The 57,671-nt window shown below is 38.1% G+C and carries 44 protein-coding genes, 2 tRNA genes and 2 rRNA genes (1 of these 48 running past the window's edge); 28 read left to right on the plus strand and 20 right to left on the minus strand.

All coding sequences use genetic code 11. The features are described from left to right. The 6 genes from FE813_RS07205 to FE813_RS07230 form a co-directional block, all read left to right on the plus strand. Positions 1–768, plus strand: a 23S ribosomal RNA gene (locus FE813_RS07205); the annotation flags it as partial. A 151-nt stretch (positions 769–919) separates the two neighbouring features. Then, positions 920–1,035, plus strand: a 5S ribosomal RNA gene (gene rrf / locus FE813_RS07210). 154 nt (positions 1,036–1,189) lie between these two features. Continuing rightward, positions 1,190–2,119, plus strand: coding sequence for a LysR family transcriptional regulator (locus tag FE813_RS07215; protein ID WP_139990039.1), 930 nt, complete (start codon positions 1,190–1,192; stop codon positions 2,117–2,119). Between the two features lie 9 nt (positions 2,120–2,128). After that, on the plus strand, positions 2,129–2,863 hold the full coding sequence (gene azlC / locus FE813_RS07220; protein WP_139990040.1) for an azaleucine resistance protein AzlC: 735 nt from the start codon (positions 2,129–2,131) through the stop codon (positions 2,861–2,863). After that, complete coding sequence (locus tag FE813_RS07225; protein WP_139990041.1) at positions 2,860–3,189, plus strand: branched-chain amino acid transporter permease; 330 nt, start codon at positions 2,860–2,862, stop codon at positions 3,187–3,189. Before azlC ends, FE813_RS07225 begins: the two co-directional genes overlap by 4 nt. 437 nt (positions 3,190–3,626) lie before the next feature. Beyond that, the gene (locus FE813_RS07230; protein WP_118808948.1) at positions 3,627–3,860 is read left to right on the plus strand and encodes a YgjV family protein; all 234 of its coding nucleotides are present in this window, start codon (positions 3,627–3,629) and stop codon (positions 3,858–3,860) included. Positions 3,861–3,935: 75 nt separating this feature from the next. On the opposite strand, the gene prfC is transcribed toward FE813_RS07230, so the two are convergent. After that, positions 3,936–5,519: a peptide chain release factor 3 gene (gene prfC / locus FE813_RS07235; RefSeq protein ID WP_139990042.1), complete on the minus strand. Its 1,584-nt coding sequence runs from the start codon at positions 5,517–5,519 to the stop codon at positions 3,936–3,938. A 178-nt stretch (positions 5,520–5,697) separates the two neighbouring features. On the opposite strand from prfC, the gene FE813_RS07240 reads away from it, so the two are divergent. From FE813_RS07240 to FE813_RS07255, 4 genes are all read left to right on the plus strand, one after another. Then, the gene (locus tag FE813_RS07240) at positions 5,698–6,486 is read left to right on the plus strand and encodes an enoyl-ACP reductase FabI (RefSeq protein WP_005644958.1); all 789 of its coding nucleotides are present in this window, start codon (positions 5,698–5,700) and stop codon (positions 6,484–6,486) included. A gap of 65 nt (positions 6,487–6,551) precedes the next feature. Beyond that, entirely contained in the window at positions 6,552–8,531 is a 1,980-nt protein-coding gene (gene rnb, locus FE813_RS07245; protein ID WP_139990043.1) for an exoribonuclease II, read from the plus strand. A 347-nt stretch (positions 8,532–8,878) separates the two neighbouring features. After that, positions 8,879–10,105: a cytosine permease gene (gene codB, locus FE813_RS07250; RefSeq protein ID WP_139990044.1), complete on the plus strand. Its 1,227-nt coding sequence runs from the start codon at positions 8,879–8,881 to the stop codon at positions 10,103–10,105. Between the two features lie 9 nt (positions 10,106–10,114). Beyond that, positions 10,115–11,377, plus strand: coding sequence for a cytosine deaminase (locus FE813_RS07255; RefSeq protein WP_139990045.1), 1,263 nt, complete (start codon positions 10,115–10,117; stop codon positions 11,375–11,377). A 51-nt stretch (positions 11,378–11,428) separates the two neighbouring features. Here FE813_RS07255 and argG read toward each other — a convergent pair whose 3' ends face one another. The 5 genes from argG to erpA form a co-directional block, all read right to left on the minus strand. Further along, the gene (argG, locus tag FE813_RS07260; protein ID WP_139990046.1) at positions 11,429–12,763 is read right to left on the minus strand and encodes an argininosuccinate synthase; all 1,335 of its coding nucleotides are present in this window, start codon (positions 12,761–12,763) and stop codon (positions 11,429–11,431) included. Positions 12,764–12,939: 176 nt separating this feature from the next. After that, positions 12,940–13,812: a phosphoribosylaminoimidazolesuccinocarboxamide synthase gene (locus FE813_RS07265; protein ID WP_111696622.1), complete on the minus strand. Its 873-nt coding sequence runs from the start codon at positions 13,810–13,812 to the stop codon at positions 12,940–12,942. Positions 13,813–13,981: 169 nt separating this feature from the next. Beyond that, positions 13,982–16,339: a penicillin-binding protein 1B gene (gene mrcB / locus FE813_RS07270; RefSeq protein WP_139990047.1), complete on the minus strand. Its 2,358-nt coding sequence runs from the start codon at positions 16,337–16,339 to the stop codon at positions 13,982–13,984. A gap of 6 nt (positions 16,340–16,345) precedes the next feature. Next, complete coding sequence (locus FE813_RS07275; protein WP_114891772.1) at positions 16,346–16,699, minus strand: YacL family protein; 354 nt, start codon at positions 16,697–16,699, stop codon at positions 16,346–16,348. Between the two features lies 1 nt (position 16,700). After that, positions 16,701–17,045 carry an iron-sulfur cluster insertion protein ErpA gene (gene erpA, locus FE813_RS07280; protein ID WP_118800289.1) on the minus strand — a complete coding sequence of 115 codons (345 nt, stop codon included), beginning with the start codon at positions 17,043–17,045 and terminating at the stop codon, positions 16,701–16,703. 136 nt (positions 17,046–17,181) lie between these two features. On the opposite strand from erpA, the gene map reads away from it, so the two are divergent. From map to FE813_RS07300, 4 genes are all read left to right on the plus strand, one after another. Next, entirely contained in the window at positions 17,182–17,988 is an 807-nt protein-coding gene (gene map, locus FE813_RS07285; RefSeq protein ID WP_139990048.1) for a type I methionyl aminopeptidase, read from the plus strand. A gap of 93 nt (positions 17,989–18,081) precedes the next feature. After that, positions 18,082–20,673: a bifunctional uridylyltransferase/uridylyl-removing protein GlnD gene (glnD, locus tag FE813_RS07290; RefSeq protein WP_139990049.1), complete on the plus strand. Its 2,592-nt coding sequence runs from the start codon at positions 18,082–18,084 to the stop codon at positions 20,671–20,673. Between the two features lie 194 nt (positions 20,674–20,867). Beyond that, positions 20,868–21,059 (plus strand): ESPR domain-containing protein, encoded by a 192-nt coding sequence (locus tag FE813_RS07295; RefSeq protein ID WP_180978710.1) that lies wholly within the window; start codon positions 20,868–20,870, stop codon positions 21,057–21,059. Then, a complete protein-coding gene (locus FE813_RS07300) occupies positions 20,977–23,505 on the plus strand; it encodes a YadA-like family protein (RefSeq protein WP_308457363.1) in 2,529 nt (842 codons plus the stop codon). Before FE813_RS07295 ends, FE813_RS07300 begins: the two co-directional genes overlap by 83 nt. Positions 23,506–23,561: 56 nt before the next feature. Here the strand turns inward: FE813_RS07300 and hemL are convergent, their stop codons facing one another. After that, positions 23,562–24,845: a glutamate-1-semialdehyde 2,1-aminomutase gene (gene hemL, locus FE813_RS07305; RefSeq protein WP_139990051.1), complete on the minus strand. Its 1,284-nt coding sequence runs from the start codon at positions 24,843–24,845 to the stop codon at positions 23,562–23,564. A 123-nt stretch (positions 24,846–24,968) separates the two neighbouring features. Here hemL and wecA point away from each other — a divergent pair, with 123 nt between their 5' ends. Beyond that, entirely contained in the window at positions 24,969–26,036 is a 1,068-nt protein-coding gene (gene wecA, locus FE813_RS07310) for a UDP-N-acetylglucosamine--undecaprenyl-phosphate N-acetylglucosaminephosphotransferase (protein WP_139990052.1), read from the plus strand. 131 nt (positions 26,037–26,167) lie between these two features. On the opposite strand, the gene FE813_RS07315 is transcribed toward wecA, so the two are convergent. The 3 genes from FE813_RS07315 to orn form a co-directional block, all read right to left on the minus strand. Continuing rightward, positions 26,168–26,243 (minus strand) — tRNA-Gly (locus FE813_RS07315). Positions 26,244–26,267: 24 nt separating this feature from the next. Then, positions 26,268–26,343: transfer RNA gene (locus tag FE813_RS07320), tRNA-Gly, on the minus strand. A 93-nt stretch (positions 26,344–26,436) separates the two neighbouring features. Next, the gene (gene orn / locus FE813_RS07325) at positions 26,437–26,985 is read right to left on the minus strand and encodes an oligoribonuclease (RefSeq protein ID WP_005635892.1); all 549 of its coding nucleotides are present in this window, start codon (positions 26,983–26,985) and stop codon (positions 26,437–26,439) included. 70 nt (positions 26,986–27,055) lie between these two features. Between orn and rsgA the strand changes: the two genes are divergently transcribed. The 5 genes from rsgA to manA all read left to right on the plus strand — a co-directional run bounded on the left by rsgA (position 27,056) and on the right by manA (position 32,176). Then, the gene (gene rsgA / locus FE813_RS07330; protein WP_139990053.1) at positions 27,056–28,096 is read left to right on the plus strand and encodes a small ribosomal subunit biogenesis GTPase RsgA; all 1,041 of its coding nucleotides are present in this window, start codon (positions 27,056–27,058) and stop codon (positions 28,094–28,096) included. A gap of 160 nt (positions 28,097–28,256) precedes the next feature. Next, positions 28,257–28,514: a phosphocarrier protein Hpr gene (gene ptsH / locus FE813_RS07335; protein ID WP_009500977.1), complete on the plus strand. Its 258-nt coding sequence runs from the start codon at positions 28,257–28,259 to the stop codon at positions 28,512–28,514. A 79-nt stretch (positions 28,515–28,593) separates the two neighbouring features. Next, entirely contained in the window at positions 28,594–30,321 is a 1,728-nt protein-coding gene (ptsI, locus tag FE813_RS07340; RefSeq protein WP_139990054.1) for a phosphoenolpyruvate-protein phosphotransferase PtsI, read from the plus strand. Positions 30,322–30,381: 60 nt separating this feature from the next. After that, positions 30,382–30,882: a PTS glucose transporter subunit IIA gene (crr, locus tag FE813_RS07345; RefSeq protein ID WP_005635907.1), complete on the plus strand. Its 501-nt coding sequence runs from the start codon at positions 30,382–30,384 to the stop codon at positions 30,880–30,882. 94 nt (positions 30,883–30,976) lie between these two features. Beyond that, positions 30,977–32,176 (plus strand): mannose-6-phosphate isomerase, class I, encoded by a 1,200-nt coding sequence (gene manA / locus FE813_RS07350; protein WP_139990055.1) that lies wholly within the window; start codon positions 30,977–30,979, stop codon positions 32,174–32,176. Positions 32,177–32,233: 57 nt separating this feature from the next. Here the strand turns inward: manA and FE813_RS07355 are convergent, their stop codons facing one another. Both FE813_RS07355 and FE813_RS07360 read right to left on the minus strand, forming a co-directional pair. Next, a complete protein-coding gene (locus FE813_RS07355) occupies positions 32,234–33,667 on the minus strand; it encodes a surface lipoprotein assembly modifier (RefSeq protein ID WP_139990056.1) in 1,434 nt (477 codons plus the stop codon). Positions 33,668–33,726: 59 nt separating this feature from the next. Next, positions 33,727–35,967 (minus strand): coiled-coil domain-containing protein, encoded by a 2,241-nt coding sequence (locus FE813_RS07360; protein ID WP_139990057.1) that lies wholly within the window; start codon positions 35,965–35,967, stop codon positions 33,727–33,729. A gap of 152 nt (positions 35,968–36,119) precedes the next feature. On the opposite strand from FE813_RS07360, the gene FE813_RS07365 reads away from it, so the two are divergent. Further along, positions 36,120–36,506: a helix-turn-helix domain-containing protein gene (locus FE813_RS07365; protein ID WP_139990058.1), complete on the plus strand. Its 387-nt coding sequence runs from the start codon at positions 36,120–36,122 to the stop codon at positions 36,504–36,506. 89 nt (positions 36,507–36,595) lie between these two features. Here the strand turns inward: FE813_RS07365 and FE813_RS07370 are convergent, their stop codons facing one another. Then, positions 36,596–37,363 carry a TOBE domain-containing protein gene (locus FE813_RS07370; protein ID WP_139990059.1) on the minus strand — a complete coding sequence of 256 codons (768 nt, stop codon included), beginning with the start codon at positions 37,361–37,363 and terminating at the stop codon, positions 36,596–36,598. 191 nt (positions 37,364–37,554) lie between these two features. On the opposite strand from FE813_RS07370, the gene mfd reads away from it, so the two are divergent. Then, complete coding sequence (mfd, locus tag FE813_RS07375; protein ID WP_139990060.1) at positions 37,555–40,995, plus strand: transcription-repair coupling factor; 3,441 nt, start codon at positions 37,555–37,557, stop codon at positions 40,993–40,995. Between the two features lie 55 nt (positions 40,996–41,050). Here the strand turns inward: mfd and FE813_RS07380 are convergent, their stop codons facing one another. Further along, positions 41,051–42,442 carry a DegQ family serine endoprotease gene (locus FE813_RS07380; RefSeq protein WP_139990061.1) on the minus strand — a complete coding sequence of 464 codons (1,392 nt, stop codon included), beginning with the start codon at positions 42,440–42,442 and terminating at the stop codon, positions 41,051–41,053. A gap of 202 nt (positions 42,443–42,644) precedes the next feature. Between FE813_RS07380 and accD the strand changes: the two genes are divergently transcribed. Together accD and folC are read left to right on the plus strand one after the other, a co-directional pair. Continuing rightward, the gene (gene accD, locus FE813_RS07385) at positions 42,645–43,535 is read left to right on the plus strand and encodes an acetyl-CoA carboxylase, carboxyltransferase subunit beta (RefSeq protein ID WP_065265139.1); all 891 of its coding nucleotides are present in this window, start codon (positions 42,645–42,647) and stop codon (positions 43,533–43,535) included. Position 43,536: 1 nt separating this feature from the next. Further along, positions 43,537–44,841, plus strand: coding sequence for a bifunctional tetrahydrofolate synthase/dihydrofolate synthase (gene folC / locus FE813_RS07390; protein WP_180978711.1), 1,305 nt, complete (start codon positions 43,537–43,539; stop codon positions 44,839–44,841). Positions 44,842–44,858: 17 nt separating this feature from the next. Here the strand turns inward: folC and FE813_RS07395 are convergent, their stop codons facing one another. Further along, positions 44,859–45,530: a SanA/YdcF family protein gene (locus FE813_RS07395; RefSeq protein WP_139990063.1), complete on the minus strand. Its 672-nt coding sequence runs from the start codon at positions 45,528–45,530 to the stop codon at positions 44,859–44,861. A 157-nt stretch (positions 45,531–45,687) separates the two neighbouring features. Here FE813_RS07395 and metX point away from each other — a divergent pair, with 157 nt between their 5' ends. After that, on the plus strand, positions 45,688–46,764 hold the full coding sequence (metX, locus tag FE813_RS07400) for a homoserine O-acetyltransferase MetX (protein WP_139990064.1): 1,077 nt from the start codon (positions 45,688–45,690) through the stop codon (positions 46,762–46,764). A 54-nt stretch (positions 46,765–46,818) separates the two neighbouring features. Here metX and gyrA read toward each other — a convergent pair whose 3' ends face one another. The 3 genes from gyrA to FE813_RS07415 form a co-directional block, all read right to left on the minus strand. Further along, positions 46,819–49,461 carry a DNA topoisomerase (ATP-hydrolyzing) subunit A gene (gene gyrA / locus FE813_RS07405; protein ID WP_139990065.1) on the minus strand — a complete coding sequence of 881 codons (2,643 nt, stop codon included), beginning with the start codon at positions 49,459–49,461 and terminating at the stop codon, positions 46,819–46,821. 569 nt (positions 49,462–50,030) lie between these two features. After that, complete coding sequence (gene ycaO, locus FE813_RS07410) at positions 50,031–51,794, minus strand: 30S ribosomal protein S12 methylthiotransferase accessory factor YcaO (protein WP_139990066.1); 1,764 nt, start codon at positions 51,792–51,794, stop codon at positions 50,031–50,033. Positions 51,795–51,929: 135 nt separating this feature from the next. Further along, positions 51,930–52,406, minus strand: a complete 477-nt coding sequence (locus FE813_RS07415) for a hypothetical protein (RefSeq protein ID WP_180978712.1) — start codon at positions 52,404–52,406, stop codon at positions 51,930–51,932. A gap of 230 nt (positions 52,407–52,636) precedes the next feature. On the opposite strand from FE813_RS07415, the gene FE813_RS07420 reads away from it, so the two are divergent. Next, positions 52,637–53,443 (plus strand): methyltransferase domain-containing protein, encoded by an 807-nt coding sequence (locus tag FE813_RS07420; protein WP_139990067.1) that lies wholly within the window; start codon positions 52,637–52,639, stop codon positions 53,441–53,443. Here the strand turns inward: FE813_RS07420 and FE813_RS07425 are convergent. After that, positions 53,440–54,138 (minus strand): class I SAM-dependent methyltransferase, encoded by a 699-nt coding sequence (locus FE813_RS07425; protein WP_139990068.1) that lies wholly within the window; start codon positions 54,136–54,138, stop codon positions 53,440–53,442. The genes FE813_RS07420 and FE813_RS07425 overlap by 4 nt on opposite strands. A gap of 33 nt (positions 54,139–54,171) precedes the next feature. Here FE813_RS07425 and gloB point away from each other — a divergent pair, with 33 nt between their 5' ends. Then, positions 54,172–54,888 (plus strand): hydroxyacylglutathione hydrolase, encoded by a 717-nt coding sequence (gloB, locus tag FE813_RS07430; RefSeq protein WP_139990069.1) that lies wholly within the window; start codon positions 54,172–54,174, stop codon positions 54,886–54,888. A 186-nt stretch (positions 54,889–55,074) separates the two neighbouring features. Continuing rightward, on the plus strand, positions 55,075–56,391 hold the full coding sequence (gene hemA, locus FE813_RS07435; protein ID WP_139990070.1) for a glutamyl-tRNA reductase: 1,317 nt from the start codon (positions 55,075–55,077) through the stop codon (positions 56,389–56,391). Between the two features lie 107 nt (positions 56,392–56,498). Here hemA and FE813_RS07440 read toward each other — a convergent pair whose 3' ends face one another. Beyond that, positions 56,499–57,671, minus strand: the 3' portion of a protein-coding gene (locus FE813_RS07440) for a glycoside hydrolase family 32 protein (protein ID WP_139990071.1). The gene runs 282 nt beyond the window's last position; the window shows 1,173 of its 1,455 coding nt (coding positions 283–1,455); the start codon falls outside the window, past its right edge — the gene reads right to left on this strand; its stop codon occupies positions 56,499–56,501.

Consider the following 57,671-nt stretch of genomic DNA (forward strand, 5'->3'; position numbering starts at 1 on the left):
GAAGTAGTCACGCCAGTGATTATGGAGTCGTCCTTGAAATACCACCCTTTAACGTTTGATGTTCTAACGAAGATTGCGGAACGCGGTCTCGGACAGTGTCTGGTGGGTAGTTTGACTGGGGCGGTCTCCTCCCAAAGAGTAACGGAGGAGCACGAAGGTTTGCTAATCACGGTCGGACATCGTGAGGTTAGTGCAATGGTATAAGCAAGCTTAACTGCGAGACAGACAAGTCGAGCAGGTACGAAAGTAGGTCATAGTGATCCGGTGGTTCTGAATGGAAGGGCCATCGCTCAACGGATAAAAGGTACTCCGGGGATAACAGGCTGATACCGCCCAAGAGTTCATATCGACGGCGGTGTTTGGCACCTCGATGTCGGCTCATCACATCCTGGGGCTGAAGTAGGTCCCAAGGGTATGGCTGTTCGCCATTTAAAGTGGTACGCGAGCTGGGTTTAGAACGTCGTGAGACAGTTCGGTCCCTATCTGCCGTGGGCGTTGGAGAATTGGTTGGGGCTGCTCCTAGTACGAGAGGACCGGAGTGGACGCACCACTGGTGTTCCGGTTGTGTCGCCAGACGCATTGCCGGGTAGCTAAGTGCGGAAGAGATAAGTGCTGAAAGCATCTAAGCACGAAACTTGCCAAGAGATGAGTTCTCCCAGGTTATAAACCTGTAAGGGTTGTTTAAGACTAAGACGTAGATAGGCAGGGTGTGTAAGTGATGTGAGTCATTGAGCTAACCTGTACTAATTGCCCGAGAGGCTTAACTATACAACGCTCAAGTGTTTTTGGAAAAGAGCGAAAGAGAAGACTAAACAAAGAAAAGTAGATATAGAAGACTCAATAAAAAGAAAATCAGATTCAGCTTGTGGCCAATGAAGAACATAGATAGAAGTAAGAATACAAGTTATCAAAGAATTATCCTGGCGGCGATAGTGCGGTGGAACCACCTGACACCATACCGAACTCAGAAGTGAAACGCTGTAATGCCGATGGTAGTGTGGGGCTTCCCCATGTGAGAGTAGGGCACCGCCAGGTTACCAAATACATATCTAAATTAAGTAAAAACAGAAGAACCCCGTGTCGAAAGATATGGGTTTTTTGTTTTTTCTATAGAATATTAATTCGAATATTTCGTATTTTAAGGTATTATATCTATCATCTAATTTTCTATTTTGTATGAATATTTTTAATGAAACCAACCTTTCTAGAATTTAGACATCTTAAAACTTTATTGGCCTTAAAAGAGACAGGGAGCGTTTCTTTGGCAGCAAAGCGAGTATATTTAACCCAATCAGCCCTTTCTCACCAAATTAAATTAATAGAAGAACAGTTTGGTTTACCTTTGTTTGAGCGTAAAAGTAATCCACTTCGTTTTACTTCTGCGGGAGAACGTTTAATTCGTCTTGCTAATGAAGTGATGCCAAAAGTCGTAGATGCTGAACGTGATCTTGCTAGGGTTAAAGACGGAGATGCGGGTCAGCTTCGCATAGCTGTGGAATGTCATACTTGTTTTGATTGGTTAATGCCTGCTATGGACGAATTTCGTCGGCATTGGGGGCTAGTTGAGTTGGATATTGTATCTGGTTTTCATACGGATCCTGTTGGTTTATTGCTTTCTCACCGAGCAGATTGGGCGATAGTATCAGAAGTAGAGTATAATGATGATGTAATTTTTAAACCGCTCTTTTCTTATGAGATGGTTGGAATTTGCTCAAAAGATCATCCTTTGGCAGAAAAAGAAATTTGGGATGCGGAAGATTTTGCAGATGAAACCTGGGTAACTTATCCAGTTCCTGATGATATGTTAGATCTATTGCGGAAAGTGCTTAAACCAAAAGGCATTAATCCTACTCGCCGCACAACTGAATTGACTATTGCTATGATTCAATTAGTAGCGAGTCGTCGTGGCATTGCGACTATCCCTTATTGGGCTGCGTTGCCTTATTTGGAAAAGGGCTATGTCGTGGCAAGAAAAGTCACAAAAGAAGGTTTATATAGCAATCTATATGCGGCTATTCGCAAAGAAGATGAATCCCTTTCTTATTTAGAAGATTTTTATCAAACCGTAAAAGCTCAAAGTTTTTCAACTTTACCAGGGCTATCTGTTTTAGATTTATAGAAGTAATAAATGAATTTTTTTCAACAAAATCAGCAGCCTCACCCGATTAGTGCAGCGGCTAAAGCTGCTTTTCCTTATAGTGCACCGATGATTGCAGGATTTCTATTTCTTGGTGTGGCATACGGTATTTATATGAAGGCACTAGGTTTCGGATTTTTATATCCTACTTTGATGGCTTTACTTATTTATGCCGGTTCTGTTGAGTTTATTGCTGCTGGAGCACTTATCGCACCTTTTTCTCCAATCAGTGTGTTATTAATTACCTTAATGATCAGTACTCGCCAGATTTTCTATGGCATATCAATGTTAGAAAAATATGGGGTACATATCGGTCATAAACGTTGGTATTTAATTACTACCCTTGTAGATGAATCTTTTTCTTTAAATTATATGGCCAAAATTCCACCGTACTTAGATAAAGGTTGGTATATGTTTTTTGTAAGCTTATATTTGCATATTTATTGGGTGATTGGCGCAGCAATGGGTAACTTATTTGGCTCTGTTTTACCTTTTGATTTAAAAGGTGTGGAATTCTCGATGACCGCTCTTTTCTTAGTCATTTTTGCAGAAAATTGGATAAAGGAAAAATCCCATGAAAGCTCTCTATTGGGTTTAGTGATTGCATTGGCTTTTTTACTGATTGTAGGCAAAGAATATTTCTTAATTCCAACATTAATTGGTATCTGGTTAATTCTAACTATGCGTGGGCTTAAATTAGACACAAAATTGGAGTTGCTAAAATGACACTCACAGAACAGATTATGACGATTGGAATTTGTGTGCTTACTGTGCAATTTACGCGCTTATTGCCATTTTTTGTGTTCCCAGCTAATCGTCCTATTCCACAATATATTCGCTATCTTGGGAAAGTTTTACCTCCAGCTATGTTTGGTATGCTTGTAGTTTATTGCTATAAGAATATTGATGTTTTAACTGGTTATCATGGTATCCCTGATTTTCTTGCAGGCATACTGGTGCTAGGGCTGCATTTTTGGAAGAAAAATATGTTTCTATCTATTGCCGTTGGTACGCTTTTCTATATGTTTTTAGTACAACTTGTCTTCATTTAGAATAAAATCATAACTTTCATTTCTCTAGAATTCTCTTGAATCTAAAGTTACTTCATGGTTTATAATTAGTCCAATTTCTAGAATGGTAGAAATTGGAATTCTAGTTATTACAAAAGATAGAACCTCGTTTTATTAAATTCTTTTATTGTTCATAGTAAGATCATCTAGATTGCTAAAAGAATTTAGCCGGTGACAAAGTGCGGGTTGAGCGAGTTTATGTTATCTAATCCCCCCAAATTGGATATGCTCCCAAGATTTTAGATGTGCGCACTCGTCCCGGCTTTTTATGCACTAATGATGATGAAAATACCTTTATTTTTCATAAGAAAAAATAATTTCATCTTGCAATCGGTTGCTTTTTTTTCTGATCTTTTCCTTGTTTTAAAAATCTTTTATCATGGCGCCCGTTTTTATTTTTAATCGAAGAGAACAGAACTATGGAATTGAATTTAGTTGAATTATTGGGTTATATCGCAACCTTTTTTGTTGCAGTATCGTTTTTGTTTAAATCTATCGTACATTTACGCATAGTGAACAGCATTGGCGCAATTTTATTTGTGATCTATAGCGTAATTATCGCCGCTTATCCTGTAGCATTATTAAATGCATTTTTAACCGTTGTGAATGTTTATCAACTTTGGCGATTAAGACAAGAAAAAGTCTCTAAATAAAAGAAAAGCGTTGAATTAAATTTCAACGCTTTTTTTCTGGAAAAGTGCGGTGAAATTTCACCGCACTTTGTCGTTTTAATGTTCACGAGTTTTGTAAAAAACGACATCAGGATAACGTTCTTGAGCTAAATTCAGATTTACCATTGTTGGCGCAATATAGGTTAAGTTATCTCCACCATCTAAAGCTAAATTTTGCTCATTTTTGCGTTTAAATTCTTCGAATTTTTTCGCATCGGCACATTCCACCCAGCGTGCGGTTGCAACGTTCACATTTTCATAAATCGCTTCTACGTTATATTCAGTTTTTAGACGAGAAACCACCACATCAAACTGCAAGACACCCACAGCACCTACAATTAAATCGTTGTTCATTAATGGGCGGAATACCTGCACTGCACCTTCTTCTGAAAGTTGTACTAAGCCTTTAAGTAATTGCTTTTGTTTGAGTGGATCTCTCAAGCGAATACGGCGGAATAGTTCTGGAGCAAAGTTTGGAATACCGGTAAATTTTAAAGTTTCACCTTGCGTAAAGGTATCGCCAATTTGGATCGTACCGTGGTTATGCAAGCCGATAATATCGCCCGCATACGCTTCCTCTGCGTGAGAGCGGTCGCCCGCCATAAAGGTTAAGGCATCAGAAATCACCACATCTTTGCCGATACGAACGTGTTTGAGCTTCATGCCTTTTTCATATTTGCCTGAAACAACACGCATAAAGGCAACTCGGTCACGGTGTTTTGGATCCATGTTAGCTTGAATTTTAAATACGAAACCACTGAATTTTTCTTCTGAACTTTCAACGGTTCTTGTATCTGCTTGACGAGATTGTGGTTTTGGCGCCCATTGTGTTAAACCATCAAGGAAATGATCCACACCAAAGTTACCTAATGCTGTCCCGAAAAATACTGGTGTAAGTTCACCTTTAATAAAGGCATCATGTTCAAATTCGTTACTTGCGCCTTGCACTAATTCCAATTCATCGCGAAGTTGTCGCGCTAAATCGTCGCCAACAGCAGCATCTAATTCTGGGCTATTTAAACCTTTCACAATGCGAACTTCTTGAATAGTTGAGCCTTGACCGGATTGATAAAGATAGGTTTCATCTTTAGCGATATGATAAACGCCTTTAAATAATTTTCCGCAACCAATCGGCCATGTAATTGGTGCACAACGAATTTTCAGAATATTTTCCACTTCATCTAATAATTCCATTGGATCGCGAATATCGCGGTCGAGTTTGTTCATGAAGGTGATGATTGGCGTATCACGTAAGCGAGTTACTTCCATTAGTTTAATTGTACGTTCCTCAACCCCTTTTGCGGAGTCGATAACCATTAAACAGCTGTCCACAGCAGTTAAAGTGCGGTAAGTATCTTCAGAGAAATCTTCGTGCCCCGGGGTATCAAGTAAGTTCACCAAGCAATCGTTATAAGGAAATTGCATTACGGAAGTGGTAATCGAAATTCCACGTTGTTTTTCCATTTCCATCCAGTCGGATTTGGCATGCGCAGTCGAGCCTTTGCCTTTTACAGAACCTGCTGTTTGAATTGCATTTCCGTATAAAAGTACTTTTTCGGTGATGGTTGTTTTACCTGCATCGGGGTGGGAAATAATCGCAAAAGTGCGACGTTTATTAACTTCTTCTAATGGATAACTCATTGTTTCTTCTTCATTCAATTAAAAATGTGGGCTATTTTCGCTGATTTTAGGTTTTTGCTCAAACGAATTTGTAAATAAAGTGCGGTTGGTTTTCTTAGAAAAATTGGTCTGCTTTGTACAAAGACAAATTTTCGCTTATACTACGCAAGTTTTTTACGCTAACAATATAGGAAAAATTATGGGTTTCTTAACAGGTAAACGCATTTTAGTCACCGGTCTTGCAAGCAATCGTTCTATCGCTTACGGGATCGCAAAATCAATGAAAGAACAAGGTGCAGAACTGGCTTTCACTTATTTAAACGATAAATTACAGCCGCGCGTAGAAGAATTTGCTAAAGAATTTGGTTCTGATATCGTGCTTCCTTTAGATGTTGCAACTGATGAAAGCATTCAAAATTGCTTTGCAGAATTAAGTAAGCGTTGGGATAAATTTGATGGTTTTGTTCACGCAATCGCATTTGCGCCAGGTGACCAATTAGATGGTGATTACGTAAACGCAGCGACACGTGAAGGTTACCGTATTGCTCACGATATTAGCGCATACAGCTTCGTTGCAATGGCTCAAGCAGCACGTCCTTACTTAAATCCAAATGCTGCATTATTAACGCTTTCTTATTTAGGTGCAGAACGCGCAATTCCTAACTACAACGTTATGTGCTTAGCGAAAGCATCTCTTGAAGCGGCAACTCGCGTGATGGCTGCGGATTTAGGTAAAGAAGGTATTCGTGTGAATGCAATCTCTGCTGGTCCAATCCGTACTTTAGCGGCATCAGGCATTAAAAACTTCAAAAAAATGCTTTCTACCTTTGAGAAAACCGCTGCATTACGCCGCACTGTCACTATCGAAGATGTGGGTAACTCAGCGGCATTCTTATGCTCTGATTTAGCATCAGGTATTACCGGTGAAATTGTTCATGTAGATGCAGGTTTCAGCATTACCGCAATGGGCGAATTAGGCGAAGAATAATTTTTCTTATATTATTTTTTAGGCAGGCTTTTCAGTCTGCCTTTTCTCTTTTTTAAAATATAACTATGTTTCAAGATAATCCTTTACTCGCACAACTTAAACAACAAATCCACGACAGCAAAGAGCATGTAGAAGGCGTGGTAAAAAGCACAGATAAAGCCTATGGTTTTTTAGAGTGCGATAAGAAAACTTATTTCATCGCACCGCCTTCAATGAAAAAGGTTATGCACGGCGACAAAATCAAAGCTACTATTGAAAAGCAAGGCGACAAAGAACAAGCCGAGCCGGAATCCTTAATTGAGCCAATGTTGACACGTTTCATTGCAAAAGTGCGGTTCAATAAAGACAAGAAATTGCAAGTTTTGGTGGATCATCCAAGTATTAACCAACCCATTGGCGCACAACAAGCCAAATCTGTAAAAGAAGAATTACAAGAAGGCGATTGGGTGGTTGCTAATTTAAAAACGCACCCATTACGTGATGATCGCTTTTTCTATGCCACTATTAATCAGTTTATTTGCCGAGCTGATGATGAATTTGCCCCTTGGTGGGTAACATTGGCACGTCATGAGCAATCTCGTTATCCTGTGCAAGGCGCTGAAAGTTATGAAATGTTAGATCAACAAACCCGTGAAGATCTGACTGCACTTCATTTTGTGACGATTGACTCAGAAAGCACAATGGATATGGACGATGCCTTATATATCGAGCCTATCGAACAAAATGGCGTACAAACAGCTTGGAAATTAGTTGTCGCGATTGCGGATCCAACTGCTTATATCGCGTTAGATTCTCAAATTGAAAAAGATGCGAGACAGCGTTGTTTCACCAATTATTTGCCAGGTTTTAACATCCCAATGTTGCCACGTGAATTATCTGATGAATTATGTTCGTTAATTGCAAATGAAACGCGTCCAGCGCTTGTTTGTTATATCGAAACGGATCTTGAAGGCAATATCACGGCCAAACCGCATTTTGTTTCGGCTTATGTTCAATCTAAAGCGAAATTGGCTTATAACAAAGTGTCGGATTATTTAGAACAGGCAGATAACGCATGGCAACCCGAAACTTCAGAAATTGCACAGCAAATTGATTGGTTACATCAATTTACCAAAGCTCGTATTCAATGGCGTAAGACGCATTCTTTGTTATTTAAAGAAAAACCGGATTATTCTTTTGTGCTCGCTGAAAATGGCAAAGTGGCAGAAATCAAAGCAGAATATCGTCGTATAGCCAATCAAATTGTCGAAGAATCGATGATTATTGCTAACATTTGTGCCGCACAATTTTTAGCAGAGCAGGCACAAACTGGTATTTTCAATACGCATAGCGGTTTTGATAAGAAATTCTTAGAGAATGCGCTCAATTTCTTAATGGCAAATTTAGCCAATGAACAAAATCAAGCTGAACTTGCTGAGCGTTATTCGGTAGAAAATTTGGCGACATTAAACGGTTATTGCCAAATGCGCCATGATATTGAACCGATTGAAGGCGACTACTTAGAATTCCGTTTACGTCGTTATTTAACTTTCGCCGAATTTAAATCAGAATTAGCACCGCACTTTGGTCTTGGTTTAGAAGGGTACGCGACATGGACATCACCAATTCGTAAATATTCTGATATGGTGAACCATCGTTTAATTAAAGCCGTACTGACACAACAAGCTTGTAATAAGCCACAAGATGAAGTACTGGCACGTTTACAAGAGGCTCGTCGCCAAAATCGCCTAGTAGAACGTGATATCGCAGACTGGTTATATTGTCGCTATCTTGCTAATAAAGTCTCAGAAAATGCTGAATTTGATGCGGAGGTGCAAGATGTGATGCGTGGTGGATTACGTGTGCAATTATTAGAAAATGGCGCCTCAATGTTTATACCTGCTTCAACTTTACATAGTAATAAAGAAGAAATGCAGGTGAATTCTGATGAGATTGCCCTTTATATTAAAGGTCAGCGCATTTACAAAATAGGTGATATTGTGAAAGTGAAACTTACGGAAGTGAAAGAGGTAACTCGCAGTATTGTCGGCGAAATCGTTCAATAAAATTGTTCTTCTTTAAACCGATTTTCAGTGATTGAAAATCGGTTTTTTCTTTTTAAAAACTTTCTTAGTTTAATACCGCACTTTTTATCCAAAAGTTCTGAAGTGTAATTAAGCATAATGCACGCCAAATTATTCCGTTTACAATACCTTTTTGTGTCCTAAAAAATTGATGTATGTCAATTTTAATAGTAAAAGCACTAATTAATCTATCTGCTTATCAAAGTGATATTGTTAAAAACTATAAGTATTCAAATTTATCTGTTTTATAGTTAGTTGCGCAAACGTTTGCTTTTGCATTTTTATCGTATTAGAATGCCTAGATCTTTTATTTGGGAGGAGATTATTTCATGAGTTCGGAAAATTTTAGTTTAAAACCCGTTCCTTTCAATGAACGAAAGGGTATGATTGCTTTAACATTTGTGATGTTAGGTTTAACATTCTTTTCAGCAAGTATGTGGACGGGGGGAACATTAGGTACGTCGTTAACTTATAATGATTTCTGGCTTGCTGTTATTTTAGGTAACCTAATGTTAGGTCTTTATACATCTTTTCTTGGGTATATAGGGGCTAAAACTGGATTAACCACGCATATTTTAGCGCGTTATTCTTTTGGTATTCGAGGATCTTGGTTACCCTCCTTATTGCTTGGCGGCACTCAAGTTGGTTGGTTTGGTGTCGGCGTGGCGATGTTTGCAATCCCTGTTAATAAAGTAACTGGTATTGATGTGAATTATTTAATTCTTGGCTCAGGTTTATTGATGACGATTACGGTCTTCTTTGGTATTTCAGCGCTGACGATTCTTTCCACTATTGCGGTACCTGCTATTGCCATATTAGGTTCTTACTCAGTTTATCTTGCCGTTACTAATGGCGGTGGTTTAGAAGTATTACAACATATTGTGCCAAAAGAAAGCATTTCACTCTCAATGGCGATCACCTTAGTTGTGGGCTCCTTTATTAGTGCAGGCTCATTAACTGCCGATTTTGTTCGATTTGGTCGAAAAGCAAAGCAAGCAATCATTATTAGTATGATTGCTTTCTTTTTAGGTAATTCATTAATGTTTATTTTTGGCGCTGCAGGCGCGGCTGTGACTGGAATGTCAGATATTTCTGATGTGATGGTTGCTCAAGGCCTTATTATTCCAGCCATTATTGTGCTCGGTTTAAATATTTGGACAACAAATGATAACGCGCTTTATGCTTCGGGTTTAGGTTTTGCGAATATTACAGGATTAAGTAGCCGAACTTTATCCGTCGTCAATGGTATTATCGGAACCTTATGTGCCTTGTGGTTATATAATAATTTCGTCGGTTGGCTTACTTTCTTATCTTCAGCAATTCCTCCCGTTGGTGGTGTCATTATTGCTGATTATATTTTACGTCGTAAAGCTTATGAAAATTTTGAACAAGCTAGATTCTTAAATATAAATTGGACTGCTATTGTTTCAGTTATTGTTGGTGTGGTTTGCGGTAAATTATTACCAGGCATTATCCCTGTAAATGCGGTAATTGGTGGAGCAGTTACCTATTTGGTTTTAACACCATTACTCGGTAAAAAATTAGCGATGAAATAAGGAAAAAGAATGTTAGTTAAAAATGTACATATTCATAATCGCGAAGGGTTATGGCAGATTTTAATTGAAGAAGGAAAAATTAGTCGAATTTTTTCTCAAGATGAGGTTTTTAATTATTTAGGTGAGATACTCGATGGTGAAGAAGGTATTGTTTATCCTCCATTCGTAGAGCCTCATATTCATTTAGATGCGACACAAACCGCAGGACAGCCAAATTGGAATCAATCTGGTACCTTATTTGAAGGGATTGAACGTTGGGCTGAGCGTAAATCATTGTTAAGCCATGAAGATGTAAAATCTCGCGCATGGAAGACATTAAAATGGCAGATTGCAAGTGGGGTTCAGTATGTCCGTACTCATGTTGATGTCTCTGATCCAACATTAACTGCGCTAAAAGCTATGCTTGAAGTCAAAAAAGAAATCGCTCCTTGGGTGGATTTACAGATTGTAGCATTTCCACAAGAAGGTATTTTGTCTTATCCAAATGGCGAGAAATTATTAGATCAGGCTATGGAGATGGGCGCAGATGTTGTTGGCGGCATACCTCATTTTGAATTTACCCGTGAATATGGTGTAGAGTCGATGCATATCGCTTTTGATATTGCTCGCAAGTACAACAAACAGATTGATATTCATTGTGATGAAATTGATGATGAACAATCTCGTTTTGTTGAAACGGTCGCGGCATTAGCCTTGAAATATGACATAGGAGAAAAAGTGACGGCAAGCCATACAACGGCCATGCATTCATATAATAATGCTTATGCATCTCGTCTTTTCCGACTATTAAAGATGTCAAAAATTCATTTTGTGGCAAACCCATTAGTGAATATTCATCTTCAAGGACGCTTTGATACCTATCCAAAACGTCGCGGTGTAACGCGAGTAAAAGAGATGCTCAAAAATAATATCAATGTTTGTTTTGGGCATGATGATGTGTTTGATCCTTGGTATCCGCTTGGTACAGCGAATATGCTACAGGTATTACACATGGGATTACATGTTTGCCAGTTAATGGGATATGGTCAAATTAATGATGGTCTGAAATTAGTCACTGAAAATAGTGCGAAAGCATTAGGTTTAACGGATTATGGAATCAAAGAAGGTAACAGTGCAAACTTTATTGTACTGCCTGCAGAAAATGGCTTTGATGCCGTACGCCGTCAAGTTCCTGCACGTTATTCTATTCGTCATGGTAAGGTGATTTCTGAAACGCAGCTGGCGAAGACCACCATTCATTTATCCGATAGTGAGCAAGTGAACTATCGTTAATCACTGAAAGTGCGGTCAACATTTAAGAGAAATTTGAACCGCACTTTTATCTTATTTCTTGCCTAATTGTGGCAATACTGAATCTTTAATTGCGCTTAATAAACCTGTTTGTGCATAGATACCAAGTTTACCTCGGGTGTCAGATACATCTAAATTACGCATAGTTAATTGACCGATACGATCAATTGGATCAAATGGCGCATCTTCCACTTTTTCCATACTTAAACGCTCTGCTTCGTAGGTTAAGTTCGGTGATTCGGTATTTAAGATAGTGAAGTCGTTACCACGACGAAGTTCAAGTGTTACTGTACCCGTAATTGCTTTTGCCACCCAACGTTGTGCTGTTTCACGCAGCATTAATGCTTGCGGATCAAACCAACGACCTTGATATAACAAACGGCCTAAACGGATGCCATTAATACGATATTGTTCGATGGTATCTTCATTGTGAATACCAGTTACCAAACGTTCGTAAGCGATATGCAATAATGCCATCCCTGGTGCTTCATAAATACCACGAGATTTGGCTTCAATAATACGATTTTCGATTTGGTCAGACATCCCTAAACCATGACGGCCACCGATACGATTGGCTTCTAGAATAATATCAACTGCATTATCAAAATGTTTACCATTTAATGCAACTGGGACGCCTTCTTCAAAAGTGACGGTTACTGTTTCTGGTTTAATTTCTACATTGTCATCCCAAAATGCGACACCCATAATTGGTTTAACAATTTTCATGCCTGTGCTTAATTGCTCTAAGTCTTTTGCTTCATGGGTTGCACCCAACATATTGGAATCGGTCGAGTAGGCTTTTTCAACGGACATTTTGTAGTCAAAACCATTTTCGATAAGAAATTGAGACATTTCAAAGCGGCCACCAAGTTCTTCAATAAATTGCGCATCTAACCAAGGTTTATAGATTTTTAAATTCGGGTTTGTTAATAAACCATAACGATAGAAACGTTCGATGTCATTCCCTTTGAATGTAGAGCCATCCCCCCAAATATTCACATCGTCTTCTTTCATTGCTGCAACAAGCATTGTGCCAGTTACTGCGCGACCTAGTGGAGTCGTATTGAAGTAAGGAATTCCGCCTGTAGAAATATGGAATGCACCGCATTGAATTGCCACAATGCCCTCATGAGCAAGCTGAGCACGACAATCAATTAAGCGAGCATTTTCTGCACCATACGCCATCGCTTTTTTAGGGATTGCGCTGTAATCATCTTCGTCAGGTTGGCCTAAATTGGCGGTGTATGCATAAGGCACGGCACCTTTTTGACGCATCCAAAGTAATGCCGCGCTGGTATCTAAGCCACCAGAGAAAGCGATACCGACTTTTTGCCCTTTAGGTAAATGTTGTAGAATTGTATTTGACATATCTTTTCCTTGTTTATAATTTAGATTGAATAATTAATCATTTTATTTGAATAAAAAGTCACTTAAATATAACCGCACTTTTTATGTTTGTCTAGCCTTTTATGTATTAAGGCTGAAAATCTTTAGTTGTTATCATGCATAAAAATCCCCGCTGTAAATAGCAGGGATTTTGATCTCTATTTTGTTAATAAATCCAGTGCTTCCTGATATTTATCAACCGTTTTCTGAATAATATTTTCTGGCACTTTCGGGGCGGGCGCTTGTTTATTCCAGCCGCTATTTTCTAACCAATCGCGTACAAATTGTTTATCGAATGATGGAGGATTAATCCCTTCTTGGTAAGTATCGATAGACCAAAAACGACTAGAGTCTGGTGTTAATACTTCATCCATTAATGTGAGCGTGCCATTTTCATCTAAACCGAATTCAAATTTTGTGTCGCAAATAATAATGCCTTTAGTCAGTGCATATTCTGCAGCAGCAGTATAAAGTGCGATAGCTTTTTCTTTTACTTGTGCGGCTAAATCAGCCCCGATGAGTTTTTCACATTCTGCATAGCTGATATTTATATCATGACTGCCAACGGCTTCTTTACTTGACGGAGTGAAAATAGGTTCTGGTAATTTACTGGCTTCAACTAAGCCTTCGGGTAGTTTTAATCCGCAGATGGTACCAGTTTGTTTATAATCTTTTAAACCACTGCCAGTTAGATAGCCACGTACGATAGATTCAATTTTAATGGGATTCAAACGTTTACACACTACAGCTCGATCTTTGATTAAATCAGCTTCTTCTTTTGGTAACACATCATAAACACTCTCACCAGTGAAATGATTCGGCATAATGTGAGCAAGTTTGTTAAACCAAAAATTGGAAATTTGAGTCAGAATTTCGCCTTTTCGTGGAATAGGATCATCTAAAATAACATCAAATGCAGATAAGCGGTCAGAAGCAACCATTAGCATGCGTTTATCATCGATTTCATAGAGATCACGTACTTTACCTGAATAGATTTTTTTTAGACTTAGAGTGGGGAGTTGTTGTGTCATCGTTTTGCACCTGTATGAAAGTAAAAACTGGTGCGTATTGTACCGCACTTTTAAAGCAAACGTTTGCTATTTTTTTTTAAGAAATAAAAAAATCCCCTGAAATTTCAGGGGAAGTGTAGTTTTTTCGCTTCAAAAAATTTGCTTATTATTAGAAATATACCGCGATTAATTATTGTGCGGGTGGATTTGGGTTATCCAATACATCCCAGACGCTTTCTTGTCGAGGAGGAATTTCTGTTTCAGCTGGTGGAGTAGCTGGCGATGGAGAAGCATTTGATGTGCCTCCGCAGAAATTCTGCCCATTATTGACCCAAACTGGGATCACTCGATTGCTGTCACAATCCCAGCTGCCATGTTGGGTAATACCAACCCATTTCATATTCTCAGGTTTATTTAGCTTCAATTTCTCAATATAAGTATGGCTTAAATAATCTTTATAAATCTGTAATGCGCCTGATGCACCAGTAAGTTTTGTTTCACCATTATCATCGCGACCAAGCCAAACCGTGCTGATATTTTTTCCATCGATCCCCACAAACCAAGTATCACGCGCATCATTTGTTGTCCCTGTTTTACCGGCTAAACGTAAATCCGCATAATCATTTTGCAAGCTACGAGCTGTACCACGTTCAACAGTTTGTTGCATCGCAAATAACGTTTGGAATGCGGCTTCTTGTGGTACCACTTGTTTTGCGGTTTTATCATGTTGATAAATGATATTTCCTTGACGATCCGCAATGGTATCGACAGTTGTGAGTTCAATCCGTCCACCTTGATTCGCAATAGTTTGATAAAGTTTAGTTACATCATAAGGTGAGATGGTATAAGCCCCGAGCAACATAGCCGGCACTTTTGGAATTTCCACATTATCCCATCCCATCGCTTTTTGTGTATCAATGACTTTGCTCAAGCCGACTTTCATCCCAATATTTACAGTTGGAATATTTAAAGAACGTGCTAAGGCATCCATTAACATCACTGAACCACTATATTTTTTGTCATAGTTGCGCGGTTGCCACGGCGGGCTGCCTTTGATATTAATCGTAATTGGTTGGTTGTTAATTGGGGTATTCAAGCGGAACTGTTCTGGATTTGAAAGTGCGGTTAAATAAATAGAAGGTTTTACTAAAGAACCAATCTGACGTTTTGCCATTAATGCACGATTAAACCCCGCATATTGCGTTTGTAAACCACCCACTACCGCACGAATTTCACCCACTCGGTAATCCGCAACAATCATGGCTCCTTCTAAATATGGATTTTTCGTTTTCAGTTGTAGTTGTGAAACTGTATTCACCACTGCATTTTCTGCTTGAGCTTGTTGTTTTAAATCCATTGTGGTGAAAATCCGTGCACCAAGTAAACTGGATATTTTATGTTCGCCTAGTTCACGACGTAAATCCGCCTGTAAAGTTTGAATAAATGACGGATATTTACGGGAGACTTGTCCTTTTTGTTGAACACCTAAAGGTCGTTGGCTTAATAATTGGTAAAGTTCATCACCGATCATTTTATGTTCAAGCATGAGCTTTAAAACAACATTACGACGTTCTAAGGCATTTTGAGGATTACGCCAAGGATTATAAAGTGAAGGACCTTTGACCATCCCGACTAAAAGTGCAATTTGATCTAAGCTAATTTCACGAATTGAACGACCAAAATAGAATTGGCTGGCTAATTCAAAACCGTGAATTTGCGTATCACCATTTTGTCCGAGATAAATTTCATTGAGATAGGTTTCGAGAATACGATTTTTATCATAACGCCAATCTAACACTAATGATATCAAGGCTTCGTTCGCTTTACGGGTAATTGTACGTTCGCTTGATAAAAATAAATTTTTTACGAGTTGTTGAGTGAGTGTACTACCACCTTGTACCGTTTGTCCTGCACGAATATTGGTAATTAATGCTCGTATAATCCCTACTGGGTTTATACCATGATGATCATAAAAACGGCGATCTTCCGTTAAAATTAGGGCGTCAATCAATAAGCGCGGGTAATTTTGTAAAGGAATTGCAAGGCGATCTTCATTGTCAGATTCCAACATTGCAATCAATTTTGGCGCAAGGCGAAACTCATCGATTGCTTTTACGGCAACGAGATCTTCAATTCGATTAAGTTTGTTATCGACAAAACGTAAACGTAAAACTCGTTGTGGTTCTGGTTTATCAGGGAAAGGGAAAGCTCGACGAAGAACAACAATTGTATCATCTTCTAATTTGAAATCGCCTGGTGCGGCTACCATGGTCGTTTGGCGATATTCGTTATCTAATAAAATTTGAATCACTTCATCAAAAGCGAGATTATCTGAAATTTTCACACTTTCAATACGGCTATATACTTCAGCGGGCAAACGCCAAATTTGCCCATCCATTTTTGAACGGATTTGCCAATCTAAATATCCGCCATAAAATACGGTTAATACCGCACCACTAAACGCTACTTTTAATAGAAAGCTTTTGAAAGAACGGCGTTTTTTAGGTGTTTTTTCTTCGGGATTTTTTTGAACGTTTTCGATGGTCATAGTCGGTTAAGAGATAAAATCAACATAAGCTTCGAGGAAATGGATAAAATCTTGCGTGCCACAAAAAGCAATGCTTTCTTCATCATAATAATGAAAATCGTCTTCCAGAATTTCATCGGTTTCAATGGCGAGATTATTCGCTCGTACCATTACTTCATCAGCATCTAAAAACAATGTATATTCTGCGCCAATTAAGATATTTTCTTGATTTTCAGAGAGTGATTGCGCAGTAGAAAGTGCGGTCAAAATCGCCTTTGGATTTGACCGCACTTCAGTATTGAACCAGTTAGCAAGAGCAATGTGTTCCATCGAACATTTTACGGATACATTGCCTTGATAATGTGTAAATTGAAAATCCATCTTAGATACTAAAGGATGAACCACAGCCACAAGTGCTGGTAGCATTTGGATTATTTACAGTAAAGCGTGAACCTTCTAAACCTTCTGTGTAATCGACGGTACCACCGATTAAATACTGTAAACTCATTGGGTCAATCACAAGTTGAACCCCTGATTTTTCAATCGTTAAATCGCCTTCATTCACTTTTTCATCAAAAGTAAAACCATATTGGAAACCGCTACAGCCACCACCCGTGATATACACGCGTAATTTCAAATTAGTATTTTCTTCTTCGCTGATTAAATTTTTTACTTTATTCGCTGCTGCATCAGTAAATGTCAATGGTACTGTAATGTTATCTGTCATAATTATTTCCCGCTTCCCGAAAATTTGAATTCCGTTATTATCTAATAACCATTTACTCCATTCAAGTGTAATCCAGTTTTTTCCTAGAAATCGTGCTATAATCTGGCAAAATTTTTTTCAAAAAAGGTGAAATAAAATGGCTATTCCAATTAGAACAGAAAAAGAAATTGTAAAACTACGTGAGGCCTGCAAATTGGCTTCGGATGTGCTGGTGATGATTGAACCTTACGTAAAAGCAGGAGTAACCACAGGCGAGCTTGATCGCATTTGCCATGAATATATGGTAAATGAACAAAAGGTTATTCCCGCTTGTTTGAATTATCACGGTTTCCCAAAATCTACTTGTATTTCCATTAACGAAGTTGTCTGTCACGGTATTCCAAGTGACGATAAAGTGCTTAAAAATGGCGATATTGTGAATATTGATGTCACGGTGATTAAAGACGGTTATTTTGGCGATAACTCAAAAATGTATATCGTGGGTGGTGCAACGAATATTCGTAGTAAAAAGTTAGTGGAAGCGGCACAGGAAGCCTTATACGTGGGATTGCGCACAGTAAAACCAGGTATTCGTTTAAATGAAGTAGGTAAAGCTGTGCAAAAATATACTGAAAGTCAAACTTTCAGTGTTGTGCGTGAATATTGTGGACATGGTGTTGGTACAGAATTTCACTGCGAACCTCAAGTGTTGCATTATTACGCAGATGATGGTGGCGTGATTTTAAAACCCGGAATGGTGTTTACCATTGAGCCAATGATTAATGCAGGAAAAAAAGAAGTGCGCGTGATGGGAGATGGTTGGACAGTAAAAACCAAAGATCGCAGCCATTCAGCACAATATGAACATCAACTTGTTGTCACGGAAACTGGTTGTGAAGTGATGACTATCCGCGATGAAGAAATTGCGGAAGGTCGAATTTCGCGGATTATGGTGAATGTGTAATTGACATTAAATTATAAGATAAGGGCGTAGATATACGCCCTTTTTGTTTTTCTTTATAATAAAGCAACTTTGATTTAACAAAAGGCAATTCATATGCTGTTTTCTCCGACACTCTCTTCTCCTTTAACACCAAGTGCGGTCAAAATTGAGCGAGAAAATCTTAAGCAATTTGAGCTTGAGAATTTTTCTCGTTATTCCATTTTTGAGCTTATTGAAAATCGCAGTGATTTTTATGATGCCTTATTGATTCAACTTTGGCATGAAATGGGATTAAGTGAACAACAGGGGATTACTTTAATTGCAGTTGGCGGTTATGGACGGCGTGAGATGTTTCCTTTGTCGGATCTAGATTTTTTAATTTTGGTCGAGCAAATACCTAGCCCAGAAATTGAAGAAAAAATTACTCAATTTATCCAATTTTTATGGGATTGTGGCTTTGAGGTGGGAAATAGTGTTCGAACCTTAGAACAATGTGAATCGGAAGGAAAACAAGATATTACGATTGCCACCAATTTATTAGAAGCCAGATTTCTTGCTGGAAATCGACCGCACTTTGATGTGCTAAACGAATTGGTAAAAAATACTGATTTTTGGTCGAAAGAAGATTTTTTTAATGCCAAAGTGCAAGAGCAAATAGAACGTTATCAGCGTTATCACAATACGGCTTATAACCTTGAGCCAGATATTAAGTACAGCCCGGGTGGCTTGAGAGATTTGCATTTGTTGTATTGGGTTGCGTTGCGCCATTCGGGGGCGCTGACTCTTGAGGCCATTTTACAAAGTGGTTTTATTTATCCTCAAGAATATCAGCAACTACAAGAAAGTCGTGCATTTTTATTTAAAGTGCGGTTCGCTTTGCATTTAATTTTGAAACGTTACGATAATCGTCTGTTGTTTGACCGTCAAATTAAAGTCAGCGAATTGTTGGGTTTCCGAGGGGAAGACAATCAAGCTGTGGAAAAAATGATGAAATGTTTTTTCCAAGCATTGCACCGAATTTCGCTTATCAGTAATTTGTTGATTCAGCATTATCGAGAAAATGTGCTTTCATCAAATCAGGACAGTGTGATTCATCAGTTAGACGATGATTTTCAACTGATTAACCAATGCTTATGTTTGCGTAATAGCCGTGCTTTTCAAGAAAAACCAGAGCGAATTTTAGATCTATTCTTTTATTTAACGCAGTACGAACAGGCTAATATTCATTCTGATACTTTGCGTCAATTACAAATTACCTTAGATCAACTACCACAGAAATTATGCGAGATTCCTGCTGCTCGAGAAAAATTTCTACGTTTGTTTAATCAACCTAATACGATTAAGCGTGCATTTATACCAATGCACCAATATGGCGTATTAACAGCGTATCTTCCCCAATGGCAAGCCATTGAGGGATTAATGCAATTTGATTTATTCCATATTTATACGGTGGATGAGCATACATTGCGCGTGATGTTGAAATTGGAAAGTTTTCTGTCACAGGAAAGTGCGCAAGAACATCCGATTGCCCATCGAATTTTTAGCCAACTTTCTGACCGCACTTTGCTTTATATTGCGGCGTTGTTCCACGATATTGCAAAAGGGCGGGGCGGTGATCACGCAGAACTTGGCGCAGAAGATGTGGCAGACTTTGCGCAATTACATGGTTTAGATCGCCGAGAAATTGATACCCTTGCTTGGCTCGTAAAATCTCATTTGCTGATGTCAATTACGGCGCAACGCCGTGATATTCATGATCCTGAAGTGGTTATGAATTTTGCGGAAGCCGTGCAAAATCAAGTTCGATTAGATTATCTCACTTGTTTAACGGTGGCGGATATTTGTGCAACCAATGGTAATTTATGGAATAGCTGGAAACGTTCGCTTTTTGCCTCTTTATATGAATTTACTGAACAGCAATTTGTACAAGGCATGAAAGAATTGCTTGATTACTCAGAAAAATCGGAAGAAAACCGAAAACTTGCACAACAAATTTTAACGCAGGATTATTCCGATATTGCACCAATCTTGATTGAGCAATTATGGGCTCATTGTCCTGAAGATTATTTTGTGCGTAATACGCCAAAACAAATCGCGTGGCATACAAGTTTACTGGTGGATTTCGATGAGGCATTATTAGTGAAAATTAGTAATCGCTTTTCACTTGGCGGCACGGAAGTGTTTATTTATTGCCAAGATCAACCGCACTTATTTAATAAAGTGGTGAGTACCATAGGCGCAAAAAAATTCAGTATCCATGATGCGCAGATTATTACGACACAAGATGGTTATGTTTTTGATAGCTTTATCATCACGGAACTTAACGGTGAATTAGTGGAATTTGATCGCCGCCGAGAACTAGAGCAAGCCCTAACAGTAGCGCTTCAAAGTGAAAAATTACCCGAACTTTCTATTACGCCTAATCGCCAGCTTCAACACTTCACTGTACAAACCGACGTACGTTTTTTACATGAAAACAAAAAAGAGCATACTGAAATGGAGCTGGTTGCGTTGGATAAACCTGGGTTATTAGCGCAAGTGAGCCAAATCTTCAGTGAGCTAAATCTCAATTTATTGAATGCGAAAATTACCACCGTGGGCGAGAAAGCCGAGGACTTTTTTATTTTGACGAACCAATTTGGGCAAGCTCTTGCAAGAGAGGAGCGAGAAATATTAAAACAAGTTCTTGTGAAAGAAATTCACTAACTAATAATGTAGATATATGAATGAATTAACTCTTATAGCCTTACATTAAAACTATTAAGAATAATTATATATTCTACTATGGTTATTTTTAGATTTGTGACGAACTTCACATTTTTTTGAATTAGTTAGAGTATAATTCACGAACCAATTTTATTCTATTTTTATACTGCATTGATTTAGTAATGGAGGATTGTATGAATACTATTTATAAAGTATTGTGGAACGCTGGTTTGCAAATGTTCCAAGTCGTATCTGAATTAGCGAAGGGAAAATCAAAATCAAAACGTTGTAGCTTACAAGTTTTTGACACATTATCTGCCTGCCTGCCTGCCTGCCTGCCTGCCTGCCTTAACATTTTCTTCTCTTCTATTATTTTCAACAAATAGTTTTGCGGCTGATTCTGAAATTGAGCAGTTAAAACAAGATATTGATACTTTAAAACAAGAAATTATTGCACTCAAAACACAGAAAATTAAATATGTTAGTGTGGAATCAGATAATACATCGGAAGGAAGTAATGTTAATAATGATGGTGCGAAAAAATCTGGTTCAATTGCTATTGGCGATGGCGCATTAGCAAATATAGATAATAGTATTTCAATCGGTAAAAATGCTGGAAAAGGTTCATCCTCATCAGAAAATGGACAAATTGGAAACATTTTTTTAGGTTATGGTGCTGGTGAGAATAGTAAGGACTCTATCAATGTTTATATAGGTTATTCTGCTGGCTCTAATGCTTCAGGACATAATAATTTAGCTTATGGTAATACTGCGGGAAAAGGCATAAAAGGAGATCATAATATCGGAATTGGTTTTAATTCTAGTCTTTTGGTAAGTGGTAATAATAATGTCGCCTTGGGGCAAAATTCAGGTACAAATATTAAGGGAATTAATAATACTTCTATTGGCTCAATGGCTAATAATTTTAATAAAACTACTGAATTTAATTATTCAGTTGCTTTGGGTTTTCAAAGCGAAACTACAGCTTCAAAGGCTACAGCATTAGGACCTGCGGCGAAAGCTAAACAAGAGGGAGCATTAGCCATCGGTTTTGCAGCTAAAGCAAATGCCGTAAACAGTGTGTCAATCGGTACAGGAGCCTCTTCTAAAGAAAATGCAGTAAACAGTGTGTCAATAGGGACAAGCTCCTCTTCTAACATTGAAACCTCAGTTGCTTTAGGTTTCGATTCCGTAAGTAATCGTCTTATAGATACGATTGGTTATGATTTTTCAGAAATAAATACTAAAAATGGGAGTTTCGTTGGAGATATAAACACTAAAATAGATGGAGTTAATGGAGAAATTTCTTCTTTGAAAGATAAAATTAATGAACTTCAAGCTGAACTTTCACAATTAGAAGATAAAAAGAAACAACTAAAAAATGAGAATAATACAACTGAGTTAGGCGTTGTTGAAAATAAAATTACACAGAATAAAAGAGAAATAGAGGAAAAAAAGAAAGAAATAAATAAGAAACAGGTGGAAAAAAATAAAATTCGCTCTACTTGGAAAGGTACATTAGGTGCGGTTTCTATTGGCGATACACAATATGGTGAAACACGTCAGATTATTAGCGTTGCCGCAGGTACGGAAGACACCGATGCAGTAAACGTAGCTCAATTGAAATCATTAAAAAACGCAGGTTTACAATTTGCAGGGAATGATTACTTTAAAGATAAAGCAGATAGCACCCAAGATAAACTAATTAAAACAGAAATTGGTAATATTTTGCAGATTCAGGGCAAAAGTGGTTTGGTTTATAACGATGATAATAAAGCTAAGTACGCTTCTGATAATTTAGTGACATTTAACGATAGCGGCGTATTGCGTATTGGAATGTTGAAATCTCCAAGTTTTACTGGTGTTACATTGGGAGAGGGCGATAATACCGTTTCACTTACCGTTGATGATGGTGCTTTAAAAGCTGGCGGTAAAACAATTTTCACAGAAGATAACTTTAAAACGTTTTTTACAAAACTTTATACTTTTGAAGGTGGCTTGAAAACAGAAGATAAAGACGGAAAAACCGTTGTTTCATTGAATAAAGAAACCATTAAGCAAATGCCTGAATTAAAAGGTGAAAAAGGTGATAAAGGTGACACTGGTGCCGCGGGTGCGAAAGGTGACACTGGCTTATCTGCTAAAGACCAATGGTTAGCGGACAACCCGAATAAAACTGAAGCCGACTATACTAAAGCAATTAAAGGTGATAAAGGTGACACTGGTGCCGCGGGTGCGAAAGGTGACACTGGCTTATCTGCTAAAGACCAATGGTTAGCGGACAACCCGAATAAAACTGAAGCCGACTATGCTAAAGCAATGAAAGGCGAAAAAGGCGAACAAGGTCCTAAAGGAGAACAAGGTCCTAAAGGAGAACAAGGTCCTAAAGGCGAGAAAGGAAAATCTGCTTATGAAAGTTGGAAAGAATTGCCAGCTAATCAAGGTAAATCAGAAACTGAATTTGCTGAGATATTAGGTGGCGGAGCGAGTAAAGTAGAGTTACAACAGCTTCGTACTGAACATGATAGCTTGAAAGCGCAAATCCGCAAAGATCAGCAATCTATTCAACAACTCGATCGCAATATGCAAAAAATGAACAAAGATTTGCGGGCAGGGATTGCGGGGGCAACAGCGATTGCTTTCTTGCAAGGGGGAAATTTTGCTGGAGAGTCTGCGGTTTCTGTGGCAGTAGGCACTTATAAAGGAGAACACGCGTTAGCGGTCGGTTATGGCAGACGTTTAACCAATAACAAAATTGAGATTAAATTGGGTGCGAGTGTCAATAGCCAAAGCGATGTTAATGCGGGCGGTAGTGTAGGATACCACTGGTAAAATAAAGGATAAGAGTAAAAGTGCGGTCAATTTTGAGCTGACCGCATTTTTTAACACTAAGCAATCGCTGAAAAAGCAATATCTGCAGCCGAAAGTGTTCTCTCTATATCTTCATCGGTGTGTGCGAGAGACATAAATCCTGCTTCAAAAGCAGATGGCGCAAGGTATACCCCCTGTTCTAACATTTTATGGAAGAAAATTTTAAATTTCTCGATGTCGCATTTCATGACTTCAGCATAGGATGTTATTTCTTGTTGTTCAGTGAAGAAAATACCAAACATACCGCCTACATAGTTTACGACAAAAGGTACATGATGTTTTTCGGCAAGGGATTTTAATCCTAGACAAAGTTTCTCTGTTTTTATTGCAAGTTGTTGTTCATTGCCTGGTTTTTTCAATTCGTTTAAGCAAGCTAAACCCGCCGTCATTGCAATAGGATTACCAGAAAGTGTACCCGCTTGATATACCGGACCAGTTGGAGCAAGATATTCCATGATAGCTTTTTTACCCCCTACCGCACCGACGGGCATTCCACCACCGATAACTTTACCTAGAGTTGTAAGATCAGGTGTTACACCATAATAAGATTGTGCTCCAGCAAGTGACACACGAAAACCTGTCATAACTTCATCAATGATGAAAAGTGCGCCATATTTGTCGCAAAGTTCTCGTATTCCTTGTAAAAATCCCGATTTCGGTGGAACACAATTCATATTGCCAGCTACAGGCTCGATGATGACACAAGAAATACTATCAGGATATTGTTCAAATAGCGCTTTTACTGAGTCAAGATTATTGTATTCTGCCGTTAATGTATATTTCGCAAAATCTTCAGGTACGCCTGGAGAGCTTGGTTGACCAAGTGTTAATGCGCCCGAGCCTGCTTTTACAAGCAATGAGTCTGAATGACCATGGTAACAACCTTCAAATTTTAAGATTTTATCACGACCAGTATAACCACGAGCAAGGCGAATTGCCGTCATCGTTGCTTCGGTGCCTGAACTTACCATACGCACCATTTCAATAGAAGGGACAATATTACAGACCAGTTCTGCTAAATCAATTTCAGAAGGGGTGGGAGCACCAAAACTTAAACCATTTTCAGCCGCTTTAAGTACAGCCTTTAAGATCGATGGATGATTATGGCCTAAAATCATTGGCCCCCAAGAACCAACATAGTCAACATATTGTTTTCCATCAGTGTCATAAATATAGGCACCTTGCGCTTTTTGAATGAATACGGGGGTACCACCAACGCCTTTAAAGGCGCGTACAGGGGAATTTACTCCACCTGGAATAAAGGACTGTGCACGAGAAAAAAGTGCGGTTGAATCTGTCATTGTTTTTTTCCTTTCTTATAAAAATAACGGTATTGTACTGAAAAATAGACTCTTTGTTAAAAATATCTTTATTGGTAAATTTCCCTTATGTTATCCTTTACAAAAAAATTTTAGGGTCAAATTATGTTGAGTCTTTTAGTTGCGTTTTTAGGCGCATTTATTACGCTTATCGTAATGCGTCCAATTGCAAATAAAATTGGATTAGTTGATAAACCAAATTATCGCAAACGCCACCAGGGTGCAATTCCGCTAATTGGTGGCGTATCGCTTTTTGTCGGTAATCTTTGCTATTACTTGATGGAATGGGATCAGCTTCGACTACCGTATCTCTATTTGTTCAGTATTTTTGTTTTATTGGCGATTGGGATTTTAGATGATCGCTTTGATATCAGTCCTTTCTTAAGAGCGGGGATTCAAGCAATTCTGGCGATTTTAATGATCGATCTTGGGAATGTTTATTTGGATCATCTAGGTCAGATTTTAGGGCCTTTCCAGTTAACGCTTGGTTCAATTGGTTTGATTATTACCGTCTTTGCCACTATCGCGATTATTAATGCCTTTAATATGATTGATGGTATTGATGGATTGCTCGGTGGGCTTTCTTGCGTTTCTTTTGCTGCGATTGGTTTCTTGATGTATCGAGATGGGCAAATGGATATGGCGCATTGGAGTTTTGCTTTAATTGCATCGATTTTACCTTATTTGATGCTAAATCTAGGGATTCCATTTGGCCCGAAATATAAGGTGTTTATGGGGGATGCGGGGAGTACATTAATTGGTTTTACCATTATTTGGATTTTGTTATTGAGTACGCAAGGAAAAGGGCATCCGATGAACCCGGTAACCGCACTTTGGATTATTGCGATTCCTTTGATTGATATGGTTGCGATTATTTATCGCCGTGTACGTAAAGGTAAAAGCCCATTCCGCCCAGATCGTTTACACGTTCATCATTTAATGGTGAGAGCGGGTTTAACATCAAGACAAGCCTTTTTATTGATTACTTTTGTTTCTGCAGTTTGTGCAACTATCGGTATTTTAGGGGAAGTTTATTATGTGAATGAGTGGGCGATGTTTGTCGGCTTTTTCATTTTATTTTTCCTTTATGTCTATTCAATTACGCGTGCATGGCGAATTACCCGTTGGGTCAGAAGAATGAAACGTCGCGCAAAACGGTTGAAGAAAGCATAAAAAAATAAAGGCTTGTGTTATTAAATCACAAGCCTTTATTTTTGAGAAAATTCACCGCACTTTTTAACATTTTGGTGATCTATTTTTATAGATAGAAAAAATCCCCAGCCTTTTGGCTAGGGATTGAAATTTGGAGCGGGAAACGAGGCTCGAACTCGCGACCCCGACCTTGGCAAGGTCGTGCTCTACCAACTGAGCTATTCCCGCAATAATACTTTTATAATGTGAAATTGGAGCGGGAAACGAGGCTCGAACTCGCGACCCCAACCTTGGCAAGGTTGTGCTCTACCAACTGAGCTATTCCCGCAGTTCACATCAGTGAATGAGGTCGCATTATACAAATATTTTTAGGGCTTGCAAGGGCAATTTCATAAAAAGAAATTTTTTGTTGAAGTTTTCGTCAATCTAATTTCATGAAATGTTCGCGATAATAAGCCAGCTCTTTAATCGACTCTCGAATGTCATCTAGCGCCAAATGCGTATTCTCTTTTTTGAAGCCGTCTAAAATTTCAGGTTTCCAACGCGCTGCAAGTTCTTTTAATGTACTCACGTCTAAATGGCGATAATGAAAATAATCAGCTAAATCAGGCATATATTTCACTAAGAAGCGTTTATCTTGGGCAATGCTATTACCGCAAATTGGCGATGAACCTTTTGGAACCCATTTTTTTAAAAAGTCTAAGGTTTGTAATTCTGCTGCACGTTCGGTAAGTTTGCTAGCTTTTACGCGTTCAATTAAGCCGTTTTCACTATGTGTTTTTTGGCACCAATCATTCATTTTATTGAGTAATTCATCAGACTGATGAACAGCCAACACAGGGCCTTCTGCCAAAATATTTAAATTTTTATCTGTTACGATAGTGGCAATTTCAATAATACGTTCTTTTTCCGGATCTAAACCGGTCATTTCTAAATCAATCCAAATAAGATTTTGTTTATCGAATGGCATAATATCAGGTATCCTATGCAAAAATTTTTTTCATTTTACCAAAAACAAGGGAAAAAACGACCGCACTTTTATGGCTAAACGTAAATTAACTCAGAACCAAACCAGAAGAATTCAATCGAATAATGTGAAAACATTACATCGCCATAAGAAAAAAGAGATTGAATGGTCAGATGAAATGCTTGGCAAATCACAAGAAGGTGTTGTGGTCACGCGTTATTCGATTCATGCTGATGTCGAAAATGAACAAGGCGAAATTTATCGTTGTAATTTGCGTCGTACTTTGTCGAGTTTGGTGGTGGGAGATAAAGTCGTTTGGCGTAAAGGCAATGAACAATTACAAGGTGTGAGTGGCGTGATTGAGGCGATTCACCCTCGAGAAAATGAAATTTCCCGCCCTGACTATTATGATGGTTTGAAACCCATTGCGGCGAATATTGATCGTATTATTATTGTATCAGCGGTGTTGCCAACGCTTTCCTTAAATATTATCGATCGTTATCTTGTTGTGTGTGAAATCGCGGGAATTACGCCTCTCATTGTTTTGAATAAAGTGGATTTATTGGCGCAAGAACAGCGTCAAGAAATTGAAGACCAACTTAAGATTTACCAAGATATTGGCTATGAAATTTTAATGATTTCAGCAAAGAGCGGTGAAAATATGGAAAGATTAACCGCACTTTTGGCACAAGGCACGGCGATTTTTGTTGGGCAATCTGGTGTCGGTAAATCGAGTTTAATTAATCATATTTTGCCTAGCGTAAACGCTCGAGTAGGTGATGTGAGTGAAACATCAGGCTTAGGGCAGCATACGACGACATCATCGCGTCTTTATCATTTGCCACAAGGCGGTAATTTAATTGATTCGCCAGGAATTAGAGAATTTGGGCTTTGGCATTTAGATGCGGAGCAAATTACAAAAGGGTATCGAGAATTTCAATATGTTTTGGGAACCTGTAAATTCCGTGATTGTAAACATTTGAGCGATCCAGGGTGTGCGTTGCGTGAAGCCGTTGAGCAAGGGAAAATTTCGCCTGTTCGTTATGATAATTATCATCGATTAATTGAAAGTTTAAGTGAAACAAAATCACAACGTCATTTTTCAGCAGTTTAACGATTGCGTAGTGTGGCTAAAAAATAGGCATATTTGTTGCTTTTTTACGATTTAGTTTAAGTTTTTTGTGTTTATTGTTGATTATTTTGCTTTGAACAAGGATACTAAGGCGATTTCTTAGTTTTTATTTTTTTAACTATTATTTAGTAGGGGTAGCATTATGTACTCAAAAGATGTCGAAATCACTGCGCCAAATGGCTTACATACTCGCCCAGCTGCTCAATTTGTGAAAGAAGCAAAGGCATTTTTATCTGATATTACTGTGACTTCAGCAGGAAAAAGCGCAAGTGCAAAAAGTTTGTTTAAGCTACAAACATTAGGGTTAACACAGGGAACAGTGATTACCATTTCTGCAGAAGGTGAAGATGAGCAACAGGCTGTAGACCATTTAGTTGCTTTAATTCCAACCTTAGAATAATACTGACTTAGCCATAAAATTGAGAAATTTTATGGCTATTGTTTATCTATCTCTTTTTTAATTATTTCGGAAGGTATCTATGATTTCTGGCATTCTCGCATCCCCAGGTATTGCCTTTGGTAAGGCACTTGTTCTTAAAGAAGAAAAGATTGTTCTTGATACGCAAAAAATTACTGATGATCAACTTGACGCAGAAGTCGCTCGATTTTATGAAGGCCGTGCATTGGCGGTGGAACAACTTAATTCAATCAGAGAGCGCGCATTAATTTCTTTAGGTGAAGAAAAAGCTGCAATCTTTGAAGGTCACTTGATGATCCTTGAGGATGAAGAATTAGAAGAAGAAATTCTTGATTATCTTCGTTCAAATAAGGTCAATGCCGCAGTTGCAGCGAGCAAAATTATTGATCAACAAGTCACAATGTTGTCGGAGATAGATGATGAATATTTGAAAGAGCGTGCTGGTGATATTCGTGATATTGGTAACCGTTTAATTAAAAATATTTTGGGCATGTACATAGTAGATCTTGGCGATATTCAAGAAGAATCAATTCTTGTTGCTTATGATTTGACTCCATCAGAAACGGCTCAACTTAATCTTGAAAAAGTATTAGGGGTTGTCACTGATATTGGTGGTAGAACCTCTCATACTTCTATTATGGCGCGTTCTTTAGAATTACCGGCGATTGTAGGCACAAATAATGTGACCGAATTAGTCAATACAGGTGATTACTTAATTTTAGATGCCATAAATAATCAAGTTTATATTAATCCAGCACAATCTCAGATTGATGAATTAAAAACACTTGAAGCTAAAATTTCTCAGGAAAAAGCAGAGTTAGCTAAATTAAAAGATCTTCCCGCAATCACATTGGATGGACACAAGGTTGATGTGGTCGCGAATATCGGGACAATCCGTGATTGTGAAGGGGCAGATCGCAATGGTGCGGAAGGTATTGGTTTATACCGAACTGAATTCTTATTTATGGATCGTGAACAACTTCCGACAGAAGAAGAACAATTCATCGCCTACAAAGAAGTCGTAGAAGCAATGAACGGGCGTTTAACCGTGCTTCGTACTATGGATATTGGTGGCGATAAAGAGCTTCCATATTTAGATTTACCAAAAGAAATGAATCCATTCTTGGGATGGCGTGCAATTCGCATTGCGTTAGATCGCCGTGAAATTTTAAATGCACAATTACGCGCGGTGTTGCGTGCTTCAGCATTTGGTAAATTGGCTGTGATGTTCCCGATGATTATTTCCGTAGAAGAAGTTCGAGAATTAAAAACGGTTATTGAAACATTAAAAGCGGAATTACGTGCAGAAGGCAAAGCTTTTGATGAGAATATCCAAGTGGGGGTAATGGTTGAAACGCCATCCGCTGCTGTAAATGCAAGATTCTTAGCAAAAGAAGTAGATTTCTTCAGTATCGGTACTAACGATTTAACCCAATATACTTTGGCGGTGGACCGAGGCAATGAGTTAATTTCTCATCTTTACAATCCGATGCAGCCATCTGTGCTTGGTTTAATTAAACAAGTGATTGATGCTTCTCATGCAGAGGGCAAATGGACGGGAATGTGCGGTGAATTAGCCGGTGATGAACGCGCAACCTTATTGTTACTTGGTATGGGATTAGATGAATTTAGTATGAGTGCTATTTCTGTACCTCGAATTAAAAAATTAATCCGTAATGTGAATTTCCAAGATGCAAAAGCGCTTGCTAATGCCGCATTACAAAAACCGACCGCTTCGGAAATTGAGCAGTTAATCGAAGAATTTTTGGCGGAAAATGCATTAAATTAAACAAAATTGTTTGATTTTACGTTAAAATAACGGCCATCTATGAGTTGATAGGAGATTAAAATGGGCTTATTTGACAAGTTATTCGGTTCAAAAGAAAACAAATCTGTGGAAGTTGAAATTTATGCACCTATCTCTGGTGAGATTGTAAATATTGAAGATGTTCCCGATGTAGTTTTCTCTGAAAAAATCGTGGGTGATGGTGTTGCTATTCGTCCTACCGGTAACAAAATCGTCGCGCCAGTGGATGGTGTGATTGGTAAAATTTTTGAAACCAACCATGCTTTCTCAATGGAATCAAAAGAAGGTGTGGAATTATTTGTACACTTTGGTATTGATACCGTTGAGTTGAAAGGTGAAGGCTTTACTCGTATTGCACAAGAAGGTCAATCTGTTAAGCGTGGTGACACCGTGATTGAATTTGATCTTCCTTTATTAGAATCAAAAGCAAAATCTGTATTAACACCCGTTGTTATTTCAAATATGGATGAAATTTCTTGCATCGTGAAAAAATCAGGTGAAGTGGTTGCTGGAGAGTCAGTGGTATTAAGCTTAACTAAATAATTTCTTTACGATAAAAAAGTCCGCCTTTGTGCGGATTTTTTATTTATGCAAATAAAACTGTGGTGTAGATAGGATTCAACCGGAAAAATTAAAAATGATCTATAAACTTACTGGCTCACTCCAACACTACGTATGGGGAGGGCATCAATATATTCCTCAATTACTAAATATTCCTGCGGAAGAAAATCAATATTATGCTGAATGGTGGTTAGGCGCTCATCATTCTGCGCTTTCAACCATTGAAGTTGATGGTAAAAATTTGTCACTTACTGAATTTTTACAAAAAAATCCTACCGCACTTGGTGCACAAAGCCGAGCAAGTTTTGGTGATGAATTACCCTATTTATTAAAAATTCTTGATGTCGCCCAACCTCTTTCCATTCAACTTCATCCAACAAAAACACAAGCTGAAATAGGCTTTGCGGAAGAAAATGCGAAAGGTATTGATTTAAAAGCATCAACACGAACTTATAAAGATAACAATCATAAACCTGAAATGATGATTGCTTTATCTGATTTCTGGTTGTTGCATGGTTTTAAAAATAAATCGGATATTATCAAAACTTTAGAGGCACGATCATCTTTAATCCCGCTTGCAAAAAAATTGCATGAACAAGATTTACATGCTTTCTATGCCGATATTATGCAGGCAGATCAAACGCTACTGCATCAATGGCTTTCCCCAATTCTATTGGAGAATCAAGTTGCTTATGAGGCTAATAATCTGGATTTAACTAATCCAGATTATTGGGTGCTTTACACCATTGATGCAATGAATATTTCTTTAGATAAATTAGATGCCGGTTTAATTTGCTTCTATTTGTTTAATATTGTTCATCTCAAAAAAGGTGAGGGAATTTACCAAGATGCAGGCATTCCGCACGCTTATTTACGTGGGCAAAATATTGAATTGATGGCTTGTTCGGATAATGTGATTCGAGGTGGTTTAACGCCTAAATATGTGGATATTCCAGAATTGCTTAAAATTGTCGATTGTCGTGAAGTGGAGCCTAAAATTATCCCGTCAGCACCTCAAGACGCGCGTATATTTACTTATGCTACGCCGGCACAAGATTTCGCTTTGCAAAATATTCAATATGAATGTGGTGAAACTCATCATTTAAAAGCACAAAGTGCGAGTATTTTATTGGTGATGAATGGCCAGTTAAATTTACGCTCAGAAACGACCGCACTTTCTTTGAAACAAGGTGAGGCAGCTTTCATTACCGCGAATGCTTCTTATGAGGTGGAAGGTTTAATTGAAGGCTATGCAGTGGTGGCAAAATTGCCTTGATCGTGAATTTAGGAAGGATAGGTAAATACCTATCCTTTTCTGCATTTAGTGGAGTAATTAGAAATTCTTTTCTAAAATCAATCGTACTTCTTTTTCTGAGTAAGAATATAATGTATCTAAATTACTATCTTGTTTCTTCCAAGATAGATTGATTTTAGGCGTGATACCGAAAAGATGCCAATTACGTTTCCATAAATTAAGTGATGTATTATAAATTATATCTTTACGAATTTTACCCAATGGAAGAATGTCACCTAAAATTGCTTTATCTTTAAAATGTCGCTGTGAAATTCCCATATTTAAACGAGTAGAGATTCCGTATTCCCATTCTTGCCCCCAACCAAAACGTAAACCCTTTAAGGTTGAGCTATACCGTTTTACTTGTGTTCGCTCATCATTTACATCAGCACCGATATAAAAGTATTGTCTAGGATTTCTAAGCCACAGCAAGGTTGTTGAGGCTAATTTATTAGAGCCATTTTGGTATCTATTTTCAAAATAATATTGCTTCCCCCATTCTAGCGCAGTAGTAATCTGCCAATTAGGAGACAACCAACGTTGATATTCTGTACGAACCCCATTACCCCAATGATAACGATGATTACCATACCAGCGGCGCTCATAAAACGGTAAAACTGACAAAGTTTGCTTCGCTCCCTTATGTCTGTATCCTAAATAAGTTCGATTATAAAGATCGTCATAATCATGATGATTCCAATATGTTTTTCCGTTTAATTCGGTTTCCGCATGTAAATAATGCGCATTAAAAAGATTAAAATCGCGTTCAATACCAATGCTATAAGCAAAGCCACGGGCTTTTTGTGGCAGCATTTCTTCACCCTTTGTAAAACCCGTATTTTCGATATTTCGAGCCGAGGATGTATTGTTCACATTATGCTCATTTAAGTAATAGACAGAAAGAGAACTTTGCCAACTATCTCGTTTGTCTAATTCCTCTAAATAAGCATCAATCAATTGATTGATTGGCTGGGGAATATCTCTTACTGCTTGCGCTTTTTGGAATTGCTCTCGAGCATTGTTATCTTGTTTATCGAAAAATAAGGCTTTAGCTAATTCAATACGTACAGGATTTAAATTAGGCTGGTTTGCTAGCAACTGACGATAATTTAGGATGGCAGATGGATAATCATGCTCGGCTTGTGCTACAGCGCCTTTTGCAAAGAGATAAAGTGCGGTGTCCTTTTCAGGAAAACGCTGATAAATCGTCAACAATTTTTTTACGACATCGAATTGCTGTGTTTGTAATGCTTGATTGATTAGGCGTTCTGTTGTATCTAAGTTATTAGTAGATAAAATTGAAATCGGGATTGCTGTGTTATAAGTGTGGTTTATTTCAATTTCATTTTTCTCTGGTAGCTTTATTTCTGCCATATTTTGTATCTTTTCGATATGATCCATTGGTTGTGGATTTGCGATAGAATTTAAAGACAAAAATGATGCAGATAATAGAAAAAATTTTTGTGTTTTCATAATCTTTATTTTAGAAATAAAAAGCTACCTATCTACTCTGGGTAGCTTTATATACATCATTATTTTTGTTGTTCCGCAACAAAAGCACCTTCAATTTGAATAAATTCGTTTGGCTTGTCTGGATTATCTCTATGCAAGCGAAAATTTCCTGATATTTGGCTCCCATTTTCTCCCATAAACATACCTTCATAGCCCCCTTTATATTTTTCACTATGAGCTAAACCAAAAAAGCTGGTTGTATCATTATCACTAATAGAGTAACTTCTGATTTCAGTTTGTGATAAATAAACAGTTTCAGGTATATTGGGATGCTTGGTAAAATCTGAAATATTGTTATCTTCAGTATAGTTAATAACCCCATTAATTTGATGTTTTGTGAAATTTGCAGATAATGTAATGGTGTTTAGGGTCTTGACAGGGCCAAGTAATGGATCATTTCTATTTGTATCATCAAGATAAATGGCTCTGGCTCTTCCTTTATAAGTAGCCTCTCCTGTTAATTTATTTAGTTGTTTTGCCAAGGTTGGATACCCGCCATACTCAGCTTTTAATACTCCTATATTTTTCCCAGCATATGGATGAATTCTTCCTACAACTTGGTAACCAGCATTTTCCAATTGGTATCTTGAGCTTAATAGAGTATAGTTATTTTTGTTCTTGTCGCCAACACTAGTATAGGGTTCTCTTGAGAAACGACCAACGTTTGGCTCAAAGCTAACTCCATCTGAACTAACTGCTTTGTTGAAATTAGCATTTTCTTTTTGGATTTTAGCTAAAGTGCTCGCTATTTTTTGAGCATTTTTTTCTGCTGTTATTTTTTCAAACAAAATTTTTTCTTTTGAAGCCTCTATTTGCTTAATTTTTTCCTTTGTATTTGATAACTCTTGTTCTAGATTAGTTTTTTCTAATTGATGATTTTGTGTAGCCTGAGCAAGCTGCCCAGATAAATCATTTTTTTGTTGAGTGAGGGTATCAATTTCTGATTTTTTACGGTTTAACTCATTTTGAAGATTTCTTGCATTTTCTTCAGCTGTTGTCGCTCGTGCTTTTGTTGTTGTTACTTCTCTTTCTTTTTCAGAAAGATTGTTTGTTAATGTATTTACTTGATTTTGTAAATGTTGCTCACGAGTATTGGCTTCTGAAAGTGCGGTTGTTTTTTCTGCTAAATTTCGGTTAGACGTATTTAATTGTGTTTCTAACGATTGAATTCTTGCACTTGATTGAGCGACTAAATCTTCTTGTGTTTTTAAATGTTCTTTTGTGTTTTTTAATTCTTCTTGAAGTTGAGTTAGTTTTTTATTTAATTTTTGTGTTTGAGCGCTTGAAGATGACGTGAGATTATTAATTTCTTGCTGTAATTGAGTGGCTTCTTCTGTTTTTTCGTTTAAAGTATGTTGAGTTGCTGCTAAATTTTGGTTTGCCTTAGCAAGTTCTGTTTCTGCAGATTTTTTCTCAGCTTGTAATCTTTGAAACTCGGCTTGTGCAGCCGCTAGCTCTTGTTTTGCTTGAGAGCGTTCAGTTGTCATTGTGGCAAGATTTTGTTCCGCTTGTTTTAATTGTTTCAATTGTTCTGCAAGATGCGCTCTTGCTGTTGTTAAATCATTTTCTGCCTGTGTAGATTTAGCTTGAGCAGTGGCGAGTGCTTGCTGAGTTTGTTGCAATTGTGCTTTCAACTCATTTGTTTTTTGTTGTACTGTATTGATTTCTTGTTGTTTTTCTTTTGCTTCATTTTCGTGATTTTTCTTTGCGTTGGCTAATTCGGCTTGTAAAGCGACGCTTTTTTGTTGCAAAGTGACAAGTTGTTGATTCGCTGATTCTGCTTGTTGTTCAGCTTGTGTAAGTTTTGCTTGAGCATTTTGAGCTGCTTCAGTTTGTTTAGCGAGTTCTTGTTGATAACGGGCTGTAGCCTGTTGGATTTCAGATTCTAATTGCGTGACTTTATTATTTGCAGCATTTGTCGCTTCCATTTGTTTCGCTAATTCAGCTAAATATTGTTTTTCAGCTTGTTCAAGTTGTTGGTTTAATTTTTCTGCATTTGCTTTAGCTTGTTCCGCTTCATTTTGCGCTTGGTTTAATGCAGTTTCATTTTGTTTTTGTGCCGCTTCGTGAGCTTTTTGTTTTGCTTCGTTTAATTTATTTTCTGCGCTTTGAGCTTGTTGTTGAGCAAGAGAAAGCTTTTGTTCTAAATCTTTTAATTGTGCGTTATTGTTATTTCCACTGGATCCACCACCAGAGCTGCAAGCAGTAATACCTAATGAAATAAGAATAGCGACAGCAGTATTTTTAACTGAAAAATGCATAATGATTTCCTCTGATTTAACTGTGAAATTTTTATAAAAAGTGTGTAAAATGCGACCCATTATAAAAATTATCTACAATTCTCTCTAACAACAAACTGTGTAGAATATGCACTCAATTTGTTGGTGGACTAATCAAATAAAAAGGAATCATTGTGAGTGTAAATGAAAAAATAAGAGCTATTCGTGAAGTGAATCAATGGTCGCAAGAAGAAATGGCAAACAAAATGAATATGTCCACCAATGGTTATGCAAAAATTGAACGTGGGGAAACTAAATTAAGCCTCCATAAATTGGAGCAAATTGCGAATATTTTTAATATTGATGTATTAGAATTGATGAATACGGGTGGAAAAGGCATTGTATTCTTGATGAATGAAAATGGAGATCATTCTGCAAACTATTATAGTGATAGTGATAATTTAGCTTCAGAAATTGAGAAATTTAAAATGATCGTTTCTCATAAAGATGAGATTATTCAGCAGAAAAACGATGAAATTTGTGCATTGAAAGAGATTATTGCATTATTAAAATCAAAATAATAATTTGGGTTATAGTGAATAAATAAAGGCTAGTTTCAAAAGAAATTAGCCTTATTAAATTCTTTTATCAAATTTACCGCACTTTGAGATTAACCTAGCGTCGCTAAAATAATTTGCTCTTGATCAATATGAATCCAAACTTGTTGTCCGATTTGCCATTGATTCGGCTGGTGGACTGTGGCACAAAATTCAATGTCGCTGTTAGTAAATTGAAGGATGGCTTCCTCTTCATTTAGTGATTTGATATTTACAGGGAACTGATTAGATTGATTATCCAGTGGTTTTTCACTAATTTTCACCCAAGGTGCTTTGAACATCAACATCACTTCTTTTTCCGTAATGAGTTTCAAACGAGCCGAGCTTTTTGTGGTAATAGAAACTTGCAACGATGTTGGTAATCCTTGTACATTCACATCCACAATACAACGAGAGTCAATGATTCGTTGTTGTGCTACTCGTCCAAAAAATTGATTGCGTGCGCTACTTTGTAAAGAAAAACGTGCAGTTGCCGTGAGTAAACTATCTAACGGAACGGATTCATCTTGTAGAATATGAAAAGCGTGTTCTTGCGTACGTTCTAATAAATCATAAAGCTGTAACAAGCGCTCGGCATAAGTAGTAAGTGCCGTGCCTCCGCCATTTTTTCCACCTGTATTTCGTTCAAGCAATGGGCGAGGGCTGATTTTATTCATCGCTTCTAAATGATCCCACGCACTTTTATAGCTCACTTTTGCATTTTTCGCAGCTTGATTAATTGAACCGCATTGTTGAATTTCTTTGAGTAAACGCACTCGTTTTGGATCGATAAAAAGTGCTTGTTGAAGTTTAATGGTGAGTAAGATCTCGGTATTTTTCATTTTTCTGTTCCTTATCACAATACGGACATTTTACTATGAAAATAGATGAGATAAAACGTTCTGGCGGATAAACTATCTTTGCATAATATTAACCAACTGTTTTTTTAAACAGTTGATTGTTGAAATATATTATGAACTTCAGTAAACTGTTCGTCAGTTTTTAAACAAGCATTAATGCGTTATTGATATTTATGAAAACGGCTTTTTTCCAACCTGATATTCCTACTCAACCCAATGATCACAAAATTTTAGGCAATGTATTACCCGGCGCTGATGCATTGGCGATTAGTGAAATTGCAGAGCAAAATCAAAATTTAACTGTAGTGGTGACACCAGATACGCGAAGTGCGGTGCGTTTATCACGTATTTTATCGGAATTAAGTAACCAAAATGTATGCCTTTTTCCTGATTGGGAAACGTTGCCTTATGATACCTTTTCCCCTCATCAAGAAATTATTTCCTCTCGTTTAAGTGCGCTTTTCCATTTACAAAATGCGAAAAAAGGCATTTTCTTATTGCCGATTTCGACATTAATGCAACGCCTTTGCCCGCCACAATATTTACAACACAATGTGCTTCTGATTAAAAAAGGTGATCGTTTGGTCATCGATAAAATGCGCTTACAATTAGAAGCCGCGGGCTATCATGCTGTGGAGCAAGTATTAGAACACGGTGAATACGCTGTTCGAGGAGCCTTGTTGGATCTTTTCCCTATGGGAAGTGCGGTGCCTTTTCGCCTCGATTTTTTTGATGATGAAATTGATTCCATTCGTACTTTTGATGTGGATACGCAACGTACTCTTGATGAAATTAACTCAATTAATCTTTTGCCGGCGCACGAATTTCCAACGGATGACAAAGGGATTGAATTTTTCCGTGCGCAATTTCGTGAAACTTTTGGTGAAATTCGCCGAGATCCCGAACATATTTATCAGCAAATCAGTAAAGGTACATTGATTTCTGGCATTGAATATTGGCAGCCACTTTTCTTTTCTGAAATGGCAACGTTGTTTGATTATTTGCCAGAACAAACGCTGTTTGTGGATATGGAAAATAACCAAATGAAAGGTGAACGTTTTTATCAAGATGCAAAACAGCGTTATGAACAACGTAAAGTGGATCCGATGCGTCCGCTTTTACCGCCTGAAAAATTATGGCTTAATGTTGATGAAGTTAATCGCCGATTGAAATCTTATCCACGCATTACATTTAAAGCGGAAAAAGTGCGGTCATCGGTACGCCAGAAAAATTTACCCGTTGTCGCTTTACCAGAAGTGACTATTCAATCCCAGCAAAAAGAACCATTGGGACAATTACGCCAATTTATTGAGCATTTTAAAGGAAATGTACTGTTTTCGGTGGAGACGGAAGGCCGTCGAGAGACGTTGCTTGATTTGCTTTCACCGTTAAAACTCAAGCTAAAACAAATTCAATCCTTGGAACAGGCTAAAAATGAAAAATTTAGCTTGTTAGTCAGTTCCCTTGAACAAGGTTTTATTATTGAACAATCGCTTCCTGTTGCGATTATTGGTGAAGCTAATTTACTTGGCGAGCGCGTTCAACAACGTTCTAGAGATAAACGTAAAACAATTAATCCTGATACGCTTGTGCGCAATCTTGCCGAGCTGAAAATAGGACAACCTGTTGTGCATCTTGATCATGGTGTGGGGCGTTATGGTGGTTTGGTCACGTTAGATACAGGCGGTATTAAAGCAGAATATTTGCTGCTAAACTATGCAAATGAATCAAAACTTTATGTGCCCGTTACTTCATTACATCTGATTAGCCGTTATGTCGGTGGTTCTGATGAAAGTGCGCCATTACATAAACTGGGTAACGAGGCTTGGGCAAAATCACGCCAAAAAGCAGCGGAGAAAATTCGTGACGTGGCGGCCGAGTTATTAGATGTTTACGCACAACGTGAAGCGAAGAAAGGCTTTGCCTTTAAATATGATCGTGAAGAATTTCAACAATTTGCTGCAACCTTTCCTTTTGAAGAAACCTATGACCAGGAAATGGCAATTAATGCAGTGATTTCGGATATGTGCCAACCAAAAGCAATGGATCGCCTTGTTTGCGGCGATGTAGGTTTTGGTAAAACTGAAGTGGCAATGCGCGCTGCCTTTTTGGCTGTGATGAATCATAAGCAAGTTGCAGTGTTAGTGCCAACCACACTGTTAGCTCAACAGCACTATGAGAATTTTAAAGATCGTTTTGCGAATTTGCCTGTGAACGTAGAAGTATTATCGCGATTTAAAACTGCAAAAGAACAAAAACAAATTCTGGAAAACCTTGCAGAAGGCAAAGTCGATATCCTAATTGGTACCCATAAATTAATTCAATCAGATGTAAAATTTAGCGATCTTGGTTTGTTGATTATTGATGAAGAGCACCGTTTTGGTGTGGGGCAAAAAGAGAAAATCAAACAGCTCCGTGCGAATATCGATATTCTTACGCTAACGGCAACGCCAATTCCGCGTACGCTCAATATGGCGATGAATGGTATTCGTGATCTTTCCATTATTTCTACGCCACCTGCTCGCCGATTAAGTATTAAAACCTTCGTCCGCCAGAATGACGATCTTGTTGTACGAGAAGCGATTTTGCGTGAAATTCTCCGTGGTGGGCAGGTTTATTATCTCCACAATGATGTCGCAAGCATTGAAAATACAGCAGAAAAACTGACCGCACTTGTGCCTGAAGCACGAGTGATTGTGGGGCACGGACAAATGCGAGAACGTGAGTTAGAACGTGTGATGAGTGATTTTTATCATCAGCGTTATAACGTCTTAGTTTGTTCAACCATTATCGAAACGGGTATTGATGTGCCAACGGCAAATACCATTATTATTGAACGAGCAGATCATTTTGGTTTGGCTCAGTTGCATCAATTACGTGGACGAGTAGGGCGTTCACATCATCAGGCTTATGCTTATTTACTTACGCCACCACCTAAAATGATGACAAAAGATGCCGAACGCCGTCTAGATGCGTTAGAAAATCTTGATAACCTTGGGGCTGGTTTTATCTTGGCTACTCACGATTTAGAGATTCGTGGTGCTGGCGAATTACTTGGAAACGAACAAAGCGGACAAATCGAAAGCATTGGTTTTTCGCTTTACATGGAATTATTGGATGAGGCAGTTAAAGCGTTAAAAGAAGGGCGAGAACCATCGTTAGAAGAATTGACGCAACAACAAGCGGATATTGAATTACGCGTGCCTGCTTTATTGCCTGATGATTATTTAGGTGATGTGAATATGCGTTTATCCTTTTATAAACGTATTGCCGCAGCAGAGAGTAAATCAGAGTTGGATGAGTTAAAAGTTGAGTTAATAGATCGATTTGGATTATTGCCTGACGCGACAAAAAATCTACTGCAAATTGCAGAATTGCGTTTGTTGGTTGAGCCGTTGAAAGTTGTGCGAATTGATGCGGGAACGCAAGGCGGTTTTATTGAGTTTTCAGCAAAAGCACAAGTGAATCCAGATAAATTTATTCAATTGATTCAAAAAGAACCTATTGTGTATCGCTTTGATGGCCCATTGAAATTTAAGTTTATGAAAGACCTATCAGATAACAAAGTGCGGTTAGAATTTGTGGTAGATTTGTTGAAAGCAATTGCTTCATAAAAAAGAAGTCCGATCATCATGATCGGACTTTTTGTTTATATCTTTGGTGGAAGAATTATTGTACTAATAAGTAAAAATTGTTGTCTCCACGTAAAATATTTAAGGCTACAGCCGATGGTTCATCATCAAGCGCTTTACTTAATTCAGCCGTGTTTTCAACCAGTTGACGGTTTATACCAATAATAATATCGCCAGCTTTTAAACCACGTTGTGCAGCAAGCGAGTTCGGTTGAACTTTGGTGATTTCAATCCCTTTGATGCCTTTTGCATCATAGTTTTTCAATGTCGCGCCATCTAATGCAGGCAATTCCGTTTTAGAGGAAAGTTGATTTCCATCATCTGCTTGTAATTTCACTTTAACATCGTGAGATTTCCCATCGCGTAAGTAAGTTAAATTAATCTCTTTTCCTGCACCAGATGTAGCGATTTTTGCACGCATTTCTGCGAAACTTGAGATTTTTTGGCCGTTCATCGCTGTGATAATATCTCCCGCTTTAATGCCCGCTTTTTCAGCGGCTGATTTAGGTAATACTTCACTCACAAATGCGCCTTGTTGTGCGCTTACATTAAAGGCTTTGGCTAAATCAGCATTGAGTTCGCCACCTTTAATACCAAGCAATCCTCGGCGTACTTCACCAAATTCTAAAATTTGTTGCACTAAATTGTTTGCTTGATTACTTGGAATCGCAAAGGCAATTCCTGCATTGCCACCGCTTGGCGAAATAATCGCGGTGTTGATACCAATGAGTTCACCATTTAGGTTGACTAATGCACCACCTGAATTACCGCGATTTACTGCAGCATCGGTTTGAATATAGTTTTCATAAGCACCGCTATCAGAGCCAGTTGAGCGACCTAATGCAGAAACAATGCCTGATGTAACAGTTTGACCTAAACCAAATGGATTACCAATTGCAACAGTAAAATCGCCTACGCGTAATTTATCAGAATCAGCAAATTTGATTTCTGTTAAATTACTTGGTTTTTCAAGTTGAACTAATGCAATATCTGATTGCTCATCTTTACCCACTAATTTGGCTTTAAACTCACGGCCATCTTGTAATTGCACGGTAATTTTATCAGCCCCGTCAATAACATGATTATTTGTTAAAACATAACCTTTGCTTGCATTGATAATAACGCCAGAACCTAAACCACGGAAATTACGTTTTGATTCACCGCGTCCACCAAATTGTTCAGCAAAACGATCGCCGAAGAAGAATTTAAATTCTTCAGGAATATCGTCTTGAAAAGGAGAACGTGAATCAACTTTTGCTTTTCCTTCAACAGAAAGTGTCACCACTGCAGGTTGAACTTTTTCTAACATAGGCGCCAAACTATTTTGCTCTGAAATAAAACTTGGTAAACCAGCTTGAGTCACAAATGGTGTACTCAAGACACTTAATCCGAGAGCAATACTGCTTAATACAAAACGTGTTTTTTTCATAAAATACTCCAAAATAGATTTCAGATAACGTGCTCTATGAGACAAAGAAATAAAAAAAATGTTCAATCATGGATTTATTTCTCATATTTATTGAAAGTTTCTAAAGGAAATCGGAGCAGTACAAAAACGCCTTACAAGTAGCAAATTCTGCAAATTTATGGTCTAATACGCAGAATTTTCTAGTCAATAAAAAGGTCAAAAAATGAGCTGGATTAACCGAATTTTTAGTAAAAGTCCGTCTTCTTCTACTCGAAAAGCAAATGTGCCAGAAGGCGTGTGGACAAAATGTACTGCTTGTGAACAAGTACTTTATAGTGAAGAACTCAAACGTAATCTTTATGTTTGCCCTAAATGCGGTCATCATATGCGTATTGATGCCCGTGAGCGTTTATTAAAATTATTGGACGAAGGTTCAAGCCAAGAAATTGCGGCAGATTTAGAACCAAAAGATATTTTAAAATTTAAAGATTTAAAGAAATATAAAGATCGTATCAGTGCAGCGCAAAAAGAAACGGGTGAAAAAGATGCGTTAATTACCATGACTGGTACGCTTTATAATATGCCAATTGTTGTGGCTGCATCAAACTTCGCTTTTATGGGCGGTTCAATGGGGTCTGTAGTTGGGGCAAAATTTGTTAAAGCGGCTGAAAAAGCAATGGAAATGAATTGTCCATTTGTGTGTTTCTCCGCGAGTGGTGGTGCACGTATGCAGGAAGCATTATTCTCTTTAATGCAAATGGCAAAAACCAGTGCAGTACTTGCCCAAATGCGTGAAAAAGGTGTGCCGTTTATTTCGGTATTAACGGATCCGACTTTAGGTGGCGTATCAGCAAGTTTTGCAATGTTAGGTGATTTAAATATTGCCGAGCCAAAAGCTTTAATTGGGTTTGCGGGGCCACGCGTAATTGAACAAACCGTACGTGAAAAACTCCCAGAAGGTTTCCAACGTAGTGAGTTTTTACTTGAGAAAGGGGCAATTGATATGATCGTGAAACGTTCAGAAATGCGTAAAACTTTGGCAAGTGTACTGAGTAAATTAACGAATCAACCTTCTCCTTTTGTAGAACCTGAACTCATTTCAGAAGATGAATAATATGCAACTTAAAGCCACTTCGTCACTCGCTGAGTGGCTTTCTTATTTAGAAAAAAGCCATTTTAAACCCATTGATCTCGGTTTAGATCGCATTAAATCCGTGGCAGAAAAATTGGATTTACTTCACCCTGCTCCTTATGTGATAACGGTGGGGGGGACGAATGGTAAAGGCACCACTTGCCGCTTATTAGAAACGATTTTGCTTAATCACGGATTACGTGTGGGTGTGTATTCTTCGCCTCATTTACTACGTTATAACGAGCGAGTACGCATTCAAAATCAATATTTACCCGATGAAGCACATACCGCCTCTTTTGCTTTTATTGATGAAAATAAAACAGAATCACTCACTTATTTTGAATTTAGCACCCTTTCTGCATTGCATTTATTTAAGCAAGCGAAATTAGATGTAGTGATTTTAGAAGTCGGTTTGGGCGGTCGTTTAGATGCGACCAATATTGTGGATAACCATCTCGCTGTGATTACTAGCATCGATATTGATCACACCGATTTTCTTGGGGATACCAGAGAGGCCATTGCTTTTGAAAAAGCAGGAATTTTCCGCAAAAATTGCCCTGTCGTGATTGGAGAACCTAATGTGCCACAAACAATGTTAGATCAGGCTGAAAAATTATATTGCCAAGTTTCTCGACGTGATGTGGATTGGTCATTTGAGCAAAATGCTGAAAATTGGCAATGGCAAAATAAAAAAGTTCGGTTAGAAAATTTGCCATTTTGTCAGATTCCATTGGCAAATGCTGCAACGGCTCTTGCTGCTGTTCAATACTTGCCTTTTGATATTTCAGAACAGACTTTGCGAAAATCTCTGCAAGAGGTTGAACTGGTTGGTCGTTTTCAAGCAATAAAAGCAGATAGACGTGAAAAATTAGCGGATTATCTTGGCGTACCAGTTGAAACCTTGCCAACAATCATCGTTGATGTGGGGCATAATCCTCATGCTGCTAAATATTTATCTGAAAAATTGACCGCACTTAAACGTAACATAGAGGGCAAAATGATTGCCGTATGTGGAATGCTAAAAGATAAAGATGCAAATGGGGTATTTGCGTATTTAACGCCTATAATTGACGAATGGTATTGTGTGACCTTAGGCGGTTATCGCGGGCAGTCAGGCGATGAATTAGCTGATAAACTGAAAAGTCATTTCCCACATGTTCAGGCTACATCAGATAATTCTGTTATGGATGGGGTACGTATAGCACTCAAAAGTGCGGTGAAAAATGATGTGGTTTTAGTCTTTGGATCTTTCCACACCGTTGCCGAATTTTGGTCGGTTGTAGAGTAAGTATCAATTTACCTTACTTACTGGGGAGGGAGAGGTTCTGGCTCTCCCAAAAAATAAGGCTCAACACCTAATATCAAATCCAAAACTGCTTTTATACGCGCAAAAACTTCTCTTATTCGAGTAGATAGATGTAATTCAGGTTGTTTTGCTACAAAACAAATCGCATCAATATCATGTGCTTTAGCAATTAAAAGTGCACGTTCGCAATGAAATTTTTGACTGACAATCGTAAATGCTTGTACTTGGAAAATTTTATCTGCGCGGATAACGGAATCTAGCGTACGGAAACCAGCAAAATCACGGAACATAGAGGTTTCAGATATGCCCATTTTTCGTAAATCACGAAACATTGCTCTTGGTTCGTTATATTGGACAGTGCGATTATCACCACTTAATAAAAGGTAATTGACTTTTTGATGATCGATTAGCTCTTTTGCGGCAGCTAAACGATACTCGTAATAAGCATTAGGTTTTCCACCAACAATATATTTCGATGTGCCCAGCACAAGAGCATATGCGCGAGAGGGGAGTTCATCAATATTCGTGAATATCTTATCACGCACGTAAAAACTTACGCCTTTATCGACAAGCAAGCAAAGCATAATCAGTGCAAAGATTGTATAGAGCGATATACGAAAAAGTGCGGTTAATTTTGATGGTAATTTTTTTATTATCATGTTTGTAAACATAATGAAAAATTCCCCGCACTTCAAGGAGAATTTGATGGATTTTATGAATTGCATTGATGTGTGATAATTTAGCCGTTTAGACGGCTAAAATTTCTTGACAACCTAATCGACTTACTGATAGTTTAAGTGCCATTCTCATTATTACAATAGGTTTTCAATGTCTGTGCAAAATGTAGTGCTTTTTGACACACAGCCTTTAACCATGACGCTTGGTGGCAAGCTTTCCCATATCAATGTCGCGTATCAAACTTACGGTACGCTCAATGCCGAAAAAAATAATGCGGTATTAATTTGCCACGCTTTGACTGGCGATGCTGAGCCTTATTTTGATGACGGTCGCGATGGCTGGTGGCAGAATTTTATGGGCGCAGGTTTAGCATTGGATACGGATCGTTATTTTTTTATTAGCTCGAATGTATTAGGTGGTTGCAAGGGAACAACTGGGCCTTCATCAATTAATCCGCAAACGGGTAAACCTTATGGTAGCCAATTCCCTAATATTGTCGTGCAAGATATTGTCAAAGTACAAAAAGCCTTGCTTGATCATCTTGGTATTAGCCATTTAAAAGCTATTATTGGCGGATCTTTTGGCGGCATGCAAGCGAATCAATGGGCGATTGATTATCCTGATTTTATGGATAATATCGTGAATCTTTGCTCATCTATTTATTTCAGTGCTGAAGCCATAGGCTTTAACCATGTTATGCGTCAAGCAGTCATTAATGACCCTAATTTTAACGGCGGCGATTATTATGATGGTACACCGCCGGATCAAGGGCTATCTATTGCGCGTATGCTAGGTATGTTGACTTACCGTACTGATTTACAGCTTGCAAAAGCTTTTGGACGAGCAACAAAATCAGATGGCAATTTTTGGGGCGATTACTTTCAAGTTGAATCCTACCTTTCTTATCAAGGGAAAAAATTTTTAGAACGTTTTGATGCCAATAGTTATTTACATTTGTTGCGTGCGTTGGATATGTATGATCCAAGCATAGGGTATGAAAATGTCAAAGAGGCATTATCACGTGTTAAAGCACGCTATACATTGGTTTCTGTGACAACGGATCAACTCTTTAAGCCAGTTGACCTTTATAAAAGTAAACAGCTTTTAGAACAAAGTGGAGTCGATCTACATTTTTACGAATTCCCATCAGATTACGGACATGATGCGTTTTTAGTTGATTATGATCAGTTTGAAAAACGAATTAGAGATGGTTTGGCGGGTAATTAATTAGTCATAAAAGAAGTGCGGTGAAATTTCACCGCACTTCTTTTTTATAATAGGCTATTCTTCAGAATCGCTTTCTTCCAAAGAATCCTCTTCATCTGCATCACAAACACGCTCTAAACTTACTACATGTTCATCATCTGCAGTACGAATTAAACGAACACCTTGCGTGTTACGACCTACGATGCTTACCTCGCTTACGCGTGTGCGAACAAGAGTTCCTGCATCAGTGATCAACATAATTTGGTCTGTTTCTTCTACTTGAGTTGCGGCAACGACTTTACCATTACGTTCACTCACTTTAATCGAAATCACACCTTTTGTATTACGTGATTTAGTTGGGTATTCACTTAACTGTGTGCGTTTTCCGTAGCCGTTTTGCGTTGCCGTTAAAATGGCACCTTCACCTTTTGGCACAACGAGAGAAACCACTTTATCGATATTTAAGTCTAATGATGCTTCAGCGTTGTCATCAGAAATATCTTCAATTTCTACCGCACTTTCATCATCAGAAATATCGTTTGTTAAAGCGAGTTTGATACCACGAACCCCTGTTGCTAAACGCCCCATTGCACGCACAGCATTTTCTGCAAAACGTACCACGCGACCTTGTGATGAGAACAACATAATTTCGTTGCTGCCATCAGTAATATCCACGCCGATTAATTCATCTTCGTCACGTAAATTCAATGCGATGATACCGTTTGAACGTGGACGGCTAAATTCGGTCAAGGCGATTTTCTTCACAATACCGCCAGCAGTTGCCATGACCACGAATTTATCTTCTTCGTAAGCAGAAACTGGCAAGATTGCAGTAATACGTTCGTTTTCTTGTAACGGAAGAATATTCACAATTGGACGACCGCGTGCGCCACGGCTTGCTTGCGGAAGTTGATATACTTTCAACCAATATAAACGGCCACGGCTAGAGAAACAGAGGATCGTATCGTGAGTATTTGCCACCAGTAATTTTTCGATGAAATCTTCTTCTTTCATCTTCGTTGCAGATTTGCCTTTACCGCCTCGACGTTGTGCTTCATAGTCAGTCAGTGGTTGGTACTTCACATAACCTTCATGAGAAAGTGTCACCACCACGTCTTCTTGTGCGATTAAATCTTCTAAATCAATATCACCAGAAGCTGCGGTAATTTCAGTTAAACGATCATCACCGAATTGTGCTTTCACTTCTTCCAATTCTTCACGAATCACTTCCATTAAGCGTTCTGCGCTACTTAAAATATGAAGAAGATCCGCAATTTTAACTAATAATTCTTCATATTCTTTTACAACTTCTTCAAAAGCAATGCCCGTTAAACGGTGTAAACGAAGTTCTAGAATCGCGTTTACTTGCGCTGGCGATAAGTAATACTGTTCGCCTTGAATGCCAAGATTTTCTTCTAAATCATCAGGACGAGCAGAAACATCAAGAAGATTAATAATATCGCTATGTAACGTCCAAGAACGTGAACTGATTGCTGTTGCGGCCTCTTCACGGTTTTTAGAGTTGCGAATGATCGCAATCATTTCATCGATATTAGAACGAGCAACCGCTAAACCTTCCAAAATGTGTGTACGTTCACGCGCTTTGCGAAGTTCAAAGATAGAACGACGAGTCACCACTTCACGACGGTGTAAAACAAAGGCTTCAATGATTTCTTTAAGATTAAATAAACGTGGCTGACCGTGATCCAATGCCACCATATTGATACCAAAGGTCACTTGCATTTGAGTGAGAGAGTAAAGATGGTTTAATACCACTTCCCCTACTGCATCACGTTTAATATCAATTTCAATACGGATCCCTTCTTTATTTGAAAGGTCAGTAATATTGCTGATGCCTTCGATTTTTTTCTCACGAATTAATTCGGCGATTTTCTCGACTAATTTTGCTTTATTTACTTGGTATGGCAATTCAGACACGATAATTTGCTCGCGTCCTTTTTCGTTGGTTTCTACTGTTGCACGAGCACGAACATACACTTTACCACGACCAGTGCGATAGGCCTCTTCAATCCCTTTACGACCATTAATTAATGCAGCGGTTGGGAAGTCTGGTCCTGGAATATGTTGCATTAATTCATCAATGGTAATTTCATTGTTGTCGATATATGCCAAGCAGCCATTTAATACTTCATTTAAGTTGTGTGGAGGAATGTTAGTTGCCATCCCCACCGCAATACCAGAAGAACCATTTGCTAAAAGTGCTGGAATACGAGTCGGCAATACATCTGGAATCATTAATTCGCCATCATAGTTTGGCGAGAAATTGACGGTTTCTTTATCTAAATCAGTGAGCAATGCTTGCGTGATTTTTTGCATACGTACTTCGGTATAACGCATTGCAGCTGGCGCATCACCATCAATTGAACCGAAGTTACCTTGCCCATCAACCAACATATAGCGAAGTGAGAATGGTTGTGCCATACGAACGATTGTATCGTATACAGCCAAGTCACCATGCGGGTGATATTTACCGATTACATCACCCACAACACGCGCTGATTTTACGTATTTTTTATTGGCGGTATTGCCTTCGCGATCCATTGAGAACAACACGCGGCGATGAACAGGTTTTAAACCATCTCGAACGTCAGGTAATGCACGCCCAACGATAACCGACATCGCATAGTCAAGGTAGGAAGATTTGAGTTCTTCTTCGATATTGACAGGGGTGATAGATGATTGGATTGAATCCGTCATTGGTATTCCTTTTTTGATCAAAAATTGTGGCGGATTATAGCATAAAGGTATGTTTTTTTACATTAGGATTTCGCCTAATGGCGACTTACTTTCTTTTGCTTGTACAAAAGAAAGTAAGCAAAGAAAAGTACTCCCAGTTAAATCGCTTATCTTTGCTTTGTTTCAATTTTCTTTACGGCAATTTTCTAAACTCGCAACTACGTTGCTCAAACAGACGAAAATTGCCTAAAAATTGAAAGTCGCAAAGGCGATTTATATGGGGCCCGAGTTTATCGGAGGATCATTTAAAAAGTGCGGTTGGTTTTAGGGCGATTTTTATAGGTCGTTTTATTTGTAGGTAGAATTAAATGGGTTCCCTTCTTTTCCGCCTTTGTTTCATAGAATTTGTAGGAAATTTTCGTCTGTTTGAGCCGTTTGCAGCGAGTTTAGAAAATTTCCGTTAAGCAAATTGTATGAAACAAAGGAAATAAGGAAAAGCAGGGGCACTTTTCTTTTGCCTACTTTTCTTTGGCGAAGCAAAGAAAAGTAGGTCGTACTTTCAAGAATTGAAAGTACGAAATAAGCCTCATTTATTTTTGATGTGATCGCTTTGCTTTCTGCAACTTCCCATAAGCCCCTAGCAACGCCTGATGTTCCTTAAAGTTTTCCAAATTTTCATCACTTGCAGGAAGATTATAGAACGGATTACCACCTTCAGAGACCGCGCCCCAAGCTTGTTTAACTGCATCTTTGCCATACATTTTCTCAAACACTGCACGATATTGCGCTGGGTCGCGATTTTCATCTAAATGTAATTCAATGATGGAAATTAATGCGCGGTAATAATTCACACGTTCTGTGGTGAATACGGAGCTGTTCATATTCAGCGTCCAGTTTGCCCAATCTAATGTCTGTTCTAATTCGCCTAATGCAAGGTGGAGCATTGATTTTAATTCACCAACGCGTAAGGTTGTCCAGCCGCTATTTTTAGGTGCAACGATACCGATAAATTCACGCACGCGAGTCGCATCGTCAATATCTTGTCCGTCTAATTCTTCTAATAACTCTTGATAGGTTTCCGCATCGTGATGCCAGTTTGGTAAATCCAGTAAAATTTCGCGCCAATCCATTCCCATATTGTTGTTGGCGTAAATTAAATCGTCTGCAGGATAAATATCAGACATGCCTGGCACAATAATACGGCACGCATAGATATCCAAATGGTTGTAATCCATCACGTAAACTTCTTTTTCATCCGCACGGAAAATTGCCATTAAATTATTGTATTCTTCTTGCGTTGTACCGCTGAAATCCCAATCAGCAAATTCATAATCAGGCGTTTGTTTAAATAAATCCCAAGAAATTAAACCGCTCGAATCAATAAAGTGGGTTTCTAAATTAGCGTGTTCTGCCACGCCATCGTTGTTGAAAGATGGTGGAGAGAAAACATCCAAATCTTTCAAGCTACGACCTTGTAAAAGTTCTGTCACCGTACGTTCTAATGCCACTTGGAAATTTGGATGTGCACCGAAAGAGGCAAAGCAAGTGCCGTTATTAGGATTGAGTAGCACCACGCAAATAACAGGGTATTTTCCGCCAAGTGAAGCATCAAACGCATAAATAGGGAAGCCTTCTTCCTCTAATTTTGCAATGGAAGCCTGAATAGATGGATAGCGATCCATTACAGATTTTGGAATTTCTGGCAAGCTGATCGCTTCAGCGATAATTTTGTTTTTCACATAACGCTCAAATACCTCTGACAAGCCTTGCACGCGTGCTTCAAATTTTGTATTGCCCGCAGACATCCCATTTGAGACATAAAGGTTGGCAATAATACTTTGTGGAATGTAAACGGTTTGTTCGTCCGATTGACGAACATAAGGCATCGCTACGATCCCACGATCATAATTGCCAGATTGTAAATCTACCAATAATTCAGGCGTAAGCTCGGCATTAGGATCAAAATAATCCAATAAATAATCATCTAAAATGCCATTAGGCAGTAAAGCATCATCTTCAATCGGGAACCATTTTTCATTGGAATAATGTACAAAATCGCCGTTTGCAATCTCTTGCCCTAAATAGAAATCAGCAAAAAAATAGTTGGTGGAAAGACGCTCAAAGTATTCGCCAAGGGCGGAGGCTAATGCCGCTTTTTTGCTTGCTCCTTTACCATTCGAAAAACACTGTGGGCAGTCTTTATCGCGAATATGCACAGACCACACATTTGGCACAGGATTCAACCAAGATGCCTCTTCAATATTAAAACCAAGTGCGGTCAATTTTTGCTGAAATTTTGCAATACTATCTTCCAATGCGGCATCTTTGCCTGGGATAAACGTTTGTTCTGTCATTTTTGTTCCTAAATAAGAAAAAAGTGCGGTGAATAATAGGGGAGTTTTAATAGCGGGGCAAGATTTTTTCAGCAAAAATAAACCCCGAAAACTTTGGGGTTTTCTACCGCACTTTTAACGTATATTTGATTGGCGTTAAAGTAACCTTGGATTGAACCGCACTTTCAACGCAATCGTAATGGTGGCAAAAATTTTCTCATCGTTGAGAGGAAAGTTTTCGCATAAAGTGCGGTGGGAATAGGTAATGTTTATTTGAGCTTGTGATAATTCATTTAATAAAATCGGGAGAGAAATATTGAGCTGCTCGGCGATTTGTTGAATAGAAAAATGCTCGAAAGTCATCATCAAGCGATCTAAATTGCAGTAAGAAGGCATACGATTATGCGTGATGAGATCGGCAAATTGAGTGTTGATTTTTACCCATTTCTTCTTACGGCTATAAAAATGCAGTAACAAACCAAATACGGAAAATCCAGCAAAGAAAAGATGAATCTCTAGGGCTTGAGCAAAAGGCAAGCCTAGCCACATTGAAATGCCACTTGCAACAACGAAAAGCAAACTTAAGGCTAGTCCCCACACTAAGAAAAATTTATAAATCACTTTAAATTTCATTGAATTATCCTTTTCTACAAAGTAACCATAGCAAAATATAGAACACCTAATATTATAGAATCCTTTTATCTCATTTTACTACGTTATATTTGAATTAATATATCGATGCTGTAGAATTCGTTGTAATGTCTGGTTTTTAAAAAGTTAAAATGAAAAAATGCTTACCATTTTAACCGCACTTCGCTCGAACTTTTACATCAACATTTGAATAACCACATTGAAAAATCACTATGACTATTTACGACATCAATTTTGCTGAACTGTATCAACAACACTTAATCGCTTGTAATCATTACAACTTGCCTCCGACAAAATGGGATAAAAAAGCCGTGAAAATGGCAGAGAATTTAGTTGGCAAGCCTTCAGCATATAATCAGCAATTATTGCAAGCTATGAATGTGCAAGCCGATGAAACTGTGTTGGATATTGGCTGTGGCCCCGGTACTTTTGCTGTGCCACTCGCACAACAAGGTTCAACGATATATGCCTTAGATTATAGCAATGGAATGTTAGATTGCTTGGCGCAGTTCAAACAGAAATTTGGTTTGCATCATCTGACTACATTTCATAAATCTTGGGCGGATAATTGGGATGATGTGCCACAAGCTGATGTGGTGTTGGCATCTCGTTCAACGTTGGTGGACAATTTGGACGATATGATCGAAAAACTCTGTGCCAAAGCGAAAAAACGTGTGTTTTTGACTTCTGTCACACAACGCCATTTTTTAGATGAGGGCGTATTTGAGGCGATTGGCCGTGAAGATATTGGTTTCCCCACTTATATTTATTTACTCAATCGGTTGTATCAAAAAGGCATTCAGGCAAATTTGAATTTTATTGAAACCGAATCGGGTTGTTTTCAAGGTGAAAGCTACGAGGATTTATTAGCCTCGGTGGAATTTTCTTTAGGCGAACTTTCCGAAAAAGAAAAACAAGGTTTGAAAGCCTTTTACGATCGTAAACAAGCTAATAACGAACCCATTTCTCACGGACAGAAAAAATGGGCGTTGATTTGGTGGAATGTAGAATGTGCCTAGCTTTTAAGCTTGAATGCATTTACCGGCTCTAAAAATACCGGTATTTTTGACCGCACTTTTTCTGGGTTGAGAGTCAGAGGATAGGTACGTTTTTGTGCAATGATTAACGTGAGCGGCGAACAGATTGTTGCGCGTTTATTTTTTGTTGCGATAGGGCAATTTTCAATCACTTCAAAATTGAGCAACGAAAGCCAATCAATCACACGCCAAGCAGGGTAGTGACGCAACGGATAATCCCCCATTTTTCTTTTGAAAATCAGTGGACTTAATGGATTAAATAAAGCAATAAAAATCCAGCCATCGTTAGCCAGTACACGATGAGATTCACGCAGAATTTGATGCGGATCTTGCGCAAAATTAAGCGTATTCATTAAAAACACGGCATGGATTTCTTTTTGAATGAACGGCAATTCGGTGAGGCTTGCTTGAACTAAGCTAACTTTAGTATTGTAAAGTGCAGTGAGATTTGGCGTGATTTTTTCACTCAGAATAATCTGGTGGTGCATAGGCAAATTCGTATTAACTTCACCACTTAACCCACCAATTTTCAAAACCTGATGGCCTAAAATTTTGGGTATCCAAGGCATTAACGTTTGGCGTAAGGCTTGGCAATAATCATCCCCCTTTGGCAAATTTTGCCAACTTTCAGGCTGAATGAAAGGCTTGGTCGCTTTGGCATTCCAGTTTACAATCATTTTATTCCTCCATCACAAATGAAAAGGACGATTATGTTATTTGCTTTGCCTGCGCTGAATGATAACTACATTTGGCTTTATCAACGAGAAAATCTGCCTCTTATTATTGTCGATTTGCCTGAAACGGACAAGCTGTTTACATGGCTAGATAAGCAAAACGCAACGATTGAAGCGGTATTGCTTACTCACGAACATGAGGATCATACACAAGGTGTGTCGGCATTTAAAAAACGTTATCCAACGGTGCCGATTTATGGGCCGCAAGAATGTGAGAAAAAAGGTGCAACTCAAATTGTGAATGAAGGGAAGATCCTTACCACACATTATCAAATTGATGTCATTCCGACGGGGGGACACACTAAACAGCACGTTAGTTTTTTAGTGGATAATCATTTATTTTGCGGTGATGCGTTATTTTCTGCTGGTTGTGGACGTGTTTTCACAGGTAATTATGCGCAGATGTTTGAAGGTTTACAGAGTTTGAATGCATTGCCTGATGACACGATTGTTTGCCCTGCTCATGAATATACCTTGGGGAATTTAGCATTTGCGGAAACTGTACTGGTGGAGAAAAGTACGGTAGAAAAAAGTGCGGTGGAAAAACAACGTATTTTTGTTGAAAAACAGCGAGCTGAAAATAAACCAAGTTTGCCGACAACATTAAAACTAGAGCGAGAAATTAATCCGTTTTTACAAGCAAGAACACTTGAAGAATTTACCGCACTTCGTAAAGCAAAAGATATTTTTTAATCATTTGGCACGATTCTAATAAATTTATGATGTGTGAATTTGCTCAATGCGTCACAATTCATTAGAATAATACACCGTATTTTTATCATTAATATGTAGGCAGGATGGAAATAAGGTGTGGTGCTTAAAGTATCATATCTATGTTTTTGAAATTTTGCTTTCTACAGATTATTTTTTAATTATTTTATGACACTTCTTGTTCTCGGCATTAATCACAAAACCGCATCTGTTTCAGTGCGTGAAAAAGTCGCGTTTTCAAATGAGAAACGCGAGCTTGCCTTGCAACAAATTTATCACCAAAACCTTGCTGAAGGTGCAGTGATTCTTTCTACGTGTAATCGCACGGAAGTGTATTTTCATCATCGACAAATCTCGCCACAAGAATGTGAAAAATGGTTGCATAATGCAGAGCAATGGTTTGCTGATATCCATCAACTTTCTTTATCAGAACTGAATCCGAGTATTTATACCTATCAAAATCAGCAAGCGGCAAATCACTTAATGCGTGTGGCTTGTGGATTAGATTCACTCATTTTAGGTGAGCCACAAATTTTAGGACAGGTAAAACAAGCATTTCAAATTACAGAAGATTATTATCAAGCTGCTAATTTACCTCTATCAACAGAGCTTTCTCGTTTATTTCAAAAAACATTTTCTACGGCAAAACGGGTCCGAACCGAAACCAATATTGGTGAAAGTGCGGTATCAGTGGCTTATGCTGCTTGTAGTCTTGCTCGTCAGATTTTTGAATCACTCCGAAACCTAAATATTTTACTGGTTGGTGCAGGGGAGACGATTGAACTCGTCAGCCGTCATTTATTGCGTCATGGTGTGAAAAAATTAATGATTGCAAATCGTACTCGAGAAAGAGCCGTGCAATTAGTTGAGAAATTAGCAACTGAGACGCAGATAGATGTATTTGGTTTAGATGAATTGCAATATGCATTGCATCAGGCTGATATTGTGATTAGCTCTACAGGTAGCCCAAATGTGTTGATCACTCAAGACATGGTGAAGCAATCTCAAAAAGTGCGTCATTATGCGCCAATGTTATTGGTAGATATTGCGGTTCCCCGAGATATTGATGAAACGGTGGCAGAACTTGATAGTGTATATCATTATACCGTAGATGATTTGCAAGATATCATTCAACGTAATTTGAATCAGAGAGAACTAGCTTCTGAACAAGCGCAAGAAATTATTTCTCAAGAATGTCATGATTTCTTTGAGTGGTTAAAGGTTCATCAATTCTCTAATTTAATTAAATATTATCGCCAAGATGCGGAGCAAATTCGCCAAGAGCTACTTGAAAAAGCACAATTAAGTTTACAAAATGGCGAGCTCGCTGAAGATATTTTGCAAGAGCTGAGTTATAAACTCATGAATAAATTGATTCATGTACCAACACAGACAATGCAAGCAATGATGAAAAGTAGTAATGCCGAAGGATTACATGCATTTTCTAACGCCTTACATTTGGATCATCCGTTGAATGAAAAATAAGGCAAATATTCAAAGAAGAAACCAATATCGCTCAGCGATAACTTACCTACGTTCTTTTTAATAATGTAAAAGAACGTAGATTTCCTCTAAGTAACACTTCATTTCAGCTACACATATTGAATATGTTTAGGAAAGCCAATCTCAATATTTAAAGATCGGTTTGTCACAATAACGTTTTCCCTATCTGCGATAAAAAATCTTGATGTCATGGTTTTTTCACCATTATTTAAGAAAATTTCTACAATAGAACGATCAAAGAAAATTTCGATAGTATGAAGTTCGTGTACTCTGCAGTAACGTTGCGATCCAAATTTTATCATTAACTCAGTTTGTGTGGATTGATAGCGATCTAAGCAAATTAGGTCATTTTCATAAGATAAGCTTAGCTTTTCCTTAGCTTTATTGGAAAAGAAATCTAATGTAAAGGGGCGATTTTGCGCATCAAATTTCAAATAAGCCCGATCTAAATGTTCAACTTCCATTTTTCCTTTTAAGGTGAGGAATGAAAGTGCGGTCATATTTTCATAGATTTTTTTAATCGGGCGCTGGAATAGCTGATTGTTTTTTAACTGAATTTCGCGTGGCATGGTAAGAGTTGAATGCCATTTGAATTGATTTGTTGGATAAGTTAAATCAGGCAAGCCTATCCAGCCTAGTAGAATAGTATTCTCTTTATTTTCTAAACCTGAAAAGGTTTGCGGTGCATAGAAATCAAAGCCTTGATCAAGTTCTGCAATATATTCTGCATCAAAAGTATACTGGTTTAATTGACCGATAGCATAAGTAGCATGATAGTTATTTTGGAACTGATGCGTTTCACGCGCTTTTCCTTGCGGTGACCAAATAAAAATATCTTTATTGCCTAATTTCATCAAATCAGGGCATTCCCACATAAAAACCTGATGGTTGTTAAATTTAGGGACGTCAAGTTCACCCAGTAAACGAGGCGTGTCGTCTAAATTATCCATTTCAAATAGGAGTGCAGTGCCTGTGAGATTTTGCCGTTGCGCGCCACAGATAAAACGAATTTTACCTTCAGAAGTCAAGTAAGGTTTAGGATCCCGTACATGTTCAGTATAACCATTAGGCGCTTTTGCAATTAGCGGACGTTTACTGATAAGCATGCCGTTACAATCAAAAATAGCAAGATTTTGGTAAGGGATTCGTTGATTATCAGTCAAACGGCGAGTATTCCCCGTATAGAACATTGCTAATTTATCATCAACTTTTAATGCCCCTCCAGAATAACAACCATGAGATTCAAATGGCTCACATGGAAT

Source organism: Haemophilus seminalis (assembly GCF_006384255.1).
Classification (GTDB): Bacteria; Pseudomonadota; Gammaproteobacteria; order Enterobacterales; family Pasteurellaceae; genus Haemophilus; species Haemophilus seminalis.

Bases quoted from the DNA above. Each gene is read 5' to 3' on its own strand.
- FE813_RS07240 (WP_005644958.1), top strand. From the start codon at position 5,698: ATGGGTTTCTTAACAGGTAAACGCATTTTAGTCACCGGTCTTGCAAGC.
- FE813_RS07225 (WP_139990041.1), top strand. From the start codon at position 2,860: ATGACACTCACAGAACAGATTATGACGATTGGAATTTGTGTGCTTACT.
- folC (WP_180978711.1), top strand. From the start codon at position 43,537: ATGCAACTTAAAGCCACTTCGTCACTCGCTGAGTGGCTTTCTTATTTA.
- accD (WP_065265139.1), top strand. From the start codon at position 42,645: ATGAGCTGGATTAACCGAATTTTTAGTAAAAGTCCGTCTTCTTCTACT.
- FE813_RS07415 (WP_180978712.1), bottom strand. From the start codon at position 52,406: ATGAAATTTAAAGTGATTTATAAATTTTTCTTAGTGTGGGGACTAGCC.
- hemA (WP_139990070.1), top strand. From the start codon at position 55,075: ATGACACTTCTTGTTCTCGGCATTAATCACAAAACCGCATCTGTTTCA.
- gyrA (WP_139990065.1), bottom strand. From the start codon at position 49,461: ATGACGGATTCAATCCAATCATCTATCACCCCTGTCAATATCGAAGAA.
- glnD (WP_139990049.1), top strand. From the start codon at position 18,082: ATGCTGTTTTCTCCGACACTCTCTTCTCCTTTAACACCAAGTGCGGTC.
- manA (WP_139990055.1), top strand. From the start codon at position 30,977: ATGATCTATAAACTTACTGGCTCACTCCAACACTACGTATGGGGAGGG.
- FE813_RS07355 (WP_139990056.1), bottom strand. From the start codon at position 33,667: ATGAAAACACAAAAATTTTTTCTATTATCTGCATCATTTTTGTCTTTA.
- prfC (WP_139990042.1), bottom strand. From the start codon at position 5,519: ATGAGTTATCCATTAGAAGAAGTTAATAAACGTCGCACTTTTGCGATT.
- FE813_RS07420 (WP_139990067.1), top strand. From the start codon at position 52,637: ATGACTATTTACGACATCAATTTTGCTGAACTGTATCAACAACACTTA.
- gloB (WP_139990069.1), top strand. From the start codon at position 54,172: ATGTTATTTGCTTTGCCTGCGCTGAATGATAACTACATTTGGCTTTAT.
- wecA (WP_139990052.1), top strand. From the start codon at position 24,969: ATGTTGAGTCTTTTAGTTGCGTTTTTAGGCGCATTTATTACGCTTATC.
- FE813_RS07370 (WP_139990059.1), bottom strand. From the start codon at position 37,363: ATGAAAAATACCGAGATCTTACTCACCATTAAACTTCAACAAGCACTT.
- ptsI (WP_139990054.1), top strand. From the start codon at position 28,594: ATGATTTCTGGCATTCTCGCATCCCCAGGTATTGCCTTTGGTAAGGCA.
- mrcB (WP_139990047.1), bottom strand. From the start codon at position 16,339: ATGACCATCGAAAACGTTCAAAAAAATCCCGAAGAAAAAACACCTAAA.
- FE813_RS07255 (WP_139990045.1), top strand. From the start codon at position 10,115: ATGTTAGTTAAAAATGTACATATTCATAATCGCGAAGGGTTATGGCAG.
- FE813_RS07425 (WP_139990068.1), bottom strand. From the start codon at position 54,138: ATGATTGTAAACTGGAATGCCAAAGCGACCAAGCCTTTCATTCAGCCT.
- FE813_RS07215 (WP_139990039.1), top strand. From the start codon at position 1,190: ATGAAACCAACCTTTCTAGAATTTAGACATCTTAAAACTTTATTGGCC.
- orn (WP_005635892.1), bottom strand. From the start codon at position 26,985: ATGCCATTCGATAAACAAAATCTTATTTGGATTGATTTAGAAATGACC.
- FE813_RS07360 (WP_139990057.1), bottom strand. From the start codon at position 35,967: ATGCATTTTTCAGTTAAAAATACTGCTGTCGCTATTCTTATTTCATTA.
- azlC (WP_139990040.1), top strand. From the start codon at position 2,129: ATGAATTTTTTTCAACAAAATCAGCAGCCTCACCCGATTAGTGCAGCG.
- ptsH (WP_009500977.1), top strand. From the start codon at position 28,257: ATGTACTCAAAAGATGTCGAAATCACTGCGCCAAATGGCTTACATACT.
- metX (WP_139990064.1), top strand. From the start codon at position 45,688: ATGTCTGTGCAAAATGTAGTGCTTTTTGACACACAGCCTTTAACCATG.
- rsgA (WP_139990053.1), top strand. From the start codon at position 27,056: ATGGCTAAACGTAAATTAACTCAGAACCAAACCAGAAGAATTCAATCG.
- hemL (WP_139990051.1), bottom strand. From the start codon at position 24,845: ATGACAGATTCAACCGCACTTTTTTCTCGTGCACAGTCCTTTATTCCA.
- erpA (WP_118800289.1), bottom strand. From the start codon at position 17,045: ATGACAGATAACATTACAGTACCATTGACATTTACTGATGCAGCAGCG.
- FE813_RS07395 (WP_139990063.1), bottom strand. From the start codon at position 45,530: ATGTTTACAAACATGATAATAAAAAAATTACCATCAAAATTAACCGCA.
- ycaO (WP_139990066.1), bottom strand. From the start codon at position 51,794: ATGACAGAACAAACGTTTATCCCAGGCAAAGATGCCGCATTGGAAGAT.
- FE813_RS07275 (WP_114891772.1), bottom strand. From the start codon at position 16,699: ATGGATTTTCAATTTACACATTATCAAGGCAATGTATCCGTAAAATGT.
- codB (WP_139990044.1), top strand. From the start codon at position 8,879: ATGAGTTCGGAAAATTTTAGTTTAAAACCCGTTCCTTTCAATGAACGA.
- rnb (WP_139990043.1), top strand. From the start codon at position 6,552: ATGTTTCAAGATAATCCTTTACTCGCACAACTTAAACAACAAATCCAC.
- map (WP_139990048.1), top strand. From the start codon at position 17,182: ATGGCTATTCCAATTAGAACAGAAAAAGAAATTGTAAAACTACGTGAG.
- FE813_RS07380 (WP_139990061.1), bottom strand. From the start codon at position 42,442: ATGAAAAAAACACGTTTTGTATTAAGCAGTATTGCTCTCGGATTAAGT.
- mfd (WP_139990060.1), top strand. From the start codon at position 37,555: ATGAAAACGGCTTTTTTCCAACCTGATATTCCTACTCAACCCAATGAT.
- FE813_RS07265 (WP_111696622.1), bottom strand. From the start codon at position 13,812: ATGACACAACAACTCCCCACTCTAAGTCTAAAAAAAATCTATTCAGGT.
- argG (WP_139990046.1), bottom strand. From the start codon at position 12,763: ATGTCAAATACAATTCTACAACATTTACCTAAAGGGCAAAAAGTCGGT.
- FE813_RS07295 (WP_180978710.1), top strand. From the start codon at position 20,868: ATGAATACTATTTATAAAGTATTGTGGAACGCTGGTTTGCAAATGTTC.
- crr (WP_005635907.1), top strand. From the start codon at position 30,382: ATGGGCTTATTTGACAAGTTATTCGGTTCAAAAGAAAACAAATCTGTG.
- FE813_RS07230 (WP_118808948.1), top strand. From the start codon at position 3,627: ATGGAATTGAATTTAGTTGAATTATTGGGTTATATCGCAACCTTTTTT.